The 56,747-nt window shown below is 68.4% G+C and carries 51 protein-coding genes and 1 rRNA gene (1 of these 52 running past the window's edge); 14 read left to right on the forward strand and 38 right to left on the reverse strand.

Translation table 11 applies throughout. The annotated features are described in order from the left end of the window. The 3 genes from DIZ26_RS19400 to DIZ26_RS19410 form a co-directional block, all read right to left on the reverse strand. Window positions 1-86 (reverse strand): 16S ribosomal RNA (locus DIZ26_RS19400); the annotation flags it as partial. Window positions 87-731: 645 nt separating this feature from the next. Further along, window positions 732-2,036, reverse strand: coding sequence for a tyrosine--tRNA ligase (gene tyrS, locus DIZ26_RS19405; RefSeq protein ID WP_112243501.1), 1,305 nt, complete (start codon window positions 2,034-2,036; stop codon window positions 732-734). 48 nt (window positions 2,037-2,084) lie between these two features. Next, window positions 2,085-3,122 carry an App1 family protein gene (locus tag DIZ26_RS19410; protein WP_112243503.1) on the reverse strand — a complete coding sequence of 346 codons (1,038 nt, stop codon included), beginning with the start codon at window positions 3,120-3,122 and terminating at the stop codon, window positions 2,085-2,087. A gap of 75 nt (window positions 3,123-3,197) precedes the next feature. Here DIZ26_RS19410 and DIZ26_RS19415 point away from each other — a divergent pair, with 75 nt between their 5' ends. After that, complete coding sequence (locus DIZ26_RS19415; protein WP_232828454.1) at window positions 3,198-4,157, forward strand: LLM class flavin-dependent oxidoreductase; 960 nt, start codon at window positions 3,198-3,200, stop codon at window positions 4,155-4,157. Here the strand turns inward: DIZ26_RS19415 and DIZ26_RS19420 are convergent. From DIZ26_RS19420 to argC, 8 genes are read right to left on the reverse strand one after another with little or no spacing between them, the layout of a single operon-like run. Further along, window positions 4,154-4,795: a DNA-3-methyladenine glycosylase gene (locus tag DIZ26_RS19420; protein ID WP_112243505.1), complete on the reverse strand. Its 642-nt coding sequence runs from the start codon at window positions 4,793-4,795 to the stop codon at window positions 4,154-4,156. The two genes, DIZ26_RS19415 and DIZ26_RS19420, sit on opposite strands and share 4 nt — an antisense overlap. A gap of 18 nt (window positions 4,796-4,813) precedes the next feature. Then, on the reverse strand, window positions 4,814-6,229 hold the full coding sequence (argH, locus tag DIZ26_RS19425) for an argininosuccinate lyase (protein ID WP_112243507.1): 1,416 nt from the start codon (window positions 6,227-6,229) through the stop codon (window positions 4,814-4,816). A gap of 12 nt (window positions 6,230-6,241) precedes the next feature. Next, a complete protein-coding gene (locus DIZ26_RS19430) occupies window positions 6,242-6,775 on the reverse strand; it encodes an arginine repressor (protein WP_232828455.1) in 534 nt (177 codons plus the stop codon). Then, on the reverse strand, window positions 6,754-7,677 hold the full coding sequence (gene argF / locus DIZ26_RS19435; protein WP_112243509.1) for an ornithine carbamoyltransferase: 924 nt from the start codon (window positions 7,675-7,677) through the stop codon (window positions 6,754-6,756). Before argF ends, DIZ26_RS19430 begins: the two co-directional genes overlap by 22 nt. Beyond that, entirely contained in the window at window positions 7,674-8,882 is a 1,209-nt protein-coding gene (locus DIZ26_RS19440) for an acetylornithine transaminase (protein WP_112243511.1), read from the reverse strand. Before DIZ26_RS19440 ends, argF begins: the two co-directional genes overlap by 4 nt. Then, a complete protein-coding gene (gene argB / locus DIZ26_RS19445) occupies window positions 8,879-9,763 on the reverse strand; it encodes an acetylglutamate kinase (protein WP_112243513.1) in 885 nt (294 codons plus the stop codon). The genes DIZ26_RS19440 and argB overlap by 4 nt, the downstream gene beginning before the upstream one ends. Beyond that, window positions 9,760-10,962, reverse strand: coding sequence for a bifunctional glutamate N-acetyltransferase/amino-acid acetyltransferase ArgJ (gene argJ, locus DIZ26_RS19450; protein WP_112243515.1), 1,203 nt, complete (start codon window positions 10,960-10,962; stop codon window positions 9,760-9,762). The genes argB and argJ overlap by 4 nt, the downstream gene beginning before the upstream one ends. Next, window positions 10,959-11,990 carry an N-acetyl-gamma-glutamyl-phosphate reductase gene (gene argC, locus DIZ26_RS19455; protein ID WP_112243517.1) on the reverse strand — a complete coding sequence of 344 codons (1,032 nt, stop codon included), beginning with the start codon at window positions 11,988-11,990 and terminating at the stop codon, window positions 10,959-10,961. Before argC ends, argJ begins: the two co-directional genes overlap by 4 nt. Before the next feature lie 172 nt (window positions 11,991-12,162). Between argC and DIZ26_RS19460 the strand changes: the two genes are divergently transcribed. Further along, entirely contained in the window at window positions 12,163-13,065 is a 903-nt protein-coding gene (locus DIZ26_RS19460) for an RNA polymerase sigma-70 factor (RefSeq protein WP_112243519.1), read from the forward strand. Window positions 13,066-13,147: 82 nt separating this feature from the next. On the opposite strand, the gene DIZ26_RS19465 is transcribed toward DIZ26_RS19460, so the two are convergent. The 8 genes from DIZ26_RS19465 to DIZ26_RS19500 all read right to left on the reverse strand — a co-directional run bounded on the left by DIZ26_RS19465 (window position 13,148) and on the right by DIZ26_RS19500 (window position 30,354). Further along, the gene (locus DIZ26_RS19465) at window positions 13,148-18,949 is read right to left on the reverse strand and encodes an Ig-like domain-containing protein (protein WP_232828456.1); all 5,802 of its coding nucleotides are present in this window, start codon (window positions 18,947-18,949) and stop codon (window positions 13,148-13,150) included. 103 nt (window positions 18,950-19,052) lie between these two features. Then, on the reverse strand, window positions 19,053-21,362 hold the full coding sequence (locus tag DIZ26_RS19470; protein ID WP_232828457.1) for a hypothetical protein: 2,310 nt from the start codon (window positions 21,360-21,362) through the stop codon (window positions 19,053-19,055). Next, window positions 21,359-22,339, reverse strand: coding sequence for a glycosyltransferase family 2 protein (locus DIZ26_RS19475; RefSeq protein ID WP_112243521.1), 981 nt, complete (start codon window positions 22,337-22,339; stop codon window positions 21,359-21,361). Before DIZ26_RS19475 ends, DIZ26_RS19470 begins: the two co-directional genes overlap by 4 nt. A 134-nt stretch (window positions 22,340-22,473) precedes the next feature. Further along, complete coding sequence (locus DIZ26_RS19480; protein ID WP_112244420.1) at window positions 22,474-24,024, reverse strand: gamma-glutamyltransferase; 1,551 nt, start codon at window positions 24,022-24,024, stop codon at window positions 22,474-22,476. A gap of 166 nt (window positions 24,025-24,190) precedes the next feature. Further along, window positions 24,191-26,698 carry a phenylalanine--tRNA ligase subunit beta gene (pheT, locus tag DIZ26_RS19485; RefSeq protein WP_112243523.1) on the reverse strand — a complete coding sequence of 836 codons (2,508 nt, stop codon included), beginning with the start codon at window positions 26,696-26,698 and terminating at the stop codon, window positions 24,191-24,193. Then, window positions 26,698-27,807: a phenylalanine--tRNA ligase subunit alpha gene (gene pheS, locus DIZ26_RS19490; protein WP_112243525.1), complete on the reverse strand. Its 1,110-nt coding sequence runs from the start codon at window positions 27,805-27,807 to the stop codon at window positions 26,698-26,700. The genes pheT and pheS overlap by 1 nt, the downstream gene beginning before the upstream one ends. Before the next feature lie 153 nt (window positions 27,808-27,960). Continuing rightward, a complete protein-coding gene (locus tag DIZ26_RS19495; RefSeq protein ID WP_112243527.1) occupies window positions 27,961-28,677 on the reverse strand; it encodes a hypothetical protein in 717 nt (238 codons plus the stop codon). Between the two features lie 138 nt (window positions 28,678-28,815). Further along, the gene (locus DIZ26_RS19500; protein WP_232828458.1) at window positions 28,816-30,354 is read right to left on the reverse strand and encodes an MFS transporter; all 1,539 of its coding nucleotides are present in this window, start codon (window positions 30,352-30,354) and stop codon (window positions 28,816-28,818) included. A gap of 58 nt (window positions 30,355-30,412) precedes the next feature. Between DIZ26_RS19500 and DIZ26_RS19505 the strand changes: the two genes are divergently transcribed. Next, on the forward strand, window positions 30,413-31,111 hold the full coding sequence (locus DIZ26_RS19505; protein WP_112243528.1) for a TetR/AcrR family transcriptional regulator C-terminal domain-containing protein: 699 nt from the start codon (window positions 30,413-30,415) through the stop codon (window positions 31,109-31,111). A 1-nt stretch (window position 31,112) separates the two neighbouring features. On the opposite strand, the gene DIZ26_RS19510 is transcribed toward DIZ26_RS19505, so the two are convergent. The 4 genes from DIZ26_RS19510 to infC form a co-directional block, all read right to left on the reverse strand. Continuing rightward, a complete protein-coding gene (locus DIZ26_RS19510; RefSeq protein ID WP_112243531.1) occupies window positions 31,113-31,931 on the reverse strand; it encodes a TrmH family RNA methyltransferase in 819 nt (272 codons plus the stop codon). 32 nt (window positions 31,932-31,963) lie between these two features. Beyond that, complete coding sequence (rplT, locus tag DIZ26_RS19515; RefSeq protein ID WP_112243533.1) at window positions 31,964-32,353, reverse strand: 50S ribosomal protein L20; 390 nt, start codon at window positions 32,351-32,353, stop codon at window positions 31,964-31,966. A gap of 78 nt (window positions 32,354-32,431) precedes the next feature. After that, on the reverse strand, window positions 32,432-32,626 hold the full coding sequence (gene rpmI, locus DIZ26_RS19520) for a 50S ribosomal protein L35 (protein ID WP_112243535.1): 195 nt from the start codon (window positions 32,624-32,626) through the stop codon (window positions 32,432-32,434). 89 nt (window positions 32,627-32,715) lie between these two features. Next, entirely contained in the window at window positions 32,716-33,360 is a 645-nt protein-coding gene (gene infC / locus DIZ26_RS19525) for a translation initiation factor IF-3 (protein WP_232828459.1), read from the reverse strand. Between the two features lie 376 nt (window positions 33,361-33,736). Here infC and DIZ26_RS19530 point away from each other — a divergent pair, with 376 nt between their 5' ends. Together DIZ26_RS19530 and DIZ26_RS19535 are read left to right on the forward strand one after the other, a co-directional pair. Beyond that, complete coding sequence (locus tag DIZ26_RS19530; protein ID WP_112243539.1) at window positions 33,737-34,141, forward strand: DUF1844 domain-containing protein; 405 nt, start codon at window positions 33,737-33,739, stop codon at window positions 34,139-34,141. Between the two features lie 70 nt (window positions 34,142-34,211). Beyond that, on the forward strand, window positions 34,212-34,952 hold the full coding sequence (locus DIZ26_RS19535) for an aminoglycoside phosphotransferase family protein (RefSeq protein ID WP_112244424.1): 741 nt from the start codon (window positions 34,212-34,214) through the stop codon (window positions 34,950-34,952). 52 nt (window positions 34,953-35,004) lie between these two features. Here DIZ26_RS19535 and DIZ26_RS19540 read toward each other — a convergent pair whose 3' ends face one another. The 8 genes from DIZ26_RS19540 to DIZ26_RS19575 all read right to left on the reverse strand — a co-directional run bounded on the left by DIZ26_RS19540 (window position 35,005) and on the right by DIZ26_RS19575 (window position 42,621). Beyond that, window positions 35,005-35,772, reverse strand: coding sequence for a class I SAM-dependent methyltransferase (locus tag DIZ26_RS19540; RefSeq protein ID WP_112243541.1), 768 nt, complete (start codon window positions 35,770-35,772; stop codon window positions 35,005-35,007). 97 nt (window positions 35,773-35,869) lie between these two features. Beyond that, window positions 35,870-36,097: a hypothetical protein gene (locus DIZ26_RS19545; RefSeq protein WP_112243543.1), complete on the reverse strand. Its 228-nt coding sequence runs from the start codon at window positions 36,095-36,097 to the stop codon at window positions 35,870-35,872. 87 nt (window positions 36,098-36,184) lie between these two features. Further along, window positions 36,185-37,339: an FAD-dependent oxidoreductase gene (locus DIZ26_RS19550; RefSeq protein WP_112243545.1), complete on the reverse strand. Its 1,155-nt coding sequence runs from the start codon at window positions 37,337-37,339 to the stop codon at window positions 36,185-36,187. Next, window positions 37,336-38,043 carry a TetR/AcrR family transcriptional regulator gene (locus DIZ26_RS19555; RefSeq protein ID WP_112243547.1) on the reverse strand — a complete coding sequence of 236 codons (708 nt, stop codon included), beginning with the start codon at window positions 38,041-38,043 and terminating at the stop codon, window positions 37,336-37,338. Before DIZ26_RS19555 ends, DIZ26_RS19550 begins: the two co-directional genes overlap by 4 nt. 109 nt (window positions 38,044-38,152) lie before the next feature. Beyond that, complete coding sequence (locus DIZ26_RS19560) at window positions 38,153-39,496, reverse strand: discoidin domain-containing protein (RefSeq protein WP_112243549.1); 1,344 nt, start codon at window positions 39,494-39,496, stop codon at window positions 38,153-38,155. Window positions 39,497-39,534: 38 nt separating this feature from the next. Further along, window positions 39,535-40,452, reverse strand: coding sequence for a carbohydrate ABC transporter permease (locus DIZ26_RS19565; RefSeq protein ID WP_112243551.1), 918 nt, complete (start codon window positions 40,450-40,452; stop codon window positions 39,535-39,537). Beyond that, the gene (locus DIZ26_RS19570; protein ID WP_112243553.1) at window positions 40,449-41,327 is read right to left on the reverse strand and encodes a carbohydrate ABC transporter permease; all 879 of its coding nucleotides are present in this window, start codon (window positions 41,325-41,327) and stop codon (window positions 40,449-40,451) included. Before DIZ26_RS19570 ends, DIZ26_RS19565 begins: the two co-directional genes overlap by 4 nt. Window position 41,328: 1 nt before the next feature. Beyond that, window positions 41,329-42,621, reverse strand: a complete 1,293-nt coding sequence (locus DIZ26_RS19575) for an ABC transporter substrate-binding protein (protein ID WP_112243556.1) — start codon at window positions 42,619-42,621, stop codon at window positions 41,329-41,331. Window positions 42,622-42,737: 116 nt separating this feature from the next. Here DIZ26_RS19575 and DIZ26_RS19580 point away from each other — a divergent pair, with 116 nt between their 5' ends. Further along, window positions 42,738-43,757, forward strand: a complete 1,020-nt coding sequence (locus DIZ26_RS19580) for a LacI family DNA-binding transcriptional regulator (RefSeq protein ID WP_112243558.1) — start codon at window positions 42,738-42,740, stop codon at window positions 43,755-43,757. Window positions 43,758-43,805: 48 nt separating this feature from the next. Continuing rightward, complete coding sequence (locus tag DIZ26_RS19585; protein WP_112243560.1) at window positions 43,806-44,981, forward strand: glycoside hydrolase 5 family protein; 1,176 nt, start codon at window positions 43,806-43,808, stop codon at window positions 44,979-44,981. 325 nt (window positions 44,982-45,306) lie between these two features. Here the strand turns inward: DIZ26_RS19585 and DIZ26_RS19590 are convergent, their stop codons facing one another. Continuing rightward, window positions 45,307-46,167, reverse strand: coding sequence for a TetR/AcrR family transcriptional regulator (locus tag DIZ26_RS19590; protein WP_112244426.1), 861 nt, complete (start codon window positions 46,165-46,167; stop codon window positions 45,307-45,309). Between the two features lie 164 nt (window positions 46,168-46,331). Here DIZ26_RS19590 and DIZ26_RS19595 point away from each other — a divergent pair, with 164 nt between their 5' ends. Genes DIZ26_RS19595 through DIZ26_RS19605 form a run of 3 tightly spaced genes read left to right on the forward strand, consistent with a single transcriptional unit; the run spans window position 46,332 to window position 50,049 of the window. Next, window positions 46,332-46,766 carry a DUF1707 domain-containing protein gene (locus tag DIZ26_RS19595; protein WP_112243562.1) on the forward strand — a complete coding sequence of 145 codons (435 nt, stop codon included), beginning with the start codon at window positions 46,332-46,334 and terminating at the stop codon, window positions 46,764-46,766. After that, on the forward strand, window positions 46,763-47,536 hold the full coding sequence (locus DIZ26_RS19600) for an ABC transporter ATP-binding protein (RefSeq protein WP_112243564.1): 774 nt from the start codon (window positions 46,763-46,765) through the stop codon (window positions 47,534-47,536). The genes DIZ26_RS19595 and DIZ26_RS19600 overlap by 4 nt, the downstream gene beginning before the upstream one ends. Next, window positions 47,533-50,049, forward strand: a complete 2,517-nt coding sequence (locus DIZ26_RS19605; RefSeq protein ID WP_112243566.1) for an FtsX-like permease family protein — start codon at window positions 47,533-47,535, stop codon at window positions 50,047-50,049. Before DIZ26_RS19600 ends, DIZ26_RS19605 begins: the two co-directional genes overlap by 4 nt. Window positions 50,050-50,209: 160 nt before the next feature. On the opposite strand, the gene DIZ26_RS19610 is transcribed toward DIZ26_RS19605, so the two are convergent. After that, entirely contained in the window at window positions 50,210-50,698 is a 489-nt protein-coding gene (locus DIZ26_RS19610; RefSeq protein WP_112243568.1) for an SseB family protein, read from the reverse strand. 88 nt (window positions 50,699-50,786) lie between these two features. Between DIZ26_RS19610 and DIZ26_RS37500 the strand changes: the two genes are divergently transcribed. From DIZ26_RS37500 to DIZ26_RS19625, 3 genes are all read left to right on the forward strand, one after another. Continuing rightward, window positions 50,787-51,284: a hypothetical protein gene (locus DIZ26_RS37500; RefSeq protein ID WP_157979761.1), complete on the forward strand. Its 498-nt coding sequence runs from the start codon at window positions 50,787-50,789 to the stop codon at window positions 51,282-51,284. Beyond that, window positions 51,271-51,948: a uridine kinase family protein gene (locus tag DIZ26_RS19620; RefSeq protein ID WP_112243572.1), complete on the forward strand. Its 678-nt coding sequence runs from the start codon at window positions 51,271-51,273 to the stop codon at window positions 51,946-51,948. Before DIZ26_RS37500 ends, DIZ26_RS19620 begins: the two co-directional genes overlap by 14 nt. A gap of 163 nt (window positions 51,949-52,111) precedes the next feature. Further along, a complete protein-coding gene (locus tag DIZ26_RS19625; RefSeq protein WP_112243574.1) occupies window positions 52,112-52,999 on the forward strand; it encodes an aldose 1-epimerase family protein in 888 nt (295 codons plus the stop codon). Here DIZ26_RS19625 and DIZ26_RS19630 read toward each other — a convergent pair. From DIZ26_RS19630 to DIZ26_RS19640, 3 genes are read right to left on the reverse strand one after another with little or no spacing between them, the layout of a single operon-like run. Then, a complete protein-coding gene (locus DIZ26_RS19630) occupies window positions 52,989-53,441 on the reverse strand; it encodes a PH domain-containing protein (RefSeq protein ID WP_112243576.1) in 453 nt (150 codons plus the stop codon). The genes DIZ26_RS19625 and DIZ26_RS19630 overlap by 11 nt on opposite strands. Window positions 53,442-53,446: 5 nt before the next feature. Beyond that, window positions 53,447-54,292, reverse strand: a complete 846-nt coding sequence (gene hisG / locus DIZ26_RS19635) for an ATP phosphoribosyltransferase (protein ID WP_112243578.1) — start codon at window positions 54,290-54,292, stop codon at window positions 53,447-53,449. A 47-nt stretch (window positions 54,293-54,339) separates the two neighbouring features. Next, a complete protein-coding gene (locus DIZ26_RS19640) occupies window positions 54,340-54,603 on the reverse strand; it encodes a phosphoribosyl-ATP diphosphatase (protein WP_020390973.1) in 264 nt (87 codons plus the stop codon). Between the two features lie 82 nt (window positions 54,604-54,685). Between DIZ26_RS19640 and DIZ26_RS19645 the strand changes: the two genes are divergently transcribed. After that, window positions 54,686-55,651 carry a P1 family peptidase gene (locus DIZ26_RS19645; RefSeq protein WP_112243580.1) on the forward strand — a complete coding sequence of 322 codons (966 nt, stop codon included), beginning with the start codon at window positions 54,686-54,688 and terminating at the stop codon, window positions 55,649-55,651. On the opposite strand, the gene DIZ26_RS19650 is transcribed toward DIZ26_RS19645, so the two are convergent. Continuing rightward, a complete protein-coding gene (locus DIZ26_RS19650; RefSeq protein ID WP_112243582.1) occupies window positions 55,632-56,129 on the reverse strand; it encodes an anthrone oxygenase family protein in 498 nt (165 codons plus the stop codon). The genes DIZ26_RS19645 and DIZ26_RS19650 overlap by 20 nt on opposite strands. A 1-nt stretch (window position 56,130) precedes the next feature. After that, window positions 56,131-56,747: the 3' portion of an NAD(P)-dependent oxidoreductase gene (locus DIZ26_RS19655; protein WP_112243584.1), read on the reverse strand. Its footprint extends 22 nt past the window's final position; the window shows 617 of its 639 coding nt (coding positions 23-639); its start codon lies beyond the right edge, outside the window; its stop codon occupies window positions 56,131-56,133.

A 56,747-nucleotide genomic window follows, 5' to 3' on the forward strand; every position in this document is an offset into this window, starting at 1 on the left:
CCCCCGAAGAGGCCTTACCGCTCGACTTGCATGTGTTAAGCACGCCGCCAGCGTTCGTCCTGAGCCAGGATCAAACTCTCCGTTGAAATCTATATGTCAACCACACCAAAGGCGCGGATAACAGACAAACGAAAAACGATCCATTGCAATCAGAAACAAATCAAACTGACTTGAATCCAGAAAAATTACAAAGGAATCCAACACGAATCCACGACGACACCAGACCATCCAAACCTCGAAGAGGCCAGAACAGACCTGCTACCACCGAGACCCGTGAAGGGGGTTAATGCTAAATTTCGGCATTGACTTTCGGCACGCTGTTGAGTTCTCAAGAATCGGGCGCACACCGCGTCCGCGACCTTTCGGCCCGGACTCCGGGGCAACCTGCGCTACCTTACCGGACCAGATCCGCCGGGTCAAGCCCGACTTTTTCCGATCCACCACCCGCGTCGGCGCTACCGCCCCGAGTCAAGAAGACGCGGTTCGGCTCAGCTAGCCTTTGGGGGGTTCGGAGCGACCGGCCGCTTGCGCGTCCCGCACTCGCTCCAACAAGAAGAACATTACGTGGCTTCCCGGTAGCCGGTCAAATCCATATCCGGTGGGTCGAATCACACGGCTGTAATTTGCCCTCGGCATCCACTCTGTGGGATGGCCAGCGGCACTGTGGGAACACCGTTCCCGGCCCTCGAGGGAGCAGCTCCCAGCGCACGCCGGGAGCTGCCCAGAACTCGTCAGCTCCCAGCGGCCGAAGCCAGAACCCCTGCAAATGAACGCTTCCCGCGTCGCAGTACCAGTGCGCCACCGGGCAGCAGATCGTCCGAGCCCGGTACGTACTCCGGGTCGCTGACCTTCACGTTGTTGAGGTATCCCCCGCCCTCGGCGACAGTGCGCCGCGCAGCGGACTTGCTGGCCACCAGGCCGGACTTCACCAACAGATCGCCATACGTCGGCATCGGCTCGCCGGCCGCAAGCTCCACGTGCGGTGCTTCTCGCAGCGCAGCCACCAGCGTCTCTCCGTTCAAAGCAGCGAGCTCGCCCTGCCCGAACAGCGCCTTCGACGCTTCCTGGACCCGACGGGTCTCGTCCTCGCCGTGTACGAGGGTAGTGACGTCCTCAGCGAGCACACGCTGGGCTTCGCGCGCATGTGGTCGCTCGGCGGTTGCCTCCTCCAGTGCGGCGATCTCCTCCGCAGTACGGAAGGTGTAGAAGCGCACCAGCTGCATCACGTCGCGGTCGTCGGTGTTGAACCAGAACTGGTAGAACGCGTACGGCGAAGTCAGCTCGCGGTCGAGCCAGACGGTGCCCGACTCGGTCTTGCCGAACTTGGTCCCGTCCGCCTTGGTCACCAGCGGCGTGGCCAACGCGTGCACCTTGCCGCCGTCCGCACGCCGGATCAGCTCGACGCCGGCAGTCAGGTTGCCCCACTGGTCGCTTCCCCCGGTCTGCAGCGTGCAGCCGTGTCGCCGGTAGAGCTCCAGGTAGTCCAGGGACTGGAGCAGCACGTAGCTGAACTCGGTGTAGCTGATCCCCTGCTCCAACCGGGCCTTGACCACCTCGCGTCCGAGCATCCGGTTCACCGGGAAGTGCTTGCCGATGTCCCGGAGGAAGTCGAGCGTGTTGAGGTCCTTGGTCCAGTCGTAGTTGTTCACGATCCGGGCCGGGTTCGGCAGCGACTGGTCGAAGTCGACGAACCGCTCCACCTGGCCGCGGACCCGCTCCACCCATTGCTGGACGACGTCCTTGGGGTTCAGCACCCGCTCGGAGGACTCCTTGGGGTCGCCGATCAGACCGGTGGCGCCACCGACCAGACCGATCGGGTTGTGACCGGCCAGCTGCAGACGCCGGAGCGTGAGTAGCTGGAGCAGGTTGCCCATGTGCAGACTCGGCGCGGTCGGGTCGAAGCCCACATAGGAGGTGATCGGCCCGGCGGCCATCGCGGCACGCAGTACGTCGGGATCGGTCGAATGCGCGATCAGGCCGCGGCTGTCCAGGTCGTCGAGCACCTGCGTGCGGCTTGCGGTCCCGCTGTCGGTCACTTGGTCTCCTTGTGTACGTCGTGGCGGTAACAAGGGTGCCAGCAACGACTACGTGGCTTCCGGGCGGGACAGGACTGCGCGTAGCTGGGCGACCAGGGCGTGGCCGTCGGGGCCGTGGACTGTGGCGGCGGTGGGGCGGTGCGGGTCGTGGGCACCGGGGTCCGGGTTCGGCACTGGAAGACCGTGCGACAGCACCTGCTCGGCGGGGGTCAGCTGGCGGATCCCGATCGCGCGGACGTGATCCGGATGGGTCTGCGCGAAGTCGCCGTACAGCTGCGGGTCGTGCTGCCCGTCATCACCGACCAGGACCCAGCGGACCTGAGGAAACTCGGCTGCGAGTCGCCGCAGTGCCGTGCGCTTGTGCTCGCGACCACTGCGGAACCAACCCGTGTTGGTAGGCCCCCAGTCCGTCATCAGCATCGGACCGGCCGGGAAGCCGTGCCGGGCGAGGAACCGGGTCAAGGTGGGCGCTGTGTTCCACGCACCGGTCGACAGGTAGAAGATCGGCGCACCGGGGTGGTCGGCGAGCAGTTCGCGGTACATCTCGGCCATGCCCGGTACTACGCGTCGCGCCTGCTCGTCGCGGACGAAGGTGTTCCAGGCGGCGATCATGGGACGCGGGAGCATCGTCAGCATCACCGTGTCGTCGATGTCGCTGACCAGTCCGAAGGTGGCGTCGGGGTCCGGTACGACGATCTGCGCCCGCGCCTGCCGTTCGCCGTGCACGCCGAGGCTGATCTCGTGGGTGCCGGGTGGCAGCACGACCGGGACGGACAGGTCGATGAAGCCGCCGCGGTCCGTGGTCGCCTCGAAGCTCTGGCCGGCCACGGTGACCGCCACCTGTACTCCGGTCGCCGGCGCGGTGACGAACACCTTCCAGCCGCGGACCACCTGGTCCTCGTCGTAGCGGGGCTGGTTGCGCGGATCGCGGCTGAGCACGACGCGGGCCAGGACCCGGACGTACTCGTGGTTGCCGTAGCCGACATGCGGGATGATCCGCTCCCGCCAGCCGCGGCGGCGCAGGATCGCCTGCACGCCTGCGTTGAACCAGTCCTCCAGGCGGGAGGAGTAGTGCTGTCGGGCCATGCCCGAAACCTACCCGTCCGGAGGTCCCGTACGCCTGTTCACCAGACTGTCGGCGGCGACCTTTACGGTCTCGATATGACACTGACCTCTGCTGCCATCGGGATGTGCTTCCCGCGGACCTATCCTGCCGCTCTGGTGACCGATGTCGCCCGCCGCCTGGAAGCCGGCGGCGCGGACAGCCTGTGGGTGATCGAGGACTGCTTCTACACCGCCGGTCCGTCGCTGGTGTCGGCCGCGCTGACCGTGACCGAGCGGCTGACCGTCGGCCTCGGCATCGTGCCCGCGGTGGTGCGGACGGCCGCTGTCACCGCGATGGAGTTCGCGACGCTGGACGCGCTCGCGCCGGGACGGTTCCTGCCCGGTATCGGCCACGGCGTCCAGGACTGGATGGGCCAGATGGGGGTGCGGCCGAAGTCGCCGCTGACCGCTCTGGAGGAGGTCACCGTCGCCGTCAATCGGTTGCTCGCGGGTGAAGAGGTGACCGTCGACGGCCAGTACGTGCACCTCGACCAGGTGAAGCTCGACGCTCCCCCGGCCGCCGCACCACCGATCCTCCTGGGAGTGCGTGGGCCGAAGTCGATGGCGCTCGCGGGTCGGGTCGCGGGCGGCGTGGTGCTCGCCGAGCCGGCCAGCCCGTCGTACGTGCGGGCCGCGGTCGAGCAGGCCGGGTCGCCGGACGGGTTCGTGGTCGCTGTCTTCTCCGCGTTCTGTGTGCGCGCCGACCGCAAGACGGCGTACGAGTGGACAGCGCCCTGGCTGGCCGGGTTGATCGGCGAGAAGAACCCTGGGCTGGTCGCACTGCCGTTCTACGACGAGCTCGTGAAGCGGTTCGACGAGCAGGGCGTGCCCGGGCTGGTCACGATGCCGGCCGACTGGTGGACCGAGATCGGCCCGATCGGCACGCTCGACGACGCGGCTGCTCACCTGGACGCGCTGAATGCTGCCGGGGTTCATCACGTCGGGCTCTTCCCGGATCCCGAGGTCGAGCACGGTCTTCCCCAGCTCGAATTCGTGCTGGAGCTGGCCAACCGCTAACGACGTTTCGGCACATGCGGCTTGTACGGCGAGACGCTCGGCTCGCCGGGGATCCAGAACCGCCACGGCCGGTCGGCTGCTTCCCGCAGTCCTACTCGCGGGCCGGTCGCCGGGGAGCCGGTGAAGGGTGTGCCCGGTAGGAGCTGGATCGCAGAATCGCGGGACAGCAGGTCGGCACCGTTGGCGTCGCGGGTGATCCCTAACGCGACACAAAGCCGAGCCGGTCCACGAGCCAGATCCCGGTCCGCGATCCGCCGAGTTTTCACCGTTGTTGAGGCGGCGGGTGGGGTGGCGCCTCGGCGGGATCTGGCCAGGGCGAGGCCTTCGGTGACCTCGCCGGCTCGGAGAAGGACTGCGGAGGGCTGTCCGTCCGGGCCGGCGCTGATGTTCATGCAGAAGTGCATGCCGTAGGTGAAGTACACGTAGAGAAACCCAGGTGGCCCGAACATCACCGCATTGCGCGCCGTCTGCCCCCGGTACGCGTGCGACCCAGGGTCGTTCGGCCCGTCGTACGCCTCGACCTCGGTGATCCGGACCGCGACCGTCCCCTCGTCGGTGGTCCGGCGCAACACCATCCCCAGCAATGACGGCGCCACTTCGAGAACCGGGCGCGCCAACGACGTACGGCGTACAGGCATGCCCGGAACTCTAAAGCCTCAGCCCAGCGCCTTCGCGTGGTCGGCGGCGCGGGCGCGGAGTTCGGCGAGTTGTTCGGCGACCCGGTCCCCCGCCGTACCGCCGCGACCGTTGCGGGAGGCAATCGACCCTTCGACGCTCAGCACGGTTCGCACCTCAGGCGTCAACTCGGGCGAGATCGCGGCGAGGTCGTCGTCGGACAGGTCCCACAGCTCGATCCCGCGCTTCTCGCATTCCTGCACGCACGCGCCGGCGACCTCGTGGGCTATCCGGAACGGCACCTTCTGCTTCACCAGCCACTCGGCGATGTCGGTCGCCAGCGAGAACCCCTGCGGCGCCAGCTCCTCCAGCCGCTCCACGTTGAAACGCAAGGTCCGGATCATCCCGGTGAACGCGGGCAGCAGCACCTCGAGGGTGTCCACGGAGTCGAAGACCGGCTCCTTGTCCTCCTGCAGATCCCGGTTGTACGCGAGCGGCTGCGCCTTCAGCGTCGCGAGCAACCCGGTGAGGTTGCCGATCAGCCGGCCGGACTTACCGCGGGCCAGTTCGGCGATGTCCGGATTCTTCTTCTGCGGCATGATGCTCGACCCGGTCGAGTACGCGTCGTCCAGCTGGACGAAGCCGAACTCCTTGGTCGCCCAGATGATCACCTCTTCGGCCTGCCGGGACAGGTCGACGCCGAGCTGCGCGGTGACGAAGGCGAACTCGGCCACGAAGTCGCGGGCCGCGGTGCCGTCGATCGAGTTCGCCGACGAGCCGGTGAAGCCGAGCTCGGAAGCGACGAAGACCGGGTCCAGCCCGAGCGAGGAGCCGGCCAGCGCACCCGCCCCGTACGGCGAATCGGCGGCGACCCGGTTGTCCCAGTCCCGCAGCCGGTCGAGGTCGCGGACGAGCGGCCATGCGTGGGCCAGCAGGTGATGCGAGAGCAGCACCGGCTGGGCGTGCTGGAGATGGGTACGGCCGGGCATCGCGACGCCGAGGTGCTGTTCGGCCTGGTCGGCGAGGGTGTTGATCTGGTCGAGGACGAGCCGGGCGATGATCCGGCCGCGGTCGCGCAGGAAGACCTTGAACAAAGTGGCGATCTGGTCGTTGCGGGACCGCCCGGCCCGCAGCCGCCCGCCGAGCTCGGCTCCCAACCGGTCCAGCAGGCCGCGTTCGAGCGCGGTGTGCACGTCCTCGTCGTCCTCGGCCGCCACGAAGGCGCCGGAGAGGACATCGGCGAGGAGTTCGTCGAGGCCGGTCAGCATCTTCGCGAGGTCGTCGTCGGTGAGCAGCCCGGCTCGGTGCAGCACCTTGGCGTGGGCCTTGGAACCGGCGATGTCGTACGGCGCGAGCCGCCAGTCGAAGTGCGTCGACTTGCTCAGCGCTGCCAGGGCGTCCGCGGGCCCACCGGCGAACCGGCCGCCCCAGAGTGCGGCGCTTTCTCCGGTGCTCATCTCAACAGTCCTTTACTTGGAGTCGGTGTGGCGCGCGGCCAGACCGAGGAATCTGGCGGCCAGGGCCTGGCCGCCGGCCGGGTCCCGGGAGACGACCATCACGGTGTCGTCGCCGGCGATGGTGCCGAGTACGTCGTCCAGTCCCACGTGGTCGATCGCCGACGCGAAGTACTGGGCCGCACCCGGCGGGGTTCGCAGGATCACCAGGTTGGCGCTGCCTTCCGCCGACACGAGCAACTCGGACGCCACTCGGGCCAGCCGGGCCTCGAAGGCAGCGGCCTCACCGGCGCGCGGCGTACGGTCACCGCCTTCACCCGGTACGGCGTACACCAGTTGGCCGGTCGAATCGCGAACCTTCACCGCGCCGATCTCGACCAGGTCGCGCGACAGCGTCGCCTGGCCGACGACGAGTCCCGCGGCCGAGAGCAGATCGGCCAGCTCGGTCTGCGAGCGAACCGGCTGCCGGCCGAGCAGGTCGACGATGCGCTGCTGGCGCGCGGTCTTGGTGGTCGGCACGGCCATCGTCATGAGTTCGCCAGCAGCCATGAGAGCAACGCCTTCTGTGCATGCAACCGGTTCTCGGCCTCGTCCCAGACGACCGACTGCGGCCCGTCGATCACGGCCGCCTCGATCTCCTTGCCCCGGTACGCCGGGAGGCAGTGCAGCACGATCGCGTCGTCGTTCGCCTTGGCCAGCAGGTCGGACGTCACGGCGTACGGAACGAAAGGTGCCTCGCGCAACGCGGCTTCGGCTTCCTGTCCCATCGAAACCCATGTGTCGGTCGCGACCACGTCGGCCCCGGCAACAGCCTCGAAGGCGTCTGGACTCCACGACGCCGAACCGCCCGTGACACCACCGATCTCCACGGCTTTGGCGAGCACCGCCGCGTCAGGTTGATAGTCCGCCGGTGAAGCAACGACCACGTGCATCCCGGCGGTCACTCCACCGAGCAGGTAGGAGTGCGCCATGTTGTTCGCGCCGTCGCCGAGGTAGACCAGCTTCAATCCCGCGGTCGAGCCCTTGTGCTGCCGCACGGTGAGCAGGTCCGCCAGGATCTGGCACGGGTGGAACTCGTCGGTCAGCGCGTTGATCACCGGCACCCGCGATGCCCCGGCCATCTCCTCGATCCGGACCTGCCCGGACGTCCGCCACACGATCGCGCCGACCTGCCGGTCCAGCACCCGGGCCGTGTCGGCAATCGGTTCACCGCGGCCCATCTGCGAGGTCTGCGCGTCGATGATCAGCGGTACGCCGCCGAGTTCCGCGATCCCGACCGCGAACGAGATCCTGGTCCGGGTCGACGTCTTGTCGAAGATCACCGCGACGGTCTGCGGTCCGGCCAGCGGCTGATGCCCGAACCGGTCGGCCACCAACCGCTCGGCCAGCGTCAGGACCTCGTCCTGCTCGGCCGGACTGAGGTCGTCGTCCCGCAAGAAGTGCCTGGTCACGAAGCCTCCACAACGCAAGCGTCCAGCAGCCCGGGGAGGGCCGCGACGAAACTGTCCGCATCAGCCTTGCTCAGGATGTACGGCGGTGCCAGTCGAATCGCGTCCGGAACCGGATTGTTGACGATGAATCCCGCCTCCAGCGCCCCCGCCGCGACCTGGTCCGACACCGGCGCGGTCAGCTGGATCGCGAGTAGCAACCCACGACCCCGGACGCCGGCGATCAGCGGGTGATCCAGCGCCTCGATCGCGGAGACGAGATGGTTGCCGATGGCATTGACATTGGCGAGCAGCCCGTCCCGCTCGATCACCGTCAACACCGCGAGGCCCGCGATCGCCGCGACCGGATTGCCGCCGAACGTCGTACCGTGGTTGCCCGGCTGCAGCAATGAAGCAGTTTCACCGAAGCCGAGGCACGCGCCGATCGGGATCCCCGCGCCGAGGCCCTTCGCGACCGTGACGATGTCGGGCGTGATTCCCGCGGCCTGGAACGCGAACCAGTCACCGGTCCGCCCGACGCCGGTCTGGATCTCGTCGATCCACAGCAGCGCACCGTGCTCGGAGGTGATCCGCCGAGCCGCTTCGAGGTAGCCATCGGGCGGTACGACGACGCCGTTCTCGCCCTGGATCGGCTCGAGCACCACGGCCGCGGTCTCGCCGTCGACAGCGGCAGCCAGCGCGGCAGCATCGCCGTACGGAACGAAGGTGACGTCGCCCGGCAGCGGCGCGAACGCCTCCCGGTACGCCGGCTTCCAGGTGATCGCGAGCGCGCCCATCGTGCGGCCGTGGAAGGCGCCGACGGTCGAGACGATCTTGGTGCGGCCGGTCTTCCGGGTGATCTTGAATGCCGCCTCGTTCGCCTCCGTACCCGAATTGGTGAAGAACACCTTGCCGGGGGCATCGAACAGCGAGAGCAGCTTCTCGGCCAGCGCGATCTGCGGCGCGGAGGCGAAGAAGTTGGAGACGTGCCCGAGGGTGGCGAGCTGGCTCGTCACGGCCGACACCACGAACGGGTGCGCGTGGCCGAGGCAGTTCACCGCGAGCCCGCCGAGCAGGTCGAGGTACTTGCGGCCGTCGGCGTCCCACAGGTACGCGCCCTCGCCGCGGACCAGCGCCCGCTTCGGCGGCCCGAAGGTGTTCATCAGCGCGTTCGAGTACCGCTCGGCCAGCGCGGCCCCGGTGTCTTCGACGGCTACCAGTTCGGTCATGACGGGATCACCTGGGTTCCACTTCCGGCATCGGTGAAGATCTCCAGCAACAACGAGTGCGGTACCCGGCCGTCGATCACGGTCGCCCGCGAGACCCCGGACTGTACGGCGCGCAGGCAGGCCTCCATCTTCGGCACCATCCCGGAGGCGAGCGTCGGCAGCAGTTCGGCCAGCTCGGCCGCGTCGATCTGGGTGATGATCTCGTCGCTTTCCGGCCAGTTCCGGTAGAGCCCGGCAACATCGGTCAGTACGACGAGCTTGGACGCGCCCAATGCGACCGCGAGAGCCGAGGCGGCGGTGTCGGCGTTCACGTTGTGCGCCTGGCCGTCCTCGTCGGGTGCGATCGTCGACACGACCGGGATCCGGCCGGCGTCGATCAGGTCGATCACGGCTTCCGGCCGAACGTCGACCACATCGCCGACCAGGCCGATGTCCACGGACTCGCCGTCGATCATCGCGCCGCGGCGTTCCGCGGTGAACAGGCCGGCGTCCTCACCTGACATGCCGACCGCGAACGGCCCGTGTGCGTTCAGCAGCCCGACCAGCTCGCGGCCGACCTTACCCACCAGTACCATCCCGACGATGTCCATCGCCTCCGGGGTGGTGACCCGCAGCCCGCCCCGGAACTCCGAGGAGATCCCGAGCCGGCCGAGCATCTCGCTGATCTGCGGCCCACCGCCGTGCACGACGACGACCCGGACACCACAGTGCCGCAGGAAGACGATGTCGGACGCGAACGCCTGCTTGAGTTCGTCGTCCACCATCGCGTTGCCGCCGTACTTGACCACGATCGTCTTGCCGTGGAACTCCTTCAGCCACGGCAGCGCCTCGGTGAGGACCGCCGCCTTCTCCACCGCGGTGGCCTGTGCCGTAGTGGTCATGAGGAGTACGCCGAGTTCTCTTCGACGTACGCGTGCGACAGGTCGGTGGTCAGCACCGTCGCCGACGCGTTGCCGGCGTGCAGGTCGATCACGACGTCGATCTCCAGTCCGCTGAGATCCGCCTCGGACCGATCGACACCCTTGCCGCCGGCAACACAGATCGCGGCGCCGTTCAGCGTGATGTCGAGCAACGCAGGGTCGAAGGCGGTCGGGGCGTTGCCGACGGCCATCGCGATCCGTCCCCAGTTCGGATCGGAGGCGAAGAACGCGGTCTTGCAGAGGTTGTCCTCGGCCACGATCTTCGCGGCGGCGACCGCCTCGGCCTCGGTGGCCGCGTTCTGCACGGTGATGCTGACGTGCTTGGTGACGCCCTCCGCGTCGGCCTGCAACTGCTTGACCAGGTCGGCAGCGAGCGCGGTCAACGCGGTCTCGAACTCGTCGGCGGGCACAGTGATACCGGATGCCCCTGAGCTGAGCAACAGCACGGTGTCGTTGGTCGACGTACCTCCGTCGACGTCGAGCCGGTTGAAGGTCTTGCCGACCGCATTGCGCAGCGCGTGGTCGAGGTGCGGCTGGTCGACGATCGCGTCGGTGGTGATCACGCTGAGCATCGTCGCCATGTTCGGGGCGCACATCCCCGCGCCCTTTGCGAAACCGCCGATGCTCCAGCCACCAGAGTGCTTCAGCACTGCCTGCTTCGGCACGTTGTCGGTCGTCATCACCGCGGTCGCGGCGGCGAGGCCGTGCGTCGGTTCGTTGCCCAGCGCATCGACTGCCGCCGAGATGCCGGGCAGCAGCTTGTCCATCGGGAGGCGCTCGCCGATCAGGCCGGTGGAACAGACGCCGATCTCGGCCGCGCCGACCCCGAGCACCTCGGCGAGCTTCTCGGCCGTCTTGTGCGTGTCCTGGAAGCCTTCCGGACCGGTGCACGCGTTCGCGCCGCCCGAGTTCAGCACGACCGCCTTGAGCTTGCCTGCCGTCAGCACCTGCTGCGACCACAGCACCGGCGCGGCCTTCACCTTGTTGGTGGTGAAGACACCGGCCGCGGCGTACGACGGTCCGTCGTTGACCACGACGGTGAGATCCGGCTTGCCGGCCGGTTTGATCCCGGCGATCACCCCGGCCGCGCGGAAGCCGGCCGGCGCGGTGACTCCGGCGCTCCGATCGACTTGGGCGTCCGGGGTGACGGCTAATGTCACGGCGCTACTCCTACGAGGGGAAGGGCCAGGGTCTCGTCGAGTCCCGCGGCCAGGTTCATGCACTGCACGGCGGCGCCGGCGGTGCCCTTGGTGAGGTTGTCCATCGCGGCCACGATCACGGCGCGGCCGATGCGCTGGTCCAGAGTGACCTGGAGTTGCACGGTGTTGGCGCCGAGCGTCGCTTGGGTCTGCGGCCACTGGCCTTCCGGCAGCACGTGCACGAACGGCTCGTTGCTGTAGGCGTCTTCGTAGACCTGCCGAAGGCTCTCCGCGGTGACGCCGGGGGCGACCGGCGCGCTGCAGGTCGCGAGGATGCCGCGCGCCATCGGCGCCAGCACCGGGGTGAAAGACACCGAGACGTTGTCCTCGGTGACGGCACTGAGGTTCTGCTCGATCTCCGGCGTATGACGATGCACCCCGCCGACGCCGTACGCCGTGGCCGAACCCATCACCTCCGCGCCCATCAGGTGCGCTTTGGGACCCTTGCCCGCTCCCGACGTCCCGCTCACCGCGACCACCACCAGTTGGCCGGGATCGACGAGACCGCCTTGGACGGCGGGGAGCAGAGCAAGGGTCGACACGGTGGGGTAGCACCCCGGCACCGCGACCCGGTTGGTGCCACGCAGCTTGTCCCGTTGACCGGGCAGCTCGGGCAGCCCGTAGGGCCAGTGGCCGGCGTGCTGACCGCCGTAGAACTCCACCCACGCCTCGGCCTCGATCAGCCGGAAGTCCGCGCCGCAGTCGATCACGGTGACGTCCTCACCGAGTTGCTCGGCGATTTCGGCGGACTGTCCGTGCGGCAAGGCCAGGAACACCACGTCGTGACCGGCGAGCGTTTCCGCCGAGGTCTCGACCAGGGTGCGCCCGGCCAACGGCACGAGGTGCGGGTGGTGGAGCCCGAGCGCCGTACCGGCACTACCGCCGGCAGTCAGCGCCCCGATCTCGACCTCTGGATGCCCGGACAGCAACCGGAGCAGTTCTCCCCCGGCATACCCACTGGCACCAGCGACCGCGACCTTCAGGCTCATATGAATGAGTATGCCAGACGCCGCATGAATATCCAACACTGATTCAGTGGTCTGCAGCACCCGGAGCCAGCTTCGCACGCCGAGTGACCGAGGTCAGGTCCCGGGCTGCGGACCGCCGGCGTGGCTGTGCAAAAGTGACTCGCGAAGCGGATCGAACCGGGGTGGAGTGAGTATGAGCGACGAGCAGTTGGCGGCCGAGTTCGCGGAGCATCGGGCGGTCCTGGTCGGGGCGGCGTACCGGGTGGTCGGCAGCATGGTCGACGCGGAGGACGTCGTACAAGAGACCTGGTTGCGGTGGGCGGCGGCTGATCGGTCCGAAGTACAGGATGTGCGGGCGTACCTGATCCGGATCACCAGCAGGCTTGCGCTGAACCGCTTGCGGCAGCAGAAGTCGCGGCGGGAGCAGTACGTCGGGCCGTGGTTGCCCGAGCCGATCGCGGCCACCCCTTCGGGTGACGATCCGGCTGCGGTCGCGGAGCTCGCCGACTCGGTGTCGATGGCGATGCTCGTCGTACTCGAGACGCTGACACCGTTGGAGCGGGCCGCCTTCGTACTGCGGGAGGTCTTCGACCTGTCGTTCAGCGAGATCGGCGACGCGCTCGGCCGCTCCGAGGCCGCCGTACGGCAGCTCGCGCACCGGGCTCGCGAGCACGTGCACGCGCGGCAGCCCCGGCAGCGGGTGGACAAGGCGCGGCACTCCGAGGTCACCCATCAGTTCTTGGCCGCGGCCTGGTCGGGCGACCTCGATCAGGTCGTCTCGCTGCTTGCGCCCGAGGTCGTCCTGGTCAGCGACGGCGGGGGCAAGCGCAAGGCGGCACTCCGGCCGCTGGAGGGTGCCGACAAGGTCGCGCGCTGGCTGGTCGGGCTCTTCCAGAAGGAGGTACCGGAGGGCCGCTTCGACATCCGGATGGCCGAGGTGAACGGTGAGCCGGCCTTCATCGCGTACGACGGCGACGTGGTCGACAGCGTCGCCTTCCTCGAACTGGCCCCCGGCGACGCGATCAGCAAGATTTACGTCGTACGGAACCCCGACAAGCTCCTCGCGATCCCGCCGAAGCAGGCACTCCCTGAGTAACCTGCGCTGCCGACGAGCAGGTGTGATCGTCTACAGGGCCGGGTCCCGCTCCTCAGCCGGGACCCGGCGCCGCAGTTCCCCACTATTGGCGGCCCCGGCGGGTGGCCAGTAACAGCGCGGCACCCAGTGCGGCCAGGAGTCCGCCCAGCGTCAGCAAGAATCCCGAGGGCCCTCCGGTGGCGGGCAACGTGGTCTCGCTGTGCTGAACGGACTCGGCCGGCTGGGCCCCGATGGTCACCTTCACCTGTGCGGTCACCGACACCTCGTTGCTGTCGGTCACCCGGTACGCCTGTTTCGCCGTACCGATGAAGCCCCGCTCCGGAACGAGCCTGATCGTCCCGTCGGTGCCGACCGTCCAATGTCCGACGGACGGTACGGCCACCTGCTTCCCACAGACGGCCGGGCCGGTGACCAGGCAGACACTGCCGGGCCGCCAGACCGCGCCACGGGTCGCGGCATCGTTGAGCAGCGGGTTCACGACCACCGGGTTGCCGGGCGTTCCGGTACCACTGTCCGGGATGGCCTTCGCCTCGCCGGGACCACGCACGGTGATCTCCAGACGAGCCGTGTCCGACGTCCCGTTCGCGTCGCTGATCCGATACGTCAGCGAACTGGTGGTACCGGTGAAGCCCTTCACCGGGGTGTATCCGACGGTGCCGTCCGGCCGGACGAGGTAGTCGCCCTCGCCCGGGATTGTCACCGAAGTCTTCTCTTTCCCATCGGCCGGGTCGCGCAGCACGACCGACGACGCCACCAAGGGCGCACTGGGATCGCCGGCCTTGTCGTTCGCCGGCACCGGCACGGTCACGGCCGCCCCGTACGCCGTACTCGCGGCGTCATCGACTGCCTCCGGCCGGACCGGCACGACCGTCACGGTGACCGTCGAGCGGGCCGCGTTACGGGCCGAGTCCTTCACCTCGTACGCCGTCGGCCGCGTCGTACCACTGAAGGTCGCCGTCGGGGCGAAGGTGATCTTGCCGTCGGCAACGGTGTAGGTGCCCTGACCGGGCACGATCACGTTGCTGACCAATTCGCGGTTCGTGTCCACCAGTAACAGCGTCGCCGGGTCGAGCGTGGCACCCGCTCCGGGCTTGTCGTTCACGAGCGGGTCGAAGGTCACCTTCAGGTGCTGCTTGGTCTTGGCCAGGTCCGGCAACGCCACCGGTTTCGCTCCGATGGTCACGGTCACCGTCGCGGTCGCCGTCGTCCCATTGGCATCGCTGACCTGGTAGGTGACCGGCGTCGTCGCGCCACTCGCGCCCGCCGCGGGCATCAACCTGATCCCACCGTCCGGCTGGACTGTGAACGCCCCTTGCCCAGCCACCTGCAGACCGGCGACCGCATTACCGGTCGCCGGATCGATCACGCGCACGCTCGCGGCATCGAGCGGAGCACTGGGATCGCCGGCCTTGTCGTTCGCCAGCACGGGCACGGTCACGGCGGTGTCGTACGCCGTACTCGCGGTGTCGTCCGCGAGGCTCGGGACGATCGGGGTCACCGCCACCGTGACCGTCGAGGTCGCCGTGTTCCCGGTGGTGTCCGCGACCTGGTAGCTGATCGAACTCGGCCCGCTGTACGAGGGGACCGGATCGAAACTGACCCCGCCGGACCGCGCGCCCACCTTGAAGGTCCCCTGGCCGGCGATCGCAACGGACGTCACCCAGGACCTGCCGTCGAACAGCCGCAGCGACGACTTCACCAAAGTGGCCGAGGTCCCCGCCGAGTCGTTGCCCAGGACATCCATCGTGACGTCGTGGTTCTGCTTCGTGGTACCGAGATCCGGCTTGGCCTCCGGCCCTTTGCCGACAGTGACGAACAGCAGCCCGGTCGCCATCGTCCCGTTTCCGTCACTCACCCTGTACTGCGTTGCCCCGGTCGCGCCCTGGAAGTCCTTCACCGGGGTGAACGTGATCGAGCCGTCCGCGCTGACGGCGTACCGGCCCTCCCCCGGCCGGTTCAGGCTCTTCCCGTACGTCGAACCGTCCTTCAGCAGCACCGATCCGGGGACCAACGGCGCACTCGGATCGCCGGCCTTGTCGTTGTCCAGCACGTCCACTGTGATCGGCCGGTTGAACGGGGTGATCGCGGAGTCGTTCACGGTCGAGGGCAGCACCTGGACCACCGTCATGCCGAGCGTCGAGGACGCAACCGTCTTGTTCGAGTCGGCGACCCGGTAGCTGATCGGCCGCGCTCGGCCGTGAAACGAGGGCAGCGGATCGAAAACAATCGCCCCGCCGGCCTGAACGGCGTACGTCCCCTGCCCTGGGACGGTCAAGGTGCGGCTGAAATCTCTTTGCCCGCCGATGAGCACCGAGGACGCATCGAGGGTGGCGTCGGTGCCGGGCGAGTCGTTGGAGAGAACGTTGACGGTGACCGTGACGTTCTGCAGGGTCGACGCGGTGTCCGGGCGTGCGATCGGCGGCGCGCCGACGGTGAGCTCGATGACCGCGGACGCGACCGTTCCGTTGTCGTCGGCAATTTGGTACGGCACCGGGGTGGCCGCGCCGGCGAACGTGGCGGCCGGATCGAAGGTGACGACGCCGGCTGCGACCGTGTACTCACCCTCGTGCGCGATCACCACCTTCGTCTTCAACACCCCGTCGGCCGGGTCCTTCAGCAGCACAGATCCGGGCACCAGCGGCGCACTCGGGTCACCGGCCTTGTCGTTGCCGAGCACCTTCACGTGCACGGTCGCGTCGTACGGCGTTCTGCCGACGTCATCGACCGCGAGCGGGATGATGGCGGTGATCGTGATCGTGATGGTCGAGCGAGCCGTTTGACCGAAGCGGTCGGCGACCTGATAGCTGATGGCCTTCGCCCGGCCGGTGAACGCCGGTACCGGGTCGAAGACAACTCTGGGGAGTGAACTCGCCGCGGTGCCGGGAACGACCGTGTACCTGCCCTCGCCGGGGAGCTCGACCGTTTTCACCTCCGCTCCGTCGACCGGATCGATCAGGACCAGGCTGGCCGGGTCCAGGCCGGTGCCCTTACCTGCTTGGTCGTTCGCGAGTGGGTCCACAGAGACGTCGAGATCCTGTTTGCCGGTCGCCGTGTCCGGACGGGCGGCCGGAGCGGGCGGCTTCGCCACCGTGACGGTGACGATCGCCTTTGCCACGGTGCCGTTCACGTCGGACACCGTGTAGCCAACCGGCATCGCAGTACCGGTGAAGGTCGGCAGCGGATCGAAGCCCACGGTCCCATCCGGCTTCGCCACCAGCGTCGCCTGGCCGGCCAGCTTCACCGTCGTCCCCGGCTTCAGTGTGATCGGATCGATCAGCCGCACGCTGCCCGGGACGAGTGGCGCCCCCGGATCGCCGGCGTCGTCGTTCACCAGCACCGACACGGTCACCGCGGTGTCGTACGCCGTACTGACCGTGTCGTCGTTCGCGTCCGGCTGGACAGCGGTGACGCTCAGGGTGAGAGTCGCCGAACCGAGAGCACCGTTGCCGTCAGCAACTTGGTAGGTGACGGGAGTCGCCTTGCCGTGGAACGCGGGCAGCGGTTCGAACAGGATCCGGCCGTCCGGCCCGGCGGTGTACTTGCCCTGACCGGGGATCACCAAACTGGTCACCGGCTGGCTTCTCGTCGTCGGTCGCAGCAACCGGACCGTCGCCGGGTCGAGCGCCGAACCGGTGGGGCCGGGCTTGTCGTTCGCGAGCACCTCGACGAAGACCGATCGGCCCTGCTTCGTGGTGACCGTGTCGGGTGTGACCACCGGTGGACCGGGCGCGTCCACGGAGACGACCAACCGGGCTCGCGCGGCGGTGCCGTTCTTGTCCAGCACTTGATAGCCGACCGGCGTCGTCGTCCCGCGGAAGCCACGCACCGGCTGGAACGCGATCTTGCCGTCGGCCACCAGATAGGTGCCCTGGCGCACCACCTCCAGCTTGTCGACCAGATCGCCCGCCGGATCGACCAGCTTCAGACTCGCCGGATCGAGCGGTGCGTCGGGTGACCCCGGCAGATCGTTGCCGAGGACATCGATGTCCACGTCCGTGTCGAACGGCGAGGCCACCGAGTCACCGATCGCCTTCGGGATCACCGGCGTGACGGTGACCGTGAGCGTCGACTCGGCGTACTGACCGGTGCTGTCGGTGATCCGGTAGCCGAGGGAGGTGGCGACACCGGTGAAGCGCGCCAGCGGGACGAAGTCGACGAGTCCGTTGGATCGCGCGGTGTAGGTGCCCTCGCGCGGGACGACGACCGACTTCTTGAGCGCTGCGTCGGCGGGATCACGCAGTACGAGGGTCGTCGGGTCCAGCGTCACTCCCGGCGCGGCCTTGTCGTTGGCGAGGACGGTCACCGCAGTACTGACGTTCTGTGGCGTGGTCGCGAGATCGGGACCGGCGACCGGCTTGGCCGGCAGGGAGACGGTGACGGTCAGGTTGGCCGTCGCGGTCGTTCCGTTGCTGTCGGCAACGCGGTAGGTCACCGGCTTGCCGACTCCGACGAAGCCGGGGACCGGGTCGAAACCGACCTTGCCGCTCGTAGCGACGTACTTGCCTTGGCCGACAACGTTGACCATCACGCCACACTGGGCGCCGTCGACCAGACAGAGTGAGTCGGGCACCAGCGCGGCTTCCGGATCGGCCGCTTTGTCGTTGCCGAGGACATCGGCCGTCACCCCGGTGTCGTACGCCGTCGTCGCCAGGTCGTCCACAGCGATCGGAGCCGGCGGCGGCGCGATGACGACGGGATAGTCCTCGACCTCGCCGGAGTCCGCCGCACCAGCCGGCTTCTCCACCTGCGCCGACGTGTACCCGAGCCGCACCCGCGTGTACGTCGTACCAGCGGTGAGGCCGGCCAGGTTCGACCAGTTCAGGGTGACCGCGCCTTGTCCGGCGGTGAAGGTGGCGCAGGATCGCTCGGTCGGGGCGAAGGTGCCGCTCTTGTCCAGGTCGATCCATCCGCAGACGCGGCCGGGTTTCGTCGTACCGGTCAGAGCGACCGACGCCGAGTAGCTCTTGGTTTTGGTGCGTAGTGGCTTGAAGGTGACGCCGTCGTCGCCCTGATCCGGAACCGCCGGGCCACTCGTTCCATTGGCGATCGTCGCGTTGTCTTCGGTCGCCGTCGACCCAAGTCGTGCGTCGCCGAGCACCGACCACGCAGCGCCGTACGACGAGGGCGCGTCGCCGAAGTCCTCGCCGACCGACGCGACGATGGAGAAGACGTCGCCGGACGTTGGAGTGTTGAACGCGGGCAGTGCTCGGTTCTTGGTGAAGACCGCGGTGACCTCGAAGGCGACGGACTTGACGACGCCGAGCACCCGGACCGATCCGCAGGCTGCGGTTGCAGCGGCATCCGGACCGGTACCGGTCTTCGGATTGATGCAGTTCGGACCCGCGTCGGGGTTTGCAGCGGTGATCGTGTCGCTGGTGACCGCCAGGTTGTTGCCTTCGCCAAGTTTCGTCAGGCTGATGCCGGCGGTGGTGAGTTCGAGGACGGAGTGCAACTCGGACTGGCCAGTGGGCCGGCCGTTGACGGTCTGGGTGGCCGCACCGCCGAGGCCGGCGACGTGCAGGACCGGGTCGCGGACGGGCTGCGAGAACGTGATCGTCACCGTGCCCCGGTTACCGCAACTCCCGGTGGAGGCACAGTCGCCGGTGTCCACGACGACATCCTGCGCTGGGGTGGTCCTGGCGATGGGCGGTGAATAGGTCCGTGCGCCGGTACCACGCTCGCCCGCCGTACTCGGGTCGGACAGCGCGGTCTTCCCCGACACCGAGATCGTCTGGACGAGGCCGGAGCCGGGCATCGTCGTACGGGCCGTCGTCGCGGCGTCCTCGAAGGGGGCCGAGGGCACCTGATAAGCGCCGGCCGCGAGCGGGGCCAGCCCGAGTACGACGACGAGGGCGGCTGCGATGAGTGACCGCCTCGCCGTCATTCCCACGCCCCTTGTCGATCACACCAGTGCTGCATGCATCGGCTCGGGGCGAGCGGGCCGGCGTAGACGTAACGTCCCACGCTGACCGTATGTTACGCGGCAATCACTGTTTGAGTTCGTAGATGCCGACCTGGTCCTCGCGGTGTCGCAAGGAGGCGAGCTGACCGAGTCGCGCGGAGACGGGGCCGTCGCGGCGATCGGCGTACAGCCAGCGGACGCCGTACTCGTGCCGGAGGCGGTGCAGCACCTGCGGGTTCGGGGAGTACAGCGCCTCCTCGGTGATCGCGACCCGGTCGGGCCAGGGCGACGGCTGCTTCGTGTAGCGCAGTCCGCCGGCGCCCTGCTTCGCCATCGCCTCCGAGGTGTAGGCCCAGCCGTCGATCAACGTCCGGCGACCCGCGATGCCGCTGATGATGTAGCCGCGCGCGTCGCAGCCGGCCAACTGCAACCCGGCCGGCCTGCAGTACGCGTTGCCGGCCACGATGTCCTTCGGCCGCGAATTGTGGGCCAGCCAGATCGCCGCCGCGGCCTCGTCGGGATGCACCTGCCAGAACCGCGAGGCGAACACCTTCGACTGGTGGCCACCGCGGACGTGGAGGTCCTGCGCCACCCCGAAGGCCGTCGGTACAGCGAGAATCGTCAGCAACGCGAGAACTCCGCCGAGCCCCGCCGCGCCCGGCCACACCTTGACCAGCGAGGGCCAGGCGATCCGTAGTACGGCGGTGAGAATCAGTACGGCGATCAGCGGGCGGCCGACGTCGACGATGCGGCTCAACTGGTTGCCGTGGGGTTTGGTCTTTCCCCACAGCAGCAGGAACGCATAGAGCGCGCCGAGCGCCAGGGCCGCGGGGACGAGCACCGGTGTCGGGCGGTGTTTCTTGGCCTGCACAACCGCGAGCCAGCCGATCGCCGCGATGCTGAACGGGACCGCCGTACGGACGAAGTACGACTCGCTCACGGACGGGTGGTCGACCAGCAGGAACCCGGCCCAGCCGGCGATCAAGGCGCCGAGCAGGAACCAGGCAAGCGGATCGCGCCGGGTGTCCCGCCGCCCCAGCAATGCATACCCCGCGGCGGCGGTGGCCTGTCCCACGATCAGCAGGCCGAAGACGACCAGAGCGCCGACGATCGCCAAGAGGTGGCCGGACGCCAGCGCGGGCAGGAGCCAGCCGCCTTGTCCGGGCTGGCTCCGGTCGTGGGTGGCCGCGCCGTACCCGGCCGACACCTTGACGACCGCGAGCAACTGGATGCCCGAGCCGCTGGTGCTGCCGGCGACGGTGATCATCGTGCCGACGGCCGATGCCACCAGCAACGATCCGGCCGCGATGAACCGGATGGGCAGTCGCCGGTCACGGATCAGTAGGAAGAGCGCCGCCAACCCGACCGCGCCGACCAGAACCGGCAGAACCGTGGGTTTGGAGCCACCACCGACGACAGCCACTGTGAGCGCGAGCACCCAGAGCGTCTTCGGTTGTCTGCCCCGGAACAGCAACTCGATCAGGAAGACCGCAGCCGTCGCGGCCATGATCATGCCGAAGGTCTGGGACGGGCTGAGCAGGCTGAGCGGTGGCAAGAGGTCCACCTTGGTGTTCCACCACAAGGGCAACTGCGGACCAGCGAAGGCCGCTGCCGCCAGTACGCCGGTCCACCACGCGCGGCTGACCGTCCTGGCGAGCACCGCGAAGGTGAGCAGGGCGATCAGGCCGGTCGGCAGCAACCAGAGCCGGTAGAGCACGATGATCGGCGAAAGCTTGGTGATGTCGACGGCCGACGCCATGTCCGCATTCGCGAACCAGTGGTAGTCCAGGCGCAGCCCGGCGGCCTGCGGAAGCTCCGGCGGCACCGCGCGGATCAGTTCGTTCACCATCGACAGGTGGTAGAGCAGATCGGGGTAGTACGCCGTGCCGTTCGGCGGCATCGGGTGATACGCCATCACACCGAAGGTGGCGGCGCCGAACAGGAGAACGGCCGCGATCACCAGGCCCCAGGTCCACAACAGCGGCAACGGTTTCGGCTCGGCGATCCGCCAGTGCCGGCGAAGAAGCGGTACTGCCGCGAACGCGACGATCACCAGTGCGGGCCAGACAGCGAGCCAGCTCTGCCAGCCGAGCGCCGTGAACAGCGCCCAGCCGAGCAGCTTGAAGGTCGCGCCCACAGCACCACCGAGCCCGACATCCTCGGCCCAGTTGCCGGTGCTCCGCCAGAGCGCGCGCAGGAGCAGGACTCCGGGAACGACGACGGTGAGGCCGAAATAGGCGAGATATCGCAGGATTGCGCCGACCGGCACGTCGACCGAGAGCAGGCCGATGAGGGCGACGGCAAAAGGCAGCAACCAGGGCAGCCCGCGCGTCAACGCCGTACCGGCTGAGTGTCGCGGGGTCGTGGTGGCCGGCGTACCGACAATGGTGGTCAAGAGTTGACGGATTCTTCTGTGCGGGCCTGGTGGCCCTTGTCGTCGAGACTGTCGTAGCCGACCAGGAACTGTGGCCGTTTCTGGCTGGACTGGAACAAGCGCGCCACGTACTCCCCCAGCAGGCCGAGGCACAGCAACTGGATCGCGCCGATCACGCTGACCGCCAGCACCGTCGACGTCCAGCCGGGGATGCTCCGTCCGGACAGCTTGATGAACAAGGCGCCGACCACGAACATCCCCGACAACAGCCCGCCCAGCAGGCCGAGCCAGGTCGCCAGCCGCAGCGGCGCGGCCGAGAACGCGGTCACGCTGTCGAACGCGAGCCGGAGCATCTTGCCCGGCCCGTACTTCGTGGTTCCTGCCGCCCGTCCGGCGCGCACGTACCGCACCTGGGTGCTGGGGAAGCCGAGCCACGGGATCACCAGCCGGAAGACCCGGCCGTCCTCCGGTAGCTGGTTCACCGCGTCCACCACCCGGCGGGAGACGAGCCGGAAGTCGCCTGCGTCGAACGGGATGTCCATGCCGACCAGGCGGCCCATCAACCGGTAGTACATCCGCGCGGTGGTCCGCTTCGCCCAGGTGTCGCTGGAACGATCCGACCGTACGCCGTACACGACATCGACGTCTTTCTCGCGGGCTGTGGCGAAGAGTTCGGCGATCACCTCGGGCGGGTCCTGGAGATCGGCGTCGATGGTGACCAGGTATTCACCGCGCGCCCGGCGGAACCCGGCCGACAGAGCCGCCTGATGGCCGCTGTTGCGGAGCAGCCGGACCAGCCGCAGCTCCGGCCAGTCGGCCGTGGCGGCGAGCAACAGCGACGCCGTGGCGTCCCGGCTGCCGTCGTCGACCGCCAGCAGTTCGTACCGCACGCCGAGGCCGTCCAGCACCGGACGCATCCGCTCGAAGAAGAACGGGAGCACCTCTTCCTCGTCGTACATCGGTACGACGACCGAGAGCTCGAGCTCGGTGTCCCGCATGGTCGGTTGGCCTCCAGGGCTTTCGTTCGGCAACGGCCAAGGGTTGAACGCCGCAGCCGGCCGAAAAGATCACCCAGATCCTAAAGTGGCAGCAAGTTGCCACCCGCACCGGGTTTAGCTCTACCCCGATCTGATCAGCGGCTGGTTTCCGGTGAGACCGCGATGGCGCCGGTTCGGCGGGGGTCGCCGACCGCGAGGAGCCCGTCGGTGGGGTCCCAGAAGGCCGCGGCGACGCCGCCGAAGTACATCGAGTGCGGTGGCATCGGCCGGCTCGGCAGGCTGGTGGATCCGAAAACGTCGAGGTCGTCCTCGTAGTCGACGACGACGTCCTCGCGGACCCGGACGTGCAGCCTGGGATGCTCGACGGCTTCGGTCAGTGGCAGGCCACCGTGTGTGTAGAGCGCATACACCTGCGCGATCGCGCTCGGGATCCGGTCCGAGCCGGGCGAACTGATCGCCAGGACCGCGCCGTCGCTGTCGCGGCGGGCCACGCTCGGCGCCATGTTCGAGGTCAGCCGGGTGCCGGGCGCCAGGCTGTGCGGACCGCCGTGCACGAGCTCTTGCTCGCCCAGCGCGTTGTTGAGCCAGATCCCGGTACCCGGCGTCATCACACCGGAGCCGTAGCCGGACGAGACCGTGATCGCACAGGCGTCGCCTTGGTCGTCGACCACCGAGACCGTCGCCGTACTGGGTGAACTGAGCGCGCGCAGGTCTCCCCCAGCGGCAAGGTCGAGTAGCTTCTGGCCTTCCAGCTTGCGTACGTCTTCCTGGTCCAGCTCGGCGAGCCGCTGACCGAAGACGGCGTGCTGCACGTCGATGAGCCGCTCGAGCTCGGCCGGATTCCAGCTGCCCTGACTGGGAACGCCGGCCAGCAACGAAAGCATCGCGGCGACTGCGACTCCCCCGACCGCGGGCGGTGGGTTCGTCGCCAGCCGCCAGCCGTTCTGCCGGACGACGAGCGCGGGACGGACGACCGCCTCGTACGCCGCCAGGTCCTGTGCGGTGAGGATGCCCTCGTTGTCGGCCATGTCGCGGATCAACAGCTCGGCGAGTTCGCCGGTGTAGAGCGTCTCGGCGCCGTCCTTCGCGATCAGCTCCAAGGCCTCGGCCAGCTCCGGGATGATCACTGTGCTGCCCGCCTTGATCACCACGCCGTCGTCGTCGTGCACGACCTGATGACTCGGCTGATGCCAGCCGAAGATGATCTCGTGGGTGTAGCCGAGGTAGTACCCCGAGGTGCGGCTGAGCGGGAAGCCCTGGCGCGCCACCTCGATCGCGGGCCGGACCACCTCACTCCACGGCGCCTTGCCGGATCGCTGGTGAGCGAGGTCGAGCGCCTTGAGCCCACCGGGGGTCGCGACGGAACCGTGTCCGACGGTGGTCGTCGTGCCACCGCCGTACTCCGTGGTCACGTCCCAGACGCCGCGGCCGAACTTGTCGGTGGGCAGGCCGCGGCCGGGCATCTCCACCCAGCCGTCGATCGTGACCGCGTCACCACCGGCGACCTGCAGCGTCACGAACCCACCGGACGCCGGCGAGACGACCCCGATCTCGTTCACCATCGTCACGAGCGTCGCGGCGATCGCGGCGTCAACGGCGTTCCCACCCTCGGCCGCAACCCGCACCCCCGCCTCAGCCGCCGCCCTGTTCGGCGCCGCCACCGCGACTCTCGGGCTCTCACCCATCACCTTCACCCGCTTATCCTCCCCCAAGCACCAGTCGCGCCACAGTGAAGCGAACCGCCACGCCATCAGTACGCCCCCACCGCTCCGCCCTGACCAGATCTCTGAGCGCCAGGGCGACGCGGCGGACCACCGACAACCGAGGTACTGATGGCGTGGAGGTCCGGCGTTAGCCGACTCGTTGGACGGCTTGGAAGCGGTCGACGGCGACCTGGACGGCGGCTTGGCGGGCTTCGGCGACCTCGGTCTCGGTCAGCGTCCGGTCCTGGGCACGGAAGCGCAGCGCGAACGCGAGCGACTTCTTGCCCTCGCCGATCTGCTCACCGGTGTACAGGTCGAACAGCCGGATCGACTCCAGTAGCTCGCCCGCACCCTCGGCCAGCGCCGCCTCGACATCCTTGGCGGGAACCTCGGCCGCGACGATCAACGCCACGTCCTCCTTCGCCACCGGGTACGACGAGAACGGCTGAGCGGTGACGGACTGCGGACCAACCGCGATCAGCGCATCCAGGTCGAGCTCAACCGCGCCCGACCTCGCCGGCAAGCCGAACGCCTGGCACACCTTCGGATGCAGCTCACCCGCATGCCCGATCACCTTGCCGTCCACCGAAACCTCGGCGCAGCGACCCGGATGCCAGGGAGCAAGCTCGACGTTGCGCAACTGCGCCTCGACGCCGACCGACGCGGTCACGGTCCTTGCGACCTGTACGGCGTCGGACCACGTCGACGGCTGACCCTTGCCCCACCAGCCGGTGGGAATCCGGGCACCGGTCAGGACGACTCCGAGGTGGAGCGGCTGGTCCGGCAGCGCGTCGTACAGGGCCTGGATCTCTTCGTCGCTCGGCCGTTGCGTGACGGCCGGCAGCGGGGCGGGCTTCGCGTCAGGCCGGGGCAGGAAGACCAGGCCGGTCTGGAAGATCGCCAGGTCGCTGGAGCCACGGCCGACGTTGCGCTCGGCGGTCCGGAGCAGCGTCGGCAGCAGAGTCGTCTGCATCGACGGCTCTTCGTCGGAGATCGGGTTGACCAGCTTGACCGTCGTACGGCGTGGGTCGTCGGCGGGCAGCCCCATTGCGTCGAAGTCGGCGTCACCCACGAACGGGTAGGACACGACCTCGGTCAGCCCCGCACCGACGAGCGCGGTGGCGATCCGGCGCCGACGCCGCTGCGACACGGTCAGGCCCTGACCACCGGGTGCCTTCGGCAGGACCGACGGGACGTTGTCGTACCCGTACAGCCGGATGACCTCTTCGGCGAAGTCGTTCGGATCCCGAAGATCCGGCCGCCACGACGGCGGCGTGATCGTCAGCATCTCAGCGCTACCGTCAACCGCACCACTCTCGTTGCCCTTGGCAACTACGCAGCCGACCGAGGTGAGGTGGGCGACGGTCTCGTCGACAGAGATCGGGGCGCCCGCGACGCGGGCTGCGTGGTCGGCGCGGATGGTGATGCGCTTCGGCAGCAGGTGCGTGTCGATGACGGTCTCGTCGGGCTCGATCGTGCCGCCGGCCAGCTCAGCCAGCAGGTCGGCGACCCGCTGCGCGGCGTACCGCGGCAGCTCCGGGTCGACCTCGCGCTCGAACCGGCGCGACGCCTCCGACGACAGCTTGTGCCGGCGCGACGACCGCGCGATCACGATCGGGTCGAAGTGCGCCGCCTCGATCACCACGTCGGTGGTCGACTCGGAGATCTCGGTCGACGCACCACCCATCACCCCGGCCACGCCGATCGGACCGGAATCGTCGGTGATCAGCAGGTCCTCGGGGTCGAGCTCACGCGTCTGGTCGTCCAGCGTCATCAGCTTCTCGCCCGCCGACGCACACCGTACGCCGATATCGCCGCTGAGCCGGTCCTTGTCGTAGCCGTGGATCGGCTGACCGAGTTCGAGCATCACGTAGTTGGTGACGTCGACACCGATCGAGATCGGCCGCATCCCCGACATCACCAGCCGCTGCTGCAGCCAGCGCGGCGACGGCGCCTTCGGGTCGATCCCGGTCACGGTGCGGGTGACGAACACGCTGCACGCCCCGGCGTCGTCGATCCGTACCGGGTAGCCGCCCTCGCCAGACCCCGTCAGCGTGAGCGCCGCCGGGTCCTTGAGCTCCACGCCGTACGCCGTGGCCGCCTCGCGGGCGACACCGCGGATCGACAGGCAGTAGCCGCGATCCGGGGTCACGGCGATGTCGAGCACGTCGTCGCGCAGCCCGAGCAACTCGATCGCGTCGTCGCCCGGGGTTGCCTCACCGGGCTGCAGTACGACGATGCCGTGCGTACCGTCGTCGCCCAGACCGAGCTCAGCGCTCGAACAGATCATCCCGTTCGACACGTGCCCGTAGGTCTTGCGCGCGGAGATCGCGAACCCACCCGGCAGCACCGCACCTGGCAGAACGACGACGACCAGGTCGCCGACCTCGAAGTTACTCGCGCCGCAGACGACCCACTGCGGCTCGTCCTTGCCGATGTCGAGCGAGCACCAGCGGATGGTCTTGCCGTTCTTCTGCGGCTCCGGCTCGTAGCTGAGCACCTTGCCGACCACCAACGGCCCGGTCATCCCGGCACCGGCCTCCTCGACCGTCTCCACCTCGAGCCCGGCGCGAACCAGCTTCTCGCCGACCTCGCGACCGGTCACGCCGGCCGGCAGCTCGACGTACTCACGAAGCCATGACAGTGGGACCCGCATCAGATCTCCATCCCGAACTGGCGGCTGAACCGCACATCACCCTCGACCATGTCGCGCATGTCCTCGACCCCGTTGCGGAACATCAGCGTCCGCTCCAGGCCCATCCCGAACGCGAACCCGGAGTACCGGTCGGTGTCGATGCCGCAGGCCTGCAGGACGCGCGGGTTGACCACACCGCAGCCGCCCCACTCGATCCAGCCCTCGCTGCCACACGTGCGGCACGGGCGGTCCGGGTTGCCGACGGAGGCGCCGCGGCAGACGAAGCACTTCAGGTCCACCTCGGCCGACGGCTCGGTGAACGGGAAGAAGTTCGGCCGCAGGCGGGCTTCGAGGCCCTCGCCGAACATGGAGACGACGAAGTGGTCCAGCGTGCCCTTGAGGTGCGCGAGCGTGATTCCTTCGTCCACGACCAGGCCCTCGACCTGGTAGAAGACGGGCGTGTGGGTCGCGTCCAGCTCGTCGGTGCGGAAGACGCGGCCGGGGCAGATCACGTAGATGGGCGGCTTGCGGGTCAGCATCGACCGGGCCTGCACTGGCGACGTATGCGTCCGCAGTACCGTCCCGGAGCCGGCGGGCTCGACGAAGAAGGTGTCCTGCATCTGCCGCGCCGGGTGATCGGGCTGGAAGTTGAGGGCGTCGAAGTTGAGCCACTCGGCCTCGACCTCGGGGCCTTCCGCGACGTCCCAGCCGAGCGCGGTGAACACGTCGGCGACCTGCTCCGAGATCAGGCTCAGCGGGTGCCGAGCGCCGAGCTGCGGGGTGTGCCACGGGAGGGTGACGTCGACCCGCTCGGTGGCGAGCATCCGCTCCTCGTGCTCGGCCTCGAGCGTGGCGAGCCGGGCGGCGTACGCCTCGTTGATCGCCTTTCGCGCCGAGCCGATCCGCTGGCCGGCCTCCTTGCGACCTTGCGGCGGCAGCGCCCCGATCTCCCGGTTGGCCAGCGCGATCGGCGAGCGGTCGCCCAGGTGGGCCAGCTTCGCCTCCTGCAACGCGGCCAGATCGGCCGCCTTGGCGAAGGCGTCGAGTGCCTCGTCGCGCGTCCGTTCGACCTCGTCGGCGTGCAGAGGTGTCACCTCGACCGGGTCGTAGTTCTTGTTGGGACCGGACATGGCTCTCTTCCCGGGGTCGCTGATATCTGAAACTGCTGCCCGCAGTCTAGGAACCCACAGGCCCCGAGCGTGAATCGGTCGTCCACAGAGTGCGACTTGGTGCGCTTGGGATCAGCACCCTGAGCCTGCGGCGCAGGGTGCCCGCGTAGGAGGTTACAAGCCGAACCAGGGTTCCTTGGCGAGTTCGTCGAGGAGGACCTTGCGGTCGCCTTCTTCGGCGACTGCTGCGGTGAGTTCCTGCGCCCGCGCCAGCTCCGCCCGAGCCAGGTCCGGGGAGCCGGTGGCGGCGAGGGCTCGGGCGAGGGCTTCGTGGGCGAAGGGTTCGTCCCAGTCGGCCATCCGGTCGGGGTGGGCGAGGACCAGTTCGAGGCAGCGGCGTGCGTGCTCCAGGCCGAGCGCCGGGCGGCCGATGCGGAGGGCGGCCCGGGCGATCGTGTATTCGCCGCGCGCGTGGTTCGCCTCGTTGCCCGCCTCGAGCCAATGGAGACAGGCCGCATAAGCGCCGTACAGCAGACGCTCCTGATCACCGACCGGGCTGTTCTCGTCGATCTGGTCCATCAGGTCCCAGGTCTCGTTGTTCAACTCGACCCCGAAGTACCGGTGCAGTTCGCGCCCTTCGACGAGTTCGGTGGCGACCTTCTCCATCAGTTCGGCCCAGCCGTTCATACCGTGCTCACGCGCGATCGTCAGTTGCGCGTCCCGCAGGGTGAAGGCGGCTGGGTCGACTGCGTTCCCTCTGTACTCCGGGTGGTGCGCCCGCACCCGGGCGATCGCGTCCGGCCGGGCCTTGGCGACGGCCTTGCGGAGATCCTTGGCCCGGGTGCGGAGCTGGCTCAGGCTGGCTTTCGCGGGCAGCGACGAAGTGGACATCGGCGAATCCTTCCGGGACTACCCGCTCCGCTGAACCGGGCCGTCCCGAAGGAGTTCGTCGGCCACACGTCATCTCAGGTCTTCCCAGGTGCACTCGGTGCTTGCCGCGGAGAGGAGGCGCCCTGGCGCGCGCTCCGCTCAAGGTGCCACGCGGTCACCGATCTCGTCAACGCCGCCTTCCGTAGCGGACACCTCGACGGCCGGTTGGTCCGTACGCCGAGGCAACGCGATCGCAGCGACGAGCGCTCCGGCCAGCGCGCCTACCGCACCGGCCGTCATCGCGATCGACATCGCGTCGGTGAACGCACCACGAGCCGCGCCGACGAAGTCCGGACCGAGCGCGAGCGTGTCGGCGATCGACTTCCGCGCGGCCTCCGGAACCGAGTCGGGCAACGACGACGAGTAAGCCCCAGCAAGAACACTTCCCAGTACTGCGACCGAAAGCGCCGCACCCGCCTGCTGCACGGTGTCGTTCATCGCGGACCCCACGCCCCGGTGCTCAGCCGGCACAGACTGCATCAGCAGCGTGTACGCCGCCGGCCCGGCCAGTCCGCCGCCGATGCCCATCACCAGCAGTCCGACGATCAACAGGCCGTACCCCGACGACGTACTCACCTGCGTCAGGATCCCGAAGCCCACCGCGATGATCACCAGCCCGACCGCGATCAGCGTCCGGTCGGCCATCTTCTTCCCGAGCGTCGCCCCGAGACCGTTGAAGAGCATCGCCGAAGCGGCGTACGGGATGAGCGCGAGGCCGGCCTTCAGCGGGCTGTACCCGAGGACGAACTGCAAGTACTGCGTCAGCGCGAGCAGCAACCCGCCGGCGGTGAACGACAGCAACACGATCGAGAAGCTCGTCCCGCTGAAGTTCCGGTTCTTGAACAACTCCAGCGGCACCATCGGGTGCTCACTACGCCGCTCCCACAAGGCGAACCCGGTCAGACCGACCAGGCCGACGACCAGTCCGCCGAGCACCTTCGCCGAGAGGAACCCGTGTGCGGGAATGGAGATGATCGCCCAGACCAGCGCGGCCATTCCGATGATCGAAAGCACGGCCCCACCGGGATCGACATCGCGCGCCGGTCCCCGCGACTCCGGGATCATCACGACCGCGCCGATGATCGCGACCACCGCGATCGGCACGTTCAGCAGGAAGATCGAGCCCCACCAGAAGTGTTCGAGCAGCACGCCGCCGACCGTCGGACCGGCGATCACGCCGACCATCGCGACCATCGACCAGCCGGCCATCGCCTTGCGCTGCTCCTCCGGCGGGAACACCGTGAACAGCAGCGACAGCGTGCTCGGCATCAGCAGCGAGCCACCGACACCCATCAGGCCGCGGCAGGCGATCAGTTGCCACGGGTTCTCCGCGAGCGTGGCCAGCAGTGAGGCCAGACCGAACAGCACCAGCCCGATCAGCAGCACCTTCCGCCGCCCGAACCGGTCGGACAGGCTGCCCGCGGTCAGCAACAGACCGGCGAACGCCAGGATGTAGGCGTCGATGATCCACTGCACGTCCGCCGGCGTCGCGGACAGGTCGCGCATCAGCGACGGGATCGCCAGGTTGAGCACGGTGTTGTCGACCACCAGCACCAGCAAGCTCAGACAAAGAATCAGCAGGATCCACCAGCGTCGCGGATGACCGGTCGCCGTGGACTCGTACGGTGTACTAGTCACTCGCACACTGTACGACAAGACTCGCACAGTGTTCCAGTGGATTGGCTAGGATGGGCTCATGAAGGAATCGATCTGGACCCGGCAACGAGCCGCGGCGCCGGCGCGCGAGACGCTCAGCCGGGAGCAGATCGTGGCTGCCGCGATGACGACGCTGGACACCGAGGGATTGGCCGGCCTGAGCATCCGCAAGCTCGCCGCCAAGCTCGGCGCAGGAGCGACCAGCCTCTATTGGCACGTCCCGACCAAGGACGACCTGATCGACCTGCTCATCGACGAGGTCTGGGGCGAGATCGACGTACCCGATCCCACGCTGGCAGGGTGGCGCAACGGCGCCCTCTTGTTCGGCCACAGCCTGCGCGCCGCCGTACTGCGGCATCACTGGCTGCCCGAGGTGATGTACACCCGGCCGAGCATCGGGCCGAATGCGATGACGATGGGTTCCCGCGGCCTGGTCCTGTTCGGCGCGGCCGGCTTCACCGGCAAGGATCTCGACTACGCGATGGGCAGCGTGATGGCCTACACCCTCGGGACCGCCAGCGCGGAGGTCGCGACCCGCGAGATCACCAGCAAGTCCGGCCGCTCATTGACCGAGTGGGCCGGCGAGGTGATCCAGCAGGCCGAAGCCGTCGCCGACCCCGCCATGCGCGAAGCCTTGAACCGCAGGGTCGCTCGCGACATCGACACGACCTTCAGCGAGTCCTTCACCTTCGGCCTCGAAGCCCTCCTCGACGGCCTCGAAACCCGCGTGAAGAAGTAATTCAGTCCGTACGCCGTTGCGCCCGGGCCGACGCGTAAAGGCAGACGGCCGCGGCGGTGGCGAGGTTGAGTGACTCGGCCCGACCGTAGATCGGGACCTTCACCGAGCGATCGACGATCGCGTCGAACCCGTCGGGCAGCCCATGTGCCTCGTTGCCGAACAGCCAGACGGACGGCTTCGCGAGCGTGCCGTCGTCGATGCACTCGTCGAGGTCCGTGCTGCCGTACCCATCGGCCGCGAGAACCTGCAGGCCTTGCTCGCGCCACGACTTCGCCGCCGTGACCACATCCGCCTCAACCGTGATCGGCAGATGGAACAGACTGCCGACGCTGGCCCGGACGGCCTTGGGATTGTGCGGATCCACGGACTCGGCGGACAGTACGACGGCGTCCGCGCCGGCCGCGTCCGCAGTACGGATCAAGGTGCCGACGTTGCCGGGGTCGCGAGTCTGGACGCCGACGGCCACCAGCCGCGCAGTACGGCGTACTGCCTCTTCCAGCGCGACGTCGACCAGCGTGCAGACGGCGACGACACCTTGGGAGGTGACCGTGTCACTCAGTACTTCGATCGCTGCCCGATTCACGTCGTACCACGGGACGTCGGCGAGCTGGGCCAGGTCGCGCAGGTCGCGGTGCCGGGTGGCGACATCGGGTTCGGCGTACACCTCGACCACCAGTTCGCGGTGCTCGAGGGCCTCCCGGACCGCCTGCGGGCCCTCGACCAGGAACCGGCCGGACTTCTTCCGGAACGCACGAGTGGCGAGCCTCCGGGCCTGCTTGATCCGCACGGATTGCGCGGTCAGCAGACCAGGGCTCGCCACTTCGGTGCTTGCTACCGGGTCGTCGCTGCGGCTCAGGCCGCGGCGTCGCTCTTGGCGTTCAGGTCGGCCGGCAGGGCCGCCTTCGCCAGCGCGACCAGCGCCGAGAACGCCGGCGCGTCGTTGACGGCCAGGTCGGCGAGGATCTTGCGGTCGACCTCGACCTCGGCCAGGCGAAGACCCTGGATGAGGCGGTTGTAGGTCAGGCCCTCCGCGCGGGACGCAGCGTTGATGCGCTGGATCCACAGCTTGCGGAAGTCGCCCTTGCGCGCCTTGCGGTCACGGTAGGCGTAGACGAGCGAGTGGGTGACCTGCTCCTTCGCCTTGCGGTAAAGCCGCGAGCGCTGGCCGCGGTAACCGCTGGCCTGCTCCAGTACGACCCGGCGCTTCTTGTGGGCGTTGACTGCCCGCTTCACGCGTGCCATGAGGTGTTACTCCTTGTATTTCTGCGCCGGAAGAAGTTCGTCCACCCGGCGGGGTGTTCGGGGTGGGGGAAGGGCAGCTCAGATGCCGAGCAGCTTCTTGAACTTCTTGGCGTGCGTCGGCGAGACCTCGATGGTGCCGGCCAGCCGGCGGGTCCGGCGGCTCGACTTCTCCTCGAGCTTGTGGCGACGGCCGGTGCGCTCGCGCAGCAGCTTGCCCGAACCCGTGACCCGGACGCGCTTCTTGGCACCCGAGTGGGTCTTCATCTTCGGCATGGCTATGTACTCCTGGTCTCTTTCGTTGACTCGACCGGTGCTGTTGCTCCGGCTGCGATGCGTTTCAACCTCGCGGCCGGAGCGACACGTCACTCCGGGTCGAGGTTGTCTGCCGGACCCTTGGGCTTCTTGGTGGCCCCGGCTGCCTTCTCGGCCTCGTACTGCTTGAGTTGCTCGGCCCGCTCGATCCGCTCGGCCTCTTGCTCGGCCTCGTGCTCGGCGAGCTTCTTGGCCTTCTCGGCTTCCACGTCCACGCGCGCCTCGGACTTCTTCTTGTGCGGTCCGAGCACCATGATCATGTTCCGGCCGTCCTGGCGCGGCGAGGACTCGACGAAGCCGAGCTCGCTGACGTCTTCGGCCAGCCGCTGCAGCAGCCGGAACCCCAGCTCGGGGCGGGACTGCTCGCGACCACGGAACATGATGGTGATCTTGACCTTGTCACCGGCACGCAGGAACCGAACGACGTGACCCTTCTTGGTCTCGTAGTCGTGCGGGTCGATCTTCGGCCGCAGCTTCATCTCTTTGATGACGGTGTTGGTCTGGTTCCGGCGGGACTCGCGCGCCTTCTGCGCGGTCTCGTACTTGTACTTGCCGAAATCCATCAGCTTGCAGACCGGCGGACGTGCCGTGGCCGCAACCTCGACCAGGTCGAGATCGGCTTCCTGTGCCAACCGCAGTGCGTCTTCGATCCGGACGATGCCTACCTGCTCACCGTTCGGTCCGACCAGTCGCACCTCGGGAACGCGGATGCGCTCGTTGACGCGCAGTTCAATGGTGATGGGTCCTCCTGGGTTGTTCGTTTGCTGGTACCACCTCGTGATCGCCCGAGGTCACTTCGCCGGAAAAGCAAAAGGCCCTCGTGCGTCCACACGAAGGCCCAATTCCCAGATCGGCAGCGGTGCAACCCCGGTTGCCCGGGAAAGTACGCCGTACGATCGCCGTCCCGCCTGTCCTCTCGGACCGGTTGGCCGGCGTGACCGGGACCCGCCGACTCTTCGTCGACTGGGTGGGAGGTGGCCCTCCGCTTAGACTCGAACCACCGGAGTCCCTCGAGTATTCCGCTCAGGGGTCACCAACGGACCGGGTCGGTCGCCATGCAAGAGTAGCAGCATGACCGACCCCATCTCCACTTCACCCGAAACCACCCCCGCGACCGAGGCCCGGGTGGACCCGATGTCGACCGTGTCGCGCGACATCGCCGAAGTACCCAGTGTGGAGATCATCTCGACCGCCGCCCTGCACCTGATGAGCGCCGCCGCCGTCAACCTCGGCCTCGCCGAGGACCTGCCCGACCACCAGGACCTGGACGAGGCGCGTTCGCTCATCGACGCCCTGGCCGGCCTCCTCGACGCCGCCGCTCCGAGCCTCGGCCACCACCACGCTGCCCCGCTCCGCGACGGCCTGCGCTCGCTCCAGCTCGCCTTCAAGGAAGCCTCGACCATCCCCGACGAGCCTGGTACCGGTCCTGGCGAGAAGTACACGGGCGAGGTCCACCCGCCCGCTTCGCGTCGCTGACATCTCACCCACAGCCGCCGCGCGCGGAATTCGGGTGCCGCCGGCGGACATCCTCGCGACAATGGCCGGCGTGGAAGAGGTCGAGGTCGTCGTTGCCCATAGTGAACGCGTGACGTTGCGAGTCGGAGACGTGTTCCTCAAGATCGACAGCGATCAGGCGAACCTCGACGTCGAGGTCGAAGCGATGGCGCTGGCGCCTGTCCCGACGCCGGAGATCCTTTGGCGCAAGCCGCCCGCGCTCGCGATCGCCGCCGTCCGTGGGCTCGCTCTCGGCCGTCTCGGTGAGCCGTCGCCCGCGTCGTCGGCGGCGTGGGCAGCGGCAGGCGCGGCGATCCGGAAGCTGCATGAGTCACCGTTGCCGCCGTGGCACGGACGGAAGAGCCGCGAACAGATCGCGGCCCACCTCGACGTCGAATGCGACTGGCTCATCACGAGCGGCGCGCTTCCGGCCGACCTGGTCAGGCGCAACCGCGAGATCGCCGAGGCCGCGCTCCGGCCCTGGACACCTGTGTTCACGCACGGAGACCTGCAGATCACCCACGTCTTCGTCGACGGCGACGAGGTCACCGGCATCATCGACTGGTCCGAGGCGAGCCAGGGCGATGCGATGTTCGACCTGGCGACCTTGACCCTCGGCCACGAGGAACGTCTCGCCGATCTCGTGGGCGGGTACGGCGGCGACGTCGACTACGACGTGATCCGCGCGTGGTGGTCACTGCGCAGCTTGGGCGCCTCCCGCTGGCTGCTCGAGCACGGCTTCGACCCGAACTCGCCAGGCTGCGAGTTCGACGTACTGCGGGCCCGGATGTGAGGCTCGAGACTTGGCCGGCCCGACGGCACCGATGATGGTCTGGTGGGCGCTGCTATCGGCGGGTCGCGGTGATGAGCCAGGCGCGGGTGTCGAGCCAGATGCCTGTCGAGGTGCGATGGGCTTCGTAGCCGTCGAGTAGACGTTCGAGAGCTTGCCCGGCCTCGGTGGGGTCGAGCTCCGCGACCAAGTTCTGCGTCAGTTGCAGGCGGAGTGCGGCGTCGCGGGCGGCTTCGGCGTCAGGACCGTAGTACACCGGCTCGCGTATGTCGGTGATTTCCAGGTCGGTGAATCCCACTGCGGTCAGCAGCCCTTCGACCGTTGCCGGATCGGCGAGCGAGAATGCCTCGCCGGTCAGCGGAGCATCGTCCCCACCCACGAAGGCCTGCCGAATCACGCGGTCCCACTGCTGGTACTCCCGCTCCTGCCACACCAACTGCACGAACCGCGCCCCCGGCCGCAATGCCCGGGCGATGTTGGCGAACGCAGCCTCCGGATCAGCGAAGAACATCGTCCCGAACCGGCTGACCGCCAACGAGAACCCCGCCGCGGGAAACGCATGCCCCTGCGCATCCGCCTGCTCGAAATGAATGTTGCGCAGCCCTTCCTCCGCACTGAGCCGCCGGGCGGTGTCGATGCTGGTGGCGTTGATGTCGACACCGACAGCACTTCCGGAGCGCGCGGCCTTGGCGGCGTCTCGCGTGGTCAGGCCGGTACCGCAGCCGACGTCGAGCACGTGGTCATCGGCTTGCACAGCCGCGGCCGCTACCAGCCGCACGTGATACCGCGGAACCTCAGCGTCATAGTCAAAGGGTCGAGTCACCCCACGACGGTAAATCGACCGAAGTCCACCCGCTGCTGGTGCGGAGCGCCAGCGAGCGGACACGTGTACAGCCGTCCTGTACCGGCGCAAGGATCGCCTAGCGGATCCGGCGTCCGCGCAACAAGTAGACGATCGGCACGACGCCACCCGAATTCACCAGCGTCAGCGCGGCTGCCCAAGCCGCCTTCGAGCCTCGAATGTCACTGCGCGGCCGCTGGGCCAGATCGATGAGTGCAGCGAGCTTCAGCCCTGCTTCGAATGCGCCACCGAGCAGAATCCCTTGCCGAAGTCGAGGATCGAGCTCGCTCCACCGCTTCCTGGCCATAACGCCAGTCTGCGCCGCATCCGCACCAGACACAACGACCTCTCCCGGCAGTTCGGCCGGGAGAGGAGGGAGGACGCGTAGTACTGGTTAGCGGGGAATGGAGTTGAAGAAGTCGAGGAGGGCTTGGGGGCTTTCGGGGTTGAAGCACAAGAGGAGGCCGTCGGCGGACTGGGCGGCTGCGGCTTGGCTGCGCGGGAACAAAGCTGCCTCGTACTGCGACAGCGCGGCCTCCGGGCGACCCGGGTTGGTGGCGAGGGCGGCGGCGAGTTCGGCGCCGTCCTGCAGGGCGAGGTTGGCGCCTTCGCCGGCGAACGGGGACATCAGATGCGCCGCGTCGCCCACCAGCGTCACGCCGGGCACACGGTCCCACTGGTGATCGATCGGCAGTGCGTGAATCGGCCGGGGAACCAACGCCCCGTCGGCACCGATGATGAGATCGAGGAAGTCTTCGTGCCAGTCGGAGAAGTACTCCGCCAGCGCGACCTTGGCCTTTTCGGTGTCGGCGAAGTCGATCTCTCCCGACGTCGACCAGCTCTCGTCCGCCAGCAGCGCCGCGTAGACGTGCAGCGAGCCGTCCGGATCGCGATGCCCCAAGAAACCCTTGCTGTCGCTCAGCGCGAACATCATGCCCTGACCGACCAGCCCAGCCGCCGCGGGATGACGCTTGTCGGCTCCTTCAAGACTTAGTTCGACGAACGACAGCCCGCAGTACGACGGCTTCGCATCGGACACCAGCGAGCGCACCCTCGACCACGCACCATCCGCGCCGACCAGCAGCTCGGTGGTGAATTTGTTGCCATCAGCAAGCATCACTTCATGCCGCCCATCGCCGAGCGCCCGGGCCTCGACGACCTTGGCGCCCCATCGAATCGTCCCCTCGGGCAGCGAACCGAGCAGCAGGTCGCGGAGGTCGCGGCGGTTGACCTCCGGCCGGTCGTGTTCGCCGCTGCCGTCACCATGGTCCTCCTCCGCGAAGCGGACCACGCCGTGTTTGTCGAGGATGCGCGTCGCCTCTCCGCCTTGGAACACAAGCCCGCGGAATTCGTCGTACAGGCCGGCTGCGCGCAGCGCCGCCTGGCCGGAATCGACGTGCAGGTCCAGCATGCCGCCCTGGCTGCGCGCCGTCGGCGAAGCGTCCAGGTCGAAGACGGCGCAGGTGACGCCGTTGACGTGCAGGACGCGGGCGAGCATGAGCCCGCCGAGTCCGGCACCGATGATCGCGATCGGGTGATGGGCGCTCATGTCGCTGCTCCTTCGGGCCGCGGCGTGCCGAGCACACCGTTGATCAAGACGCGGAATCCCCACGCCAGCCGTGCTTCCCCAGGCCCGGACAGCAGGTCGTTGCCCTGCGCCACCAGGTGGGGATGGGTCTCGGACGAGGCATTCCGTACTGCGTTTGCCAGCGCCGCCCAGTCCTGCGACGACTGCTCCTCGGTGCCACTCGCTCGCGGATCCACAACCGCATGCTCAGCCGCCTGCGCCGTGGCGAACAGCAGCAGAATGTCGATCCCCCACGCCGCCTGCCCCTTCGGCACACCGCCTTGGTCGAGCAGGTCCAGCAGCGCCTCGACAAGATTCAGGTACCGCTCCCCCGATGGCCTCGCCACCAAGGCGGACTGAGCCAGTCCGGGGTACTCGAAGAGCACCTCGGCGTACGACGTCAGCACGCGCTCGAGTCGCTCTCGCCAGTCGCCCGGCGCCGTCACCGGACTCAGGTCGACGGCGCCGAGTAATTCGTCGAGCACGGCCGCGTGCAGCTCGGCAGTGTTCCGCACGTACACGTAGAGCGAGGCCGCCCCGGTATCGAGCTCCTGCGCCAGCCGCCGCATCGTCACCCGCGCCAGCCCTTCGGCTCGCACGAGTCCGACCGCGGTCGCCACAATCCCAGCCCGCGTCAACGCCGCCTTGGCCGGCCGCTCCCGCCGACTCCGAATCCGTTCATTCATATGGCGACCATAACGAACATGTTCGTCCCGAACAAGTTCGTAGCGAACATGTTCGGCGACGGCCGCGAGGACGGCCCGGCACAGAGCACATGCCGGGCCGCTCGGTGAGTCAGGCGAAGACCTTCAGTTCGTAGATGCGGGCGGCTGGGTCGGTGCCTTGGGTCGGGGTGGTGACGGTGAGGCGGACGTAGCGGGCCACTGCGCCGGCCAGCGAGTGCGTCGTCACGCCGGCGGTGTTGTTGGTGACCGTGGCCCGGGTGGTCCACGTGCTGCCATCGGTCGACGTCTGCAGGGTGAAGGCCTTGGTGTTGTACGACGTGGGCTCGCCGCCGGCCGACGCGTGCGAGATCTCGACCGATCCGAGCGCTCGCGCCGAGCCCAGATCGACCTGCAGCCACTTCGAGGACGCCAGCGAGCAGAACTTGTCCGAGTTGCCACCGGAGACACTGCCGTTGACCGCCTTCGCCGGACCTTCGGACGTCGCGCACGCGGTCGACCCGGTGGCCGGCTTGTTCAGCGCGAGGTTGACCGGACCGGAGGAACCGGACATCGCCGACGTCATCTCACGCGCCCACTGCCAAGGTGCCGAGGTGCCGCCCGGGTCGGAGTTGAAGTACTCCCAGCCGTCGACTCCCCCGAAGCTCGGGTACTTCGCGACCAACGCCCCCAAAGTGTTCTTGAGTGTCGACAGCGCGACATAGCCGCTGCAGTTGGCCGAGTTCGTCACCACGCCGGCGACCACCTTCGACGGGGTGAACAGGCCGCGGTTGATGATGTTGTCGTAGCCGGTGGTGTTCGCCATCGAGCCCCAGCCGCAGTAGAACTGCGCGTTGTACCAGTCGATGTTGGCGCCGCGGTCGCGTTCCAAGGTCTCGTAGTTGAAGCCCGACAGGTTGCCGCCGCCGGTCAAGGCTGTCGCGACCGGTGCCAGCGTGATGATGAAGCCGGTGCCGAAGTCGGCGGTGAGCTGGTCGATCAGCCGGTTGATCCCGGCCTGCGACATGCTCTCCTCGACATCCAGGTCGAGGCCGTCCAGCCCGTACGTCGTGACCAGATTCTTCAGGCGCGGGTAGTAGGTGGCGAAGTCGGTGTCGAGCCGCTGGAAACTCCCTTGCGCGGCACCGCCGACGAAGGCCGACACCTTGACGCCGGCAGCCTGCATCGCGTGCAGGTCGGCCCACATCTGGGTGAACTTGGCAGCGTCCGGCGGGTCGTCGTTCAAGTGCACGGTGTCCTGATCGAGGTGGATCGCACCGACCAGCACATTCGTGACGCCGGTGTTGTTGTCGGTCAGCGCCTTCGGCGACACGTATGTCCCGTTGACATACTGGGTCTGGTAGTAGACGACGACCCGTTTGCTGTCGGCCGTCGTACCGGCCTGAGCCGTTCCGGTGGAGAGCAGCGCGGCACCGAGCAGCGCTGCCGTCGCAAAAGCGATTGTCTTACGCAACATGACGGAACTCCTTGCAATGGGCGGATTGCAACGGGTACTTACCCCTTCACGGCGCCCTCCTCTACGCCTTTGAAGAAGAAGCGTTGGCAGACGGCGAAGACGATGACGATGGGGATGAACGCGATCATGGTGCCCGCGGCGATCAGGCGGGGGTTGTTGCTGAAGGTGCCGGACAGGTACTGCAGGCCGACGGTCAACGTGTACTTGTCGGGGTCGGTCAGCACGATCAGCGGCCAGAGGAAGTCGTCCCAGGCGCCGATGAAGGCGAAGATCGCCACCACGCTGATCGTTCCGCGCACCGAAGGCAGCCCGATGTAGACGAATCGCTGCCAGACGTTCGCCCCGTCCACCACTGCCGCCTGGTCGACCTCGATCGGCAGCGAGCGGAACGCGTTGAACATCAGCAGCACGTTCAGCGCACCGATCATCCCGGGCAGCGCGACCCCGAAGAGCGTGTTCGCGAGGCCGAGCTCCCGCACCGTCACGTACTGCGAAATGATCGTCACCTCGCCCGGCAGCACCAGCGTCGCGAGGAACAGCCCCAGCACGATCCGCCGGAACCGGAACTGCAACCGCGACAACGCGAACCCGGCCAGCGAGGAGCCGACAATGTTGCCCCCGACAACCAGTACGGCGACCAGCAGCGAGTTCTTCATGTAGTCCCAGACCGGGATGGTGTCCGCGACCTCGCCGTAGTGCGACAACGTCGGCTGGGACGGCAGCAACCGCGGGATCCGGGTATAGATGTCCTCCCCGGATCCCTTCAGCGAGGTGGACAGCTGCCACAGGAACGGCCCGATCGTGATCAGCAGCACGAACACCAGCAGCAGGTAGCGGACCACCTTCTCGGTCGGCGAGATCGAATTGAACCCGAACGACCCACGCCGCCGCGGCTTCGCAGTACCGGGTTCCACCGGTACTTCGACCGGTCGCGCGGGGTCGGTCACGATGCTCATGCCTCGACCCCCTTCCGGTTGAGCCGGGCCAGCACCAGCATCGGCACGACGGTCACGAAGAACAGCACGATCGACAGCGCGGACGCGTAGCCGAGGTTGCCCTCGAAGCCCTGGCTGTACTGCTGGATCAGCATCACCACCGAGTTGTCCCGGCCGCCGGGACCACCCTTGCCGCCGGACAGGATGAACAACTCCGAGAACACCCGCAGCGCGGACACCGAGATCAGGATCGAGATCAGCACCATCGTGCCGCGAACGCCCGGGATGGTGACGTTGACGAAGCGCCGGAAGGCCGACGCCCCGTCCACTGCTGCCGCTTCGTGCAGTTCACGGCCGACGTTCCCGAGGGCCGCGAGGTAGATGATCATGTAGTACCCGAGCCCCTTCCAGATCGTCAGACTGATTGCGCTGAGCAACAAGAGCCACTGGTCGCTGAGGAACGGCAGTGGCCCCGAGATCACGCCGAGCTTCTCGGCCAGGCCGTTGACCAGGCCGCGATCGTCCAGGATCCACTGCCAGATCAGCGCCACCACGACCGCCGAGGCCACCACCGGGGTGTAGAACGCGGTCCGGAAGAAGGTGATGCCCGGCAACTTCTTCTCCACCAGCACGGCGAGCAGGAGCGGGAAGATCGTCAGGAACGGCAGGCAGACAACCATGTAGATCACGCTGTTCAGCAGCGCGTACCGCAACTGCTCGTCGTGCAGCAGGGTCTCGAAGTTCTTCAGCCCGACGAAGGTGCCGCCACCGATCGGCCTGGCGTTGGTGAACGACAGGATCACGGTGTTGATCGACGGCCACAGGTTGAACACCAGCAGCCAGGCCAGCGCCGGGATGATCAGCACCCAGGGAGTGAACCAGCGGTGATACTTCATCTCACTGGGCGAGCAGCTGGTTGGCCTTCGCCACCGCGGCGTCCAGAGCAGCCTTCGACGTCACCTTGCCGGCGATCGCGAGCGAGATCTGCTGGTTGATGAAGTCGTTGGTGGCGCCGCTGATCACGGCCGGCTGCAGCGACTTGGCCTTGGCCAGCGAGGCGAACGCGAGCACCTTGGCGTCGGACTCCGGCGTACCGTCGGACTTGGAGAAGTACGGGTCGTTCGCCGAGGCCTTGGTGGAGGGGAAGATGTTGACGATCTTCGCGAACGCGGCCTGGTTCTCCGCGTTGGTGACGAACCGGGCCAGCGCGATCGCGGCCGCCTGGTTCTTGGTCTTCGCCGAGACCGACAGGCCCTGCACGTACAGCGGCGGGGTGTCCAGCGCGGGCGACGGGACGACCTTGCCCTTCAGCGACGGGTTGTCCTTGACGAAGTCCTGGATCGCGTTGCCGCCACCGGTGGTCCAGGCGACCTTGCCCTGGGTGAAGAGCTTGGAGTTGCCCAGGTACTCCTGGGTCAGGATGTCGCGCGGCAGGTAGCCGGCGGCGTACGCGGCGCGGTACTTGTCCAGCAGCGCGACGGCCTCAGGAGTGTTGAAGGTGAACGTCTTCCCGTCGTCGGACAGCACCTTGACACCGGCGTTGGTGAAGTCACCGATGCCCGGCAGGCGGCTCATCAGGTACTCCTTGCCACCGGACTTGTCGTGCATCACCTTGGCCGCCGCGAGCAGTTCGTCGAAGGTCTTCGGCGGGTTCTTCGCGTCCAGCCCGACCGCGGCGAACTTGGCCGAGTTCCAGTAGTCGATGTCGGTGTTCAGGTACCACGGGTAGCCGAACGTGCCGGTCTGCCCCTGGTACTGGTACGCCTGTACGCCGCCCTCGACGTACTCCTCCGACAGCTTCGGGTCGGCGGCCGCGACGTCGAGCAGCAGGTTCTGCTTGGCCAGCGGCAGCGCGAAGTCCGGCGGCAGGTTCACCACGTCGGGGAGCTGCCCGGCCGAGGCCTGGCTCAGCACCTTCTTGTCGTAGCCGTCACCGGGCTGGTCCAGCCAGGTCACCTTGGTCCCGGGGTACTTCGCCTCGAAGGCTTTGATCACCCCTTCGACGTAAGTCGTGAACTTCGGCTTCAGCGCCCAGGTCTGCAGGCTCACCTCGCCGGTCACCTGGGTGTTCGCATCGACTGTGGGCTTGCTGCCGGACGAGGTGTCGTCCGACGAACCGAGCCCGCAACCAGCAAGAGCGAGGGCCGTGGCGGCAAGACCTGCCACCACGCTGAGACGCCGACTACGCATGAGGTTCTCCTGAGGTGATAAACCGGTATAGCTCCTGCACTATCCACATCGTAGAATCCGCTGTCAAGGGGACAAGTTGCGTCTCGCCGGCGGGACACACTGGTTAGGGAGGGCTGATGGCGCGACCGACGATCGCCGATATCGCCGACAAGGCAGGCGTCTCGAAAGGCGCGGTCTCGTTCGCGCTGAACGGGCGGCCTGGCGTGAGCGACGCGACCAGGGCGAGGATCCTGCAGATCGCCGAACAGATGAGCTGGCGGCCGCACAGCGCCGCCCGCGCGCTCGGCGCCTCGCGGGTGGATTCGGTCGGCCTGGTGATCGCCCGGCCCGCCCGCACGCTGGGCGTGGAACCCTTCTTCGCGCACCTGCTGTCCGGCCTGCAGTCGGGCCTGTCCGCGCACTCCATCTCGCTGCAGTTGCTGATCGTGGAGAACACCGAGGCCGAGATCGAGGTGTACCGGCGGTGGGCCTCCGAGCACCGCGTCGACGGCGTGATCCTGGTCGACCTGACCGTGCGCGACCCGCGCATCGACGCCTTGAAGGAGCTCGAACTCCCCGCTGTGGTGATCGGCGGCCGAGGCGGCAAGGGCGCCCTCGCCTCGGTCTGGGCCGACGACCGCGACGCGATGCTGTCGATCGTGGAGTACCTGGCCGCACTCGGCCACCGCCGGATCGCCCACGTGGCCGGTACGCCGAACTTCCAGCACACCCAGCGCCGGATCCGCGCCGTCCGCGACGCCGCTCCCCGGCTCGGGCTGGTCGACGCGCCGTCGCTGACCACGGACTTCAGCGACGCCGAAGGCGCCGCGACCACCCGCAAACTGCTCTCCCAGGCGGACCGGCCGACCGCGATCGTCTACGACTCCGACGTGATGGCGGTGGCCGGACTGGGCGTCGCGATGGAGATGGGCGTCGCGGTCCCGGGCGAGCTGTCGATCGTGGCGTTCGACGACTCGATCCTGACCCAGCTGATGCACCCGGCGCTGACCGCGATGTCGCGGGACACCTTCGACTTCGGCCGCCAGGCCGCCGAAGTACTCCTCGAGGTGATCGCCACCCCCACCGCCGTCATCAACCGCCGCACCGCGGACCCGGTCCTGACGGTCCGCGAATCCACCGCACCCCCCGCCCACTGACCGGCCACTGACTTGGCAAGGAAGCTAAACCGATTTAGCATCCTTCTCATGGTTTCGGATCACGTCACGCCGCGGTTCGGCGCGAACTACGTCCCGTCGTCCGGCTGGTTCTACAGCTGGCTCGACTACGACGGCGCCGCGGTACGCCGGGACTTCGCCGACCTGGCCGGACTCGGGCTCGACCACGTCCGGGTGTTCCCGATCTGGCCCTGGATCCAGCCCAACCGCGCGCTCATCAGGCAGCAGCCGATCGACGACCTGCTCGACCTGATCGACGCGGCCGCGGAGTACGGGCTGGGGGTCGCGGTCGACCTGATCCAGGGCCATCTCTCCAGCTTCGACTTCCTGCCTTCGTGGGTGCTCACGTGGCACCGGCGCAGCCTGTTCGAGGACAGCACCGTCCGCGACGGTCTCACGGCGTACTGCGAGGCGGTGGCGGTCGCGGTCGCGACCCGTCCGAACGTCTTCGCGATCACGCTCGGGAACGAGGTGAACAACCTCTGGCCGGACAGTACGACGACTCCTTCGAGCTCGACGAGCTGGGCGCAGGATCTCCTGGTCGCGGTGAAGAAGGCGGCCCCCGACGTACTGGCGCTGCACTCGGTCTTCGACGACGCCTGGTACAAGCCGGACCACCCGTTCCACCCGGTCGACGTCGTCGACCTGGGTGAGCTGAGCACCGTCCACTCGTGGGTTTTCAACGGGGTCTCCCGAGTGGACGGCCCGCTCGGCCCGGCGACCGTGTCGCACGCGGACTACCTGGTCGAACTGGCCGCCGCGACCTCACTGGATCCTGCCCGGCCGGTGTGGCTGCAGGAGGTCGGCGTACCGGGCCCGGACATTCCCGTCGACCTGCAGGCCGAATTCACCCGGCGCACGGTCGAGTCGGTCGTGCACAACCCGGCCCTGTGGGGCATCACCTGGTGGTGTTCCCACGACATCGACCGCCGCCTGCTCGACTTCCCGGACCGCGAATACGACCTCGGTCTCTTCACCGTCGACCACCAGCGCAAGCCCGCCGCCGAAGCGCTCGCTGCCGTCATTGCCGAGATCCGCGCCAACGGCGTCCAGCCCCGGCCGGCAACCACCGTCACCGCCCCGATGAACCCCCGCACCGAGCCCCACCGTCGCGCCGAACTGGCCCCCGGCAGCCCCTTCCACCTCGCCTGGACCGAAGCCCGCACCCAGGGCCCGGTCCGGATCGCCCTTCCCACCACGAACTGACCGAGCGGCCCCCAGCCCACCCGCCCGTCAGGCGCCCAACCCCGGTCCGTTCGGCACGCTGACTCGCCGCTTTGGCCGCCCGGCGAGCCTTCGGCGGAGACATGTACCGACGGACAGGAGATAGCGGCCTCCGTGCCGGGACGCCACGCGTGGCCGCCTTCCGTCCGGTCGAGTTTCGGCGACACCTCCTGTCCGTCGGCCCGGCCCGATGAGCCGATCCAGCTGGTCTTCGATACCTCCAGCCAGGACTAAGCCGGTATGCACGCAGATAACCCTCATCTTGAGGGGTTGGCCCGCCAAAGTGTGGGGTCGCCGGGTGGTGGCGTCAGGGGTGGCGATCGATGAGGGCTTGGATGCCGTCGAGGATCGTGTCGAGGCCGAAGTCGAGGTCGTCGTCGACGGTGTCCTCGTATTCGTGGTTGGTGTAGAGGGACAGGATCTTGTCGTAGCCGGCTGACATCAAGCGGGGGACGAGGAACTCACCTACTGCTTGGGTTTCGACCGGGGTGGAGTCGCTCGCGGCCAGCTGGTGGAAGAGGTTGGCGTAGCTGCGGACGTGGCCGTCGAAGAGGACTGCGCAACCGAGCATGTCGTGCTGGCTCAGACCGGTGTCGTCCAGGACGCGGAGCAGGGTCTCCAACCAGTGCAGGAGATTCGGCGTGACGGGAGCGCCGCGGATGGGTACCTGCAGCAGCCACGGGCGTTCGGCGTACCGGTCTATCTGTGCCTTGACCCAGGCGCGCGAGCCCTCGCGCCAGCCGGTGGTCCGCAGGATGTGGTCGGGTGCGCGACCCCAGGCCTTGTCGGCGACCAGGACGATGAGTTCGTCCTTGGAGCTGACGTAGCGGTACATCGCGTTGGTGCTGACGCCGAGGTGGGCCGCGATCTTCTGCAGCGAGATCGCGTCGAAGCCCTGGCTGTCGCCGAACTCGATGCCGGCGGCAATGATCTGGTCGACGGTCAGCGCCGGCTTCGGCCCGCGCCGCTGGACCGGATACACCCCCCACGACAACGCCAGCCCCGCTGGCAACTGAGCAGACGCGGGTTGAGCAAGCGGCTGGGCGGGCGCGGGCTGGGCAGGCGGCTGAGCAGGCGCGGGTTGGGCAGGCGGCTGGGCGGGTGCGGGTTGGGCAGGCGCGGGGTGGGGAGGCCGGGTGTGGCCTGGTCCCTTCGGTGCCTTGCTCATGTTCTTCATCCTGACCCATTTCGGCGCCCGAGGCGGTATCCGCGGCCGAAGAGGGGAGCTAGCACCACCTCCGAAACGGGTGCTGAACTCCTCCACCGGCAAACTGTGCAACCCCTACGCTTTTTTCATCCGCACCACCCCTCCTGCACTGAAGGAAGCCTGCGATGAACAACCTGATAAGCACCCTCGGCCCGCTCCTCTCCCCCGACGAAGTACGCCTGACCGGCCCCGACAAGCGCACCGCCGGCGGCAAGCTCGACACCGCCGCCCGGCAGGGCACGCTGCACGTCTCGGAGTCGATCGACCGGCACGACCTGCTCGATGCCGCCCGCACCCGAGGCGACCTGCGCCAGGTGCTCGACGGCGTTCCCGGCGCCCTGCCCGCCAAGGGCCTGACCCGGGCGCTGCAGATCGTGTCCGGCGCCTGGTTGACCGTCTGCCTGGTCCAGTTCGTGATCTGGCTGGTGCTGGCCGGATTCGGGCACTTCGACTGGCCCTGGTGGCTGTGGTCCGACCTCGGCCTCGCCGTACCGGTCGCGATCCTGTGGTGGAGCAACGAGTCGTACCACCGCAACTCCCAGCTGGTAGCGACCCGATGACCGCCCCACTCTCCACCCAGGCCGCCAACGGCAGGTATCCGGTGCAGCTGACCGGCGTACGGAAGGTCTACGGCAGCGGCCCCAGCGCCGTCACCGCTCTCGACGGGGTCAGCTACGGCTTCGCGAAGGGCACCTTCACCGCGGTGATGGGCCCGTCCGGATCGGGCAAGAGCACGCTGTTGCACTGTGCTGCCGGGCTCGACGAACCCACCTCCGGCGAGGTGTCACTAGCCGGTACGCCGTTACGCGGACTCGATGAGACCGCGCTGACCGAGTTGCGCCGGGAGCACGTCGCCTTTGTCTTCCAGGCGTTCAACCTGATGCCCGCGCTGACCGTTCGCCAGAACGTGGTCCTGCCGCTCACGCTCGCCGGCCGCAACCCAGATGCCGCCTGGGTGACCGAGGTCATCCGGCGGGTCGGGCTCGGTGAGCGCACCAAGCACCGCCCGAGCGAACTGTCCGGCGGCCAGCAGCAACGAGTCGCCATCGCCCGTGCTCTGGCCGGCCGGGCCGCGATCACGTTCGCGGACGAGCCGACCGGCGCGCTCGATACCCAGACCGCAACCGAGGTACTGGCGTTGCTGCGCGACCAGGCGCGGGCCGCCGGCCAGACGATCGTGATGGTGACGCACGATCCGGTCGCCGCGTCGTACGCCGATCAGGTGGTCTTCCTGGTCGACGGCCAGATCGTCCACGAGACACCTGCCCCCACCGCCGAAGGCGTCGCCGCAGTCCTCGCCAAGTTGTCCCGAACGAAGGTGCCGACATGATCAGGCTCGCCCTTTCCAGTCTGCGGTTCCGGACGGCCGCCTTCGTGGCGATCTTCGTCGCCGTCCTGCTCGGCAGCTCGTTGCTGGCAGCTGCCGGCGGGTTGCTGGAGACCGGCCTCCGCCTCAACGCCGAGCCCCAGCGACTGGCCGCCGCGCCGATCGTGGTGACCGGCCGCCCGGCGTACCACCCGCCGAACGGTTCCGGCTCGGTCGCCTACCCTGAGCGCCACGGCGTCGACCCCGCACTCGCCGGCAAACTGTCCCGTACTGCGGGCGTCGCCGAGGTGGTCCCGGATCTGTCGTTCCCGGCGGTGGTTGACCCAGGCAAGGATGTGCTCGCGGGCCACCCCTGGACCTCCGCTGCGCTCACGCCGTACCGGCTCACCAGTGGACAGGCGCCCCAAGCGGGAGAGGTCGTCCTGGACGCTCGCCTGCTGAAGGCAACAACTGTTCTCGGTCAACCGCCCTCGGGCGAGCACCGGGCGGCGCGGGTCGGCGACAAGGTGCAGGTCGTCGTCTCTGGGCAGCCCCGGGAGTTCGTCCTGGCCGGGATCGCGACGCCCGGCCGACGGGTCGACGTACCGTCGATCTTCTTCTCGGCCGGCGACACACGCCAGGTCGCCGGCTCGCGAGTAGATGCCCTCGGCATCTTTCCTGGCAAGGACACCTCCGCGAAGGATCTGGCGAAGCGGCTGGAGTTGCCGGCGGGCGTCTCCGCGCTGACCGGTGACGACCGCGGCGCCGCGGAGTTCGCGGGAATCGCGACCAGTTTGCCGTTGATCATCTTGTCGGGCGTGTTCGGTGGCATGGTCGCCGTGGTGATGGCACTGGTGGTTTCGGCGACGATCGGGCTCTCGGTCCGCCAGCGCCGGCGCGAGCTCGCCCTACTGCGGGCAAGCGGCGCCACCCCGCGCCAGGTACGCAAACTGGTGGTCACCGAGACGATGCTGGTCGCCGTGGTCGCGCTGGTCGCCGGCCTGCTGCTCGGCCGCACGATGGGCCGATGGATCTTCGGCATGCTCACCGGCCACGGGATCGTTCCCGGCGCCCTCCGCTTCGACCAAGGCCTCCTGCCCTTCGCCGGGGCAGCGATCCTCACCCTGGTGGTCCTCCGGGTGACGGTCGGCTTCGCCGCGGGCCGAGCGGCCGCGATCCGGCCGATCCAGGCGCTCACCGAGGCCGCCGTACCGCCGGTGGTCCTCAGCCGGGTCAGGCTGATCATCGGCGCCGTCTTCGCGGCCGTCACGGTCGGCACGGGTGTCTCCACGATCTTCATGAGCCCCACCAACGCCGCCGCCATCGGCGGACCCGCGGTCCTGACCGGTTCGATCGCCGTCGCCGTCCTCGGGCCGGTGGTGATCCGGGCGTTGCTCGGGACCAGGATCACCAGGTTCCTCGAGGGCAAGGGCGTCAGCGGGATCCTTGCCGTGATCAACCTTCGGGTCCGTTCCGTCCAGTTCGCCGCGATCCTGGTACCGATCATGCTGGCCTCGGCGATTGCCCTCGGCAACATCTATTCGCAGACCACCCAGCAGAAGGCGGCTGTCGAGGCGTACACCGACAACCTGTACGCCGATGTCGTGGTGACCAGTTCGTCCGGCGGCATCCCGGCCGGCTTGGCGGAGCAGGTTCGCAGTACCGAAGGTGTCTCTGTCGCTTCGACGCTGGTCCGCAGCAAGGGGTGGATCGAGGAGCCGTACGACACGAGCCACACGAGCGATCCGTGGCCGCTGCTGGGGCTCGACGGGCCTGTCTACAAGGGGAAGGTGCGGGCCGGGTCGCTGGACGATCTGAAGGGGTCCACCATTGCGATCCCGCCCGCCGCGGCGAAGAAGCTGAAGGTCGGGATGGGCGACGAGCTCGGCGTACGACTCGGCGACGACGCGCTGGTGAAGGTGCGGATCGTGGCGCTGGTCGACGGCAGTTCGGGGTACGAGTCGCTCTTGCTGCCGAGTGAACTACTGGCTCAGCACACGACGACCGGGCTGCCCAGTCAGATCCTGGTTCGGACGAAGGACAAGAAGAAGGTGCAGGAGACCGACCTGCAGAAGTGGCCGGGAGCAACGATCGGTGATCGCGAACTGCTGTCGGCCGACTTCGACGCGGGGCTCGGCGTGGATGCCTGGATCAGCTATCTGCTCGCCGCGATCGCCATCGCGTACACCGCGATCGCGTCGATCAACACGATCGCGGTCGCGGTGCTGGACCGGCGGCGGGAGTTCGGGCTGCAGCGGCTGAGCGGGTCCACCCGCAAGCAGATCGCCAAGATGCTGTACCTCGAAAACCTGGTCGTCGCGGCGATGGGCCTCGTCCTCGGCGTGATCGCCGCCTGCTTCAGTATCTTCCCGATCGCCATCGCCACCCGGGGCTGGCCGATCCCGTCCGGTCCGGTCTGGCTGCTCCTCGCCTGGGTCGCCCTGGTCCTGCTCCTCGTACTCCCCGTGACAGCGATCGCCGGCCGCCTCGCGATGCGCCCGAAGCCGATGGACGCCGTCAACTCCCCCGCTGGGTGATCCAACCCCAGCCGGATGAGGTCAGGCGGGGTGATCCAGCCGGATGAGCTCAGGCGGGGTGATCCAGCCGGATGAGGTCAGGCGGGGTGATCCAGCCGGATGAGCTCAGGCGGGGTGATCCAGCCGGATGAGCTCAGGCGGGGTGACCAGCCGGGTGAGCTCAGGCTGGGGTGATCCAGCCGTAGCCGCCGTCCTCCAGACGAACGACCTGGAGGCCGGCGGCCAGTCGGCGTACGTCATCGGTTTCCAGTACGGCGGGCGCCGGACCCGCCACGTCGAGCACGATCGCGGCGGCGCCCTCCTGGATCGCCGCGGTCGCCACCAACTGCGCCTGAGCCGGCATCGGACGAGCCTCCGGACTCCACCGGGCGAGACTCTCGGTGCCGCTGAACGCCAGTAACGCGTTCCGCCCGTCCTGCCCCTGCAGCAGCGCGACGGCCATGTCGGAGGTCTTGTCGTGCGCGAGCCCCTGCTCGTCGTACTCGACCTCGCCCAGCATCGCCACCACCGGCACGAGCAGCCGCGCCTTGGTCAGCGCGAGCAGAATCGCTCCCTGATCGCGCTCCACCAGCGCCTGACCGAGCGCGGGGTCAGCCGACCCGTCGTCGTTGTCGAACCCGGTAAAGGCCAAGCGGCGTTCTGGTTGCACCGGCCCATTGTCCCCGGAGCGCGGTTTCAGGGTGGGGTCAGGGCTGTTCCCCTCTTGGTTCCGGCCCTTCCTGTGCGAGCCTGGGTATGTGCCTGACTTCAACGATGTGACGCTGCTGCCGCTGTGCGCGGGCCTGACGCTGCTCGGCCTGATCGGCTCGTGGATCGCCTGGCGACGCCGCGGCCTGGCTGCCGGGACCCGCGGGGTCGCCTGGTCGCTGCTGCCGGTCTCGCTCTACATGACGGGCCTGCTGAAGCTGCTGTGGGACATCGTGAAGTCCGCTGTCACCTGGGTGACGCACCTGATCTTCTCCCCCACCGTCTGGGCCGGCGTCGCGCTGTTCGGCGTCTCCGTCGTCCTGTACGTCGTGTCCGGCGTCGCCCGCGGACGCGGTGGGGAGAAGGCGCCCAAGAGCAAGCCCGCCTCAGCCACCGCCGGTGCGCTGACCTCCACCGGGCCTGCCCCCGCCTCGGCCTCCGCCCCTGCCGGCAAGCCCGCCAAAGCCCCCAAGGCCAAGGCTTCGAAGCAGGAGTCGTCGGAGTTCGACGAGATCGAGGACATCCTGAAGCGCCATGGAATCAACTGACCGCCTGACCAGCGAACCAGTCGCCGACACTCCCCTGACGATCGACAACCTGCTCGACCACGTCCAGTCGGGACCTGCCCGGCTCGGCCGGATCCGCCTGATCAGCATCGACGGACCAGCCGGCTCCGGCAAGAGCACGCTCGCCGGCCGGATCGCCGCCCGGGCCGAGGCCCGCGGCCTGCACACCCTGGTCGTGCACATGGACGACCTGTACGACGGGTGGGACGGTGCCGTCCGTGGCTTCGGGCTGCTCCGCGACCACGTGCTCAAGCGGCTCGCGGACGGCCGCGAAGGACGGTACCGGCGCTACGACTGGAACCTCGGCGCGTACGCCGAACTGCACCTCGTCCCGGCCACTCTCGATCTGCTGATCGTGGAGGGTGTCACCGCGGCCGATTGCGACGCCGACCCCTGGCAGTCACTGCGGGTGTGGATCGAGACCAGCAACGAGGTCCGGCTGGACCGCGGCATCGCCCGTGACGGCGAGGCGCTGCGCGACCGCTGGCTGGACTGGATGCGGTGGGAGCGCGACCACTTCGCCGCCGAGAACACCCGCGCCCGCGCCAACGTCGTCGTCGACGGCTCCCCGGACACTCCGCACGACCCCGAGCTGGAACTGATCGCCAAGCTGATCAACCTCCCGCACGACTCCGCCGCCTCCTGAGGCCGGACCGCCAGCACTGATCAACCTGCTCGCAATCTTCCTCGCCAGGCGTGAGCGGCCGGGAAATCCGGCGGCCGATCGGGGTTGGTCGGTGTTGGCGGTTCAGGTGTCCGGCACGTGGGTGGGGCGGACAGCGGTGGTCGCTGTGGGTAAGGATGGGGGCATGAGTGTTTTGCCGTCGGGCGAGCAGTGGACCATCCGGGCCGGTGGATATACCGGGACGGTCGTGAGTGTCGGGGGCGGTCTTCGCGGGCTCGCCTACCAGGGGCGCGAGGTGCTGGTCGGGTATCCCGAGGACCAGGCCGCGCACGCCGGGATCGGGCAGCACATGTTCCCCTGGCCGAACCGGATCACGGACGGGAAGTACACCTTCCGCGGCGCGGACCAGCAGCTCTACCTGAGCGAGCCGGCCCGCTCGAACGCGATCCACGGGCTGACCCGCTGGGCGAACTGGGAGCGCGTCGACGACGGCATCGACGAGTCCGTCGTCGAGGTGGCGCACCGGCTGCACGGCCTCCCGGGGTACCCGCATCAGCTGGACCTCGCGATCACCTACCGGCTCGGCGACGAGGGGCTGACGGTCACGGCGAAGGCGACGAACATCGGCGCGAGCGACGCGCCGTACGGGTACGGGACGCATCCGTACCTCAGCGTCGGCCGGAAGATCGACGAGTGCGAGCTGGAGTTCACCGCCGAGAAGTGGCTCCAGGTGACGCCCGACCGGTTGAGCCCGATCGGTACGGCGCCGGTCGCCGGCTCGCAGTACGACTTCGGCAAGGCACGGCTGGTGCAGGATCTGGAGATCGACAACGCGTTCACCGGGTTGCCGCCGGTCTGGTCGGTCACGCTGACCGATCCCGACACCGGGAACCGCGCCGTACTGACCGGCGACACGCGATGGATGCAGGTCTTCACCGGAAGCCCGATCGGCCGGATGGGCCTGGCAGTCGAGCCGATGACGTGTCCGCCGGACGCCTTCGTCAGCGGGGACGACCTGATCGTGCTGAAGCCCGGCGACGAGCACAGCACGACCTTCAGGGTCAGCTGCTAGCGCCGGCTCCGTGCGCGCGGGCGACCGAGGCCAGTTGCTTGGCAGCCGCGCTCGCCCGCCCGCCTTCGGACGCCTGCACAGCGAGTACGCCGAGTCGGTTGCCGTCGGCATCGAACAGCTGGAGCCACGGGTCGCCGGCGTTGAACCGCAGCGCCTTCACGTCGGTCCAGGGGAACTGGTACGACTTGAACACGTTCCGCACCTCGATCCGGTCCTCGTACGCCGTGACGCGAACGGTGCCCATCCGGTAGAGCAGCCACAGGATCACGCCGAAGAACACCAGCAGCGTGAGCCGCTGGAACCAGCTGAAGGTGGCCCGGGACTCGTCGTCCAGCCGGAACCAGATCACCCCGAAGACGGCGACCATGCAGACACCCATCACCGCCGCCATCATCGCGATGATCCACGGGTGGAAGGTCCACAACGACGGCTTCGGGGTCATGGCCGTCAGATCCGGCAGGCGTGGATGTCGGTGGTCAGGATCGCCCGGGCGCCGAGCTCCCAGAGCTGGTCCATGATCCGCTGTGCTTCGGCCCGGGGCACCATCACGCGGACGGCGACCCAACCTTCCCGATGAAGGGGTGACACCGTCGGCGACTCCAGGCCTGGTGCGACCGCGTTCGCGGCCTCCACGGCCTCGGCGCGGATGTCGTAGTCCATCATCACGTAGTTGCGCGCGACCAGGACACCTTCCAGCCGGCGCACCAACTGCTCCATCCCGGCCGGCTGCTGCACTCCGTGCCGCCGGATCAGCACCGCCTGCGACTTGAGGATCGGCTCGCCGAAGACCTCGAGCCCCGCCTGGCGCAACGTCGTACCGGTCTCGACCACGTCGGCGATCACGTCCGCGACACCGAGCTGGACCGCCGACTCGACCGCGCCGTCCAGCCGGACCACGGAAGCCTGTACGCCGTTCTCCGCCAGGTGGTCCGCGAGGATCCCGGCGAAGGAGGTGGCGATCCGCTTGCCTTCGAGGTCCTTGACCGACTCCGCGACCCCGGCCCGGCCGGCGAACCGGAACGTCGAGCCGCCGAAGCCGAGCTCCATCAGGATGTCGGCGTCGGCGTGCGAGTCGAGCACCAGGTCGCGTCCGGAGATGCCGACGTCGAGGGTGCCCTCACCGACGTACACGGCGATGTCGCGGGGTCGCAGGTAGTAGAACTCGACGCCGTTGTCCGGGTCGGTCAGGGAGAGATCTTTGCTGGTCCGGCGCTGGCGGTAGCCCGCCTCGGTCAGGATGTCGATGGCGGCTTCGCTCAGCGAGCCCTTGTTCGGTACTGCGACGCGCAGCATGGCACTAGCCAATCTGTGAGAGGTGAACCGGTGATCTGTAGCCGCTCCTACAGATGTCGGTACACGTCGTCGAGGCTCAGGCCGAGCGCGTGCATCATCACCTGCGCGTGGTAGAGCAGCTGGCTCAGCTCCTCCGCGGCCCGCTCCTTGCCCTCGTGCTCGGCGGCCATCCAGGACTCGGCGGCCTCCTCGACCAGCTTCTTGCCGATCGTGTGCACGCCGGCATCCAGCGCTGCCACCGTGCCGGAGCCCTCCGGTCGGGTCAGCGCTTTCTCGCCCAGCTCGGCGAAGAGTTCGTCAAAGGTCTTCATCGCTGGACCAGCCTAGAGGTCACCCGCCGCGAGGTTGCGGTCAGGTCTCGTCTACCGGACCGGATGGGCGAGGATGGTGCTCATGCCGGCCAGAGTTCGTGAGTTGGGGATCGTGCCCGGGAGCCTGCCCACCGGGTCGCTCAACGCGATCACCGATGTGCCCGGAGTACTGGTCGGCCAGACCACGATCGACGACGGCGCCGACCTCCACACCGGCGTCACCGCAATCCTCCCGCCCAGCCTCAGCGCGGTGCCGGCGGCGATCGCGGTGGGGAACGGGTACGGGAAGCTGGTCGGGTCGACCCAGGTGGATGAGCTGGGCGTCTTGGAGACTCCGATTCTGCTGACCGGGACGTTGTCCGTGTTCCGGGTCGCGGATGCACTGGTCAGCTGGTTGCTCGAGCGCGATCTTGAGGCGAGCAGCTTGAATCCGGTCGTCGGCGAGACCAACGACGGCTTCCTCTCGGACATCCGCCGCCGCCCGATCACCCCGTCGCACGTCTTCGCGGCCCTCGACAACGCTTCGGCCGACCTGCCCGCCGAGGGCTGCGTCGGCGCCGGCACGGGCACGGCCGCACTCGGCTTCAAAGCAGGAATCGGTACCTCGTCCCGATCAGCCGGCGGTGGGACCGTCGGCGTACTGGTCCAGAGCAACTTCTCCGGCACCCTCACCGTCCTCGGCACCCCGGTTCCCGCCCCGAAGACCGCCGGTACGCCGGGAGGCAACTCCTGCATGATCGTCGTCGCCACGGATCTCGCGCTGGATGCCCGCCAACTCGGCCGGGTCGCCCGGCGCGCCGTCTTCGCGATGGGCAAGGTCGGCTCCGACTACGCCCCCGGCAGCGGCGACTATGCCATCGCCTTCAGCACCACGACCGCCGCCCCGACGCCCGAAACCCAGCTGAACACGGTCTTCCAAGCAACGATGGAGGCAACCGAGGAGGCCTTGCTGAACTCACTCACGATGGCTCACACCGTCACCGGCTTCCGCGGCAACACCCGGTACGCCGTACCGTTCGACGTTCTCGTCAAGCTCGCTTCCGGGTGACACCGGCAACGATCAACGACCCGAACGCGCCGATCGCCGCCACCGTCCTGACCAGGTGCGCGAGCTGCCAATGGTCGCGAACGGTCGCCCAGTCCGACGGCGGGTTCCGCACCGACCAGTCCGCCTGGTCGCCGTTGATCGGAAGGTTGACGGCCATCGTCACGGCGAGAACGACGACCAGCAAGGCCAACGCCACGAACAACCAGCGTTTGTTGCCGCGGGCAAGGACAGCGAGGACGGCGGTGCTGATCAGCGCCGGGATCAAGGTGGCCGAGGCGAGCTTGTCCAGGGAATCGAGCTCGATGAGTCTGACTTGCGCGTAGATCGAGGCGTCGTAGGAGCGCAACGAGTTCTCGAAGACGAGGACGCCGAGGAGGAAGCCTGCGAAGAGTCCGGTGAAGAACAGACTCAGGCCGCGAACGAGAACCGCCGCCGGACGAGACGTCGTACGGGGTTGGTCGAGAGTTGTCACGGTCATCTCAGTAGCCGGCGCTGACGGGCTGGTTGACCATGGTCGGGTCGTCGATCGCTGCCAGCATCAGGTGGGCGACGTCAGCTCGCGAGATGCTGTAGGTCCGCGGGACGGTGCCGCCGACGGACACGCGGTACTTGCCGGTCAGGGACTTGTCGGTGAGCTTGGGCGGCCGGACGATGGTCCACTCCGTCGGACTGCTCATGATCTCGGCCTCCATCACCCGGAGGTCGGCGTACACGTCCGCCGCGAACGCGTTGATCATCGGCAACACCACGCGACGGTTGAGGAAGCTCTCGTCCGGCGGCAGCGGTCCGAGCGGGATCGCGCTGACCGCGACAAATCGGTCCACCCGGGCCGCCGCCATCGCCGCGAGGATCGAGCGGGTACTCGTACTCGCGACCGGGCCGGCCTTGCGACTGCGCGCCCCGACGCCGGAGACCACCGCCGCGCTGCCGTCGAGCGCGGGCCGGAGCAACTCCGCCTCTTCGAGGCCGGGCACCCGCACCACCTCGAGCGAGGGATGCCTGACGTCGTACGTCGACGACTCGCGCACGACCGCGACGACCTTGTGGCCGGCGGCCAGCGCCTGCTCCACGACCTGGCCGCCGATCCCGCCGGTCG

Source organism: Kribbella monticola (genome assembly GCF_003261635.1).
Lineage (GTDB): Bacteria > Actinomycetota > Actinomycetes > Propionibacteriales > Kribbellaceae > Kribbella > Kribbella monticola.

Excerpts from the sequence above, each read along its gene's own strand:
- DIZ26_RS19410 (WP_112243503.1), bottom strand. The coding sequence starts at position 3,122 with ATGGCCCGACAGCACTACTCCTCCCGCCTGGAGGACTGGTTCAACGCA.
- DIZ26_RS19415 (WP_232828454.1), top strand. The coding sequence starts at position 3,198 with ATGACACTGACCTCTGCTGCCATCGGGATGTGCTTCCCGCGGACCTAT.
- DIZ26_RS19420 (WP_112243505.1), bottom strand. The coding sequence starts at position 4,795 with ATGCCTGTACGCCGTACGTCGTTGGCGCGCCCGGTTCTCGAAGTGGCG.
- argH (WP_112243507.1), bottom strand. The coding sequence starts at position 6,229 with ATGAGCACCGGAGAAAGCGCCGCACTCTGGGGCGGCCGGTTCGCCGGT.
- DIZ26_RS19430 (WP_232828455.1), bottom strand. The coding sequence starts at position 6,775 with ATGGCTGCTGGCGAACTCATGACGATGGCCGTGCCGACCACCAAGACC.
- DIZ26_RS19440 (WP_112243511.1), bottom strand. The coding sequence starts at position 8,882 with ATGACCGAACTGGTAGCCGTCGAAGACACCGGGGCCGCGCTGGCCGAG.
- argB (WP_112243513.1), bottom strand. The coding sequence starts at position 9,763 with ATGACCACTACGGCACAGGCCACCGCGGTGGAGAAGGCGGCGGTCCTC.
- argC (WP_112243517.1), bottom strand. The coding sequence starts at position 11,990 with ATGAGCCTGAAGGTCGCGGTCGCTGGTGCCAGTGGGTATGCCGGGGGA.
- DIZ26_RS19460 (WP_112243519.1), top strand. The coding sequence starts at position 12,163 with ATGAGCGACGAGCAGTTGGCGGCCGAGTTCGCGGAGCATCGGGCGGTC.
- DIZ26_RS19465 (WP_232828456.1), bottom strand. The coding sequence starts at position 18,949 with ATGACGGCGAGGCGGTCACTCATCGCAGCCGCCCTCGTCGTCGTACTC.
- DIZ26_RS19475 (WP_112243521.1), bottom strand. The coding sequence starts at position 22,339 with ATGCGGGACACCGAGCTCGAGCTCTCGGTCGTCGTACCGATGTACGAC.
- DIZ26_RS19480 (WP_112244420.1), bottom strand. The coding sequence starts at position 24,024 with ATGGGTGAGAGCCCGAGAGTCGCGGTGGCGGCGCCGAACAGGGCGGCG.
- pheT (WP_112243523.1), bottom strand. The coding sequence starts at position 26,698 with ATGCGGGTCCCACTGTCATGGCTTCGTGAGTACGTCGAGCTGCCGGCC.
- pheS (WP_112243525.1), bottom strand. The coding sequence starts at position 27,807 with ATGTCCGGTCCCAACAAGAACTACGACCCGGTCGAGGTGACACCTCTG.
- DIZ26_RS19495 (WP_112243527.1), bottom strand. The coding sequence starts at position 28,677 with ATGTCCACTTCGTCGCTGCCCGCGAAAGCCAGCCTGAGCCAGCTCCGC.
- DIZ26_RS19505 (WP_112243528.1), top strand. The coding sequence starts at position 30,413 with ATGAAGGAATCGATCTGGACCCGGCAACGAGCCGCGGCGCCGGCGCGC.
- rplT (WP_112243533.1), bottom strand. The coding sequence starts at position 32,353 with ATGGCACGCGTGAAGCGGGCAGTCAACGCCCACAAGAAGCGCCGGGTC.
- rpmI (WP_112243535.1), bottom strand. The coding sequence starts at position 32,626 with ATGCCGAAGATGAAGACCCACTCGGGTGCCAAGAAGCGCGTCCGGGTC.
- DIZ26_RS19530 (WP_112243539.1), top strand. The coding sequence starts at position 33,737 with ATGACCGACCCCATCTCCACTTCACCCGAAACCACCCCCGCGACCGAG.
- DIZ26_RS19545 (WP_112243543.1), bottom strand. The coding sequence starts at position 36,097 with ATGGCCAGGAAGCGGTGGAGCGAGCTCGATCCTCGACTTCGGCAAGGG.
- DIZ26_RS19550 (WP_112243545.1), bottom strand. The coding sequence starts at position 37,339 with ATGAGCGCCCATCACCCGATCGCGATCATCGGTGCCGGACTCGGCGGG.
- DIZ26_RS19555 (WP_112243547.1), bottom strand. The coding sequence starts at position 38,043 with ATGAATGAACGGATTCGGAGTCGGCGGGAGCGGCCGGCCAAGGCGGCG.
- DIZ26_RS19560 (WP_112243549.1), bottom strand. The coding sequence starts at position 39,496 with ATGTTGCGTAAGACAATCGCTTTTGCGACGGCAGCGCTGCTCGGTGCC.
- DIZ26_RS19565 (WP_112243551.1), bottom strand. The coding sequence starts at position 40,452 with ATGAGCATCGTGACCGACCCCGCGCGACCGGTCGAAGTACCGGTGGAA.
- DIZ26_RS19570 (WP_112243553.1), bottom strand. The coding sequence starts at position 41,327 with ATGAAGTATCACCGCTGGTTCACTCCCTGGGTGCTGATCATCCCGGCG.
- DIZ26_RS19575 (WP_112243556.1), bottom strand. The coding sequence starts at position 42,621 with ATGCGTAGTCGGCGTCTCAGCGTGGTGGCAGGTCTTGCCGCCACGGCC.
- DIZ26_RS19580 (WP_112243558.1), top strand. The coding sequence starts at position 42,738 with ATGGCGCGACCGACGATCGCCGATATCGCCGACAAGGCAGGCGTCTCG.
- DIZ26_RS19585 (WP_112243560.1), top strand. The coding sequence starts at position 43,806 with ATGGTTTCGGATCACGTCACGCCGCGGTTCGGCGCGAACTACGTCCCG.
- DIZ26_RS19590 (WP_112244426.1), bottom strand. The coding sequence starts at position 46,167 with ATGAGCAAGGCACCGAAGGGACCAGGCCACACCCGGCCTCCCCACCCC.
- DIZ26_RS19595 (WP_112243562.1), top strand. The coding sequence starts at position 46,332 with ATGAACAACCTGATAAGCACCCTCGGCCCGCTCCTCTCCCCCGACGAA.
- DIZ26_RS19600 (WP_112243564.1), top strand. The coding sequence starts at position 46,763 with ATGACCGCCCCACTCTCCACCCAGGCCGCCAACGGCAGGTATCCGGTG.
- DIZ26_RS19605 (WP_112243566.1), top strand. The coding sequence starts at position 47,533 with ATGATCAGGCTCGCCCTTTCCAGTCTGCGGTTCCGGACGGCCGCCTTC.
- DIZ26_RS19620 (WP_112243572.1), top strand. The coding sequence starts at position 51,271 with ATGGAATCAACTGACCGCCTGACCAGCGAACCAGTCGCCGACACTCCC.
- DIZ26_RS19625 (WP_112243574.1), top strand. The coding sequence starts at position 52,112 with ATGAGTGTTTTGCCGTCGGGCGAGCAGTGGACCATCCGGGCCGGTGGA.
- DIZ26_RS19630 (WP_112243576.1), bottom strand. The coding sequence starts at position 53,441 with ATGACCCCGAAGCCGTCGTTGTGGACCTTCCACCCGTGGATCATCGCG.
- hisG (WP_112243578.1), bottom strand. The coding sequence starts at position 54,292 with ATGCTGCGCGTCGCAGTACCGAACAAGGGCTCGCTGAGCGAAGCCGCC.
- DIZ26_RS19640 (WP_020390973.1), bottom strand. The coding sequence starts at position 54,603 with ATGAAGACCTTTGACGAACTCTTCGCCGAGCTGGGCGAGAAAGCGCTG.
- DIZ26_RS19645 (WP_112243580.1), top strand. The coding sequence starts at position 54,686 with ATGCCGGCCAGAGTTCGTGAGTTGGGGATCGTGCCCGGGAGCCTGCCC.
- DIZ26_RS19650 (WP_112243582.1), bottom strand. The coding sequence starts at position 56,129 with ATGACCGTGACAACTCTCGACCAACCCCGTACGACGTCTCGTCCGGCG.